53 protein-coding genes (2 of these 53 cut by a window edge) are annotated in these 57,671 nt (G+C 43.9%); 44 read left to right on the forward strand and 9 right to left on the reverse strand.

Annotated elements, in window-relative coordinates; translation table 11 throughout:
• The 3 genes in view from lepA to ACQRBN_RS02215 are tightly spaced (at most 26 nt apart) and all read left to right on the forward strand, a layout consistent with a single transcriptional unit that may run on beyond the window.
• Positions 1-673: the 3' portion of a translation elongation factor 4 gene (lepA, locus tag ACQRBN_RS02205; RefSeq protein WP_427737298.1), read on the forward strand. The gene continues 1,145 nt to the left of window position 1, outside the view; the window shows 673 of its 1,818 coding nt (coding positions 1,146-1,818); its start codon lies off the left edge, out of view; its stop codon occupies positions 671-673.
• A complete protein-coding gene (gene hemW, locus ACQRBN_RS02210) occupies positions 670-1,761 on the forward strand; it encodes a radical SAM family heme chaperone HemW (RefSeq protein WP_427737299.1) in 1,092 nt (363 codons plus the stop codon). Before lepA ends, hemW begins: the two co-directional genes overlap by 4 nt.
• A gap of 26 nt (positions 1,762-1,787) precedes the next feature.
• A complete protein-coding gene (locus ACQRBN_RS02215; protein ID WP_427737300.1) occupies positions 1,788-2,081 on the forward strand; it encodes a hypothetical protein in 294 nt (97 codons plus the stop codon).
• Between the two features lie 590 nt (positions 2,082-2,671).
• Here the strand turns inward: ACQRBN_RS02215 and ACQRBN_RS02220 are convergent.
• From ACQRBN_RS02220 to ACQRBN_RS02230, 3 genes are read right to left on the reverse strand one after another with little or no spacing between them, the layout of a single operon-like run.
• Positions 2,672-3,184 carry a DUF4364 family protein gene (locus ACQRBN_RS02220; protein WP_427737301.1) on the reverse strand — a complete coding sequence of 171 codons (513 nt, stop codon included), beginning with the start codon at positions 3,182-3,184 and terminating at the stop codon, positions 2,672-2,674.
• 2 nt (positions 3,185-3,186) lie between these two features.
• On the reverse strand, positions 3,187-4,110 hold the full coding sequence (locus ACQRBN_RS02225; RefSeq protein WP_427737302.1) for a TIGR01212 family radical SAM protein: 924 nt from the start codon (positions 4,108-4,110) through the stop codon (positions 3,187-3,189).
• A gap of 1 nt (position 4,111) precedes the next feature.
• Positions 4,112-5,260 (reverse strand): NAD(P)-dependent malic enzyme, encoded by a 1,149-nt coding sequence (locus tag ACQRBN_RS02230; RefSeq protein ID WP_427737304.1) that lies wholly within the window; start codon positions 5,258-5,260, stop codon positions 4,112-4,114.
• A gap of 252 nt (positions 5,261-5,512) precedes the next feature.
• On the opposite strand from ACQRBN_RS02230, the gene rho reads away from it, so the two are divergent.
• The 11 genes from rho to ACQRBN_RS02285 all read left to right on the forward strand — a co-directional run bounded on the left by rho (position 5,513) and on the right by ACQRBN_RS02285 (position 18,125).
• Positions 5,513-6,850: a transcription termination factor Rho gene (rho, locus tag ACQRBN_RS02235; RefSeq protein ID WP_427737404.1), complete on the forward strand. Its 1,338-nt coding sequence runs from the start codon at positions 5,513-5,515 to the stop codon at positions 6,848-6,850.
• A gap of 98 nt (positions 6,851-6,948) precedes the next feature.
• A complete protein-coding gene (rpmE, locus tag ACQRBN_RS02240; RefSeq protein WP_427737305.1) occupies positions 6,949-7,152 on the forward strand; it encodes a 50S ribosomal protein L31 in 204 nt (67 codons plus the stop codon).
• A 102-nt stretch (positions 7,153-7,254) separates the two neighbouring features.
• The gene (locus ACQRBN_RS02245) at positions 7,255-8,190 is read left to right on the forward strand and encodes a DUF1385 domain-containing protein (protein ID WP_427737307.1); all 936 of its coding nucleotides are present in this window, start codon (positions 7,255-7,257) and stop codon (positions 8,188-8,190) included.
• A complete protein-coding gene (prmC, locus tag ACQRBN_RS02250) occupies positions 8,153-9,082 on the forward strand; it encodes a peptide chain release factor N(5)-glutamine methyltransferase (protein WP_427737308.1) in 930 nt (309 codons plus the stop codon). The genes ACQRBN_RS02245 and prmC overlap by 38 nt, the downstream gene beginning before the upstream one ends.
• 90 nt (positions 9,083-9,172) lie before the next feature.
• Positions 9,173-10,243 carry a peptide chain release factor 1 gene (gene prfA / locus ACQRBN_RS02255; protein WP_427737309.1) on the forward strand — a complete coding sequence of 357 codons (1,071 nt, stop codon included), beginning with the start codon at positions 9,173-9,175 and terminating at the stop codon, positions 10,241-10,243.
• A gap of 89 nt (positions 10,244-10,332) precedes the next feature.
• Positions 10,333-12,072, forward strand: a complete 1,740-nt coding sequence (locus ACQRBN_RS02260) for an ABC transporter ATP-binding protein (protein WP_427737310.1) — start codon at positions 10,333-10,335, stop codon at positions 12,070-12,072.
• A 137-nt stretch (positions 12,073-12,209) separates the two neighbouring features.
• Positions 12,210-14,216: a bifunctional metallophosphatase/5'-nucleotidase gene (locus ACQRBN_RS02265; protein WP_427737311.1), complete on the forward strand. Its 2,007-nt coding sequence runs from the start codon at positions 12,210-12,212 to the stop codon at positions 14,214-14,216.
• A gap of 52 nt (positions 14,217-14,268) precedes the next feature.
• Positions 14,269-15,180, forward strand: coding sequence for a DUF2156 domain-containing protein (locus ACQRBN_RS02270; protein WP_427737312.1), 912 nt, complete (start codon positions 14,269-14,271; stop codon positions 15,178-15,180).
• A gap of 41 nt (positions 15,181-15,221) precedes the next feature.
• Entirely contained in the window at positions 15,222-16,409 is a 1,188-nt protein-coding gene (locus ACQRBN_RS02275) for a pyridoxal phosphate-dependent aminotransferase (RefSeq protein ID WP_427737313.1), read from the forward strand.
• A gap of 74 nt (positions 16,410-16,483) precedes the next feature.
• Positions 16,484-17,539 carry a histidinol-phosphate transaminase gene (gene hisC, locus ACQRBN_RS02280; RefSeq protein ID WP_427737314.1) on the forward strand — a complete coding sequence of 352 codons (1,056 nt, stop codon included), beginning with the start codon at positions 16,484-16,486 and terminating at the stop codon, positions 17,537-17,539.
• 73 nt (positions 17,540-17,612) lie between these two features.
• Positions 17,613-18,125, forward strand: coding sequence for a COG2426 family protein (locus ACQRBN_RS02285; RefSeq protein WP_427737316.1), 513 nt, complete (start codon positions 17,613-17,615; stop codon positions 18,123-18,125).
• A 99-nt stretch (positions 18,126-18,224) separates the two neighbouring features.
• Here ACQRBN_RS02285 and ACQRBN_RS02290 read toward each other — a convergent pair whose 3' ends face one another.
• Positions 18,225-18,404 (reverse strand): hypothetical protein, encoded by a 180-nt coding sequence (locus ACQRBN_RS02290; protein WP_427737317.1) that lies wholly within the window; start codon positions 18,402-18,404, stop codon positions 18,225-18,227.
• Positions 18,405-18,756: 352 nt separating this feature from the next.
• On the opposite strand from ACQRBN_RS02290, the gene ACQRBN_RS02295 reads away from it, so the two are divergent.
• From ACQRBN_RS02295 to ACQRBN_RS02305, 3 genes are read left to right on the forward strand one after another with little or no spacing between them, the layout of a single operon-like run.
• Positions 18,757-19,716, forward strand: coding sequence for a PfkB family carbohydrate kinase (locus ACQRBN_RS02295; RefSeq protein WP_427737318.1), 960 nt, complete (start codon positions 18,757-18,759; stop codon positions 19,714-19,716).
• Between the two features lie 7 nt (positions 19,717-19,723).
• Entirely contained in the window at positions 19,724-21,064 is a 1,341-nt protein-coding gene (locus ACQRBN_RS02300; protein WP_427737319.1) for a MurT ligase domain-containing protein, read from the forward strand.
• A 14-nt stretch (positions 21,065-21,078) separates the two neighbouring features.
• Positions 21,079-21,798, forward strand: coding sequence for a type 1 glutamine amidotransferase (locus ACQRBN_RS02305; RefSeq protein WP_427737405.1), 720 nt, complete (start codon positions 21,079-21,081; stop codon positions 21,796-21,798).
• 20 nt (positions 21,799-21,818) lie between these two features.
• Here ACQRBN_RS02305 and ACQRBN_RS02310 read toward each other — a convergent pair whose 3' ends face one another.
• Positions 21,819-22,181 (reverse strand): helix-turn-helix domain-containing protein, encoded by a 363-nt coding sequence (locus tag ACQRBN_RS02310; protein WP_427737320.1) that lies wholly within the window; start codon positions 22,179-22,181, stop codon positions 21,819-21,821.
• A gap of 131 nt (positions 22,182-22,312) precedes the next feature.
• On the opposite strand from ACQRBN_RS02310, the gene ACQRBN_RS02315 reads away from it, so the two are divergent.
• The 7 genes from ACQRBN_RS02315 to ACQRBN_RS02345 all read left to right on the forward strand — a co-directional run bounded on the left by ACQRBN_RS02315 (position 22,313) and on the right by ACQRBN_RS02345 (position 31,255).
• Entirely contained in the window at positions 22,313-22,546 is a 234-nt protein-coding gene (locus tag ACQRBN_RS02315) for a hypothetical protein (protein WP_427737321.1), read from the forward strand.
• A gap of 83 nt (positions 22,547-22,629) precedes the next feature.
• Complete coding sequence (locus ACQRBN_RS02320) at positions 22,630-23,091, forward strand: hypothetical protein (protein WP_427737322.1); 462 nt, start codon at positions 22,630-22,632, stop codon at positions 23,089-23,091.
• 97 nt (positions 23,092-23,188) lie between these two features.
• Positions 23,189-24,244 (forward strand): flavodoxin-dependent (E)-4-hydroxy-3-methylbut-2-enyl-diphosphate synthase, encoded by a 1,056-nt coding sequence (ispG, locus tag ACQRBN_RS02325; RefSeq protein WP_427737323.1) that lies wholly within the window; start codon positions 23,189-23,191, stop codon positions 24,242-24,244.
• Positions 24,237-28,790, forward strand: a complete 4,554-nt coding sequence (locus ACQRBN_RS02330; protein WP_427737324.1) for a PolC-type DNA polymerase III — start codon at positions 24,237-24,239, stop codon at positions 28,788-28,790. Before ispG ends, ACQRBN_RS02330 begins: the two co-directional genes overlap by 8 nt.
• Before the next feature lie 19 nt (positions 28,791-28,809).
• Positions 28,810-29,799 carry an EamA family transporter gene (locus ACQRBN_RS02335; protein WP_427737325.1) on the forward strand — a complete coding sequence of 330 codons (990 nt, stop codon included), beginning with the start codon at positions 28,810-28,812 and terminating at the stop codon, positions 29,797-29,799.
• A 14-nt stretch (positions 29,800-29,813) separates the two neighbouring features.
• Positions 29,814-30,695, forward strand: coding sequence for a DMT family transporter (locus ACQRBN_RS02340; protein WP_427737326.1), 882 nt, complete (start codon positions 29,814-29,816; stop codon positions 30,693-30,695).
• A complete protein-coding gene (locus tag ACQRBN_RS02345; protein WP_427737327.1) occupies positions 30,692-31,255 on the forward strand; it encodes a tRNA (mnm(5)s(2)U34)-methyltransferase in 564 nt (187 codons plus the stop codon). Before ACQRBN_RS02340 ends, ACQRBN_RS02345 begins: the two co-directional genes overlap by 4 nt.
• Before the next feature lie 915 nt (positions 31,256-32,170).
• On the opposite strand, the gene ACQRBN_RS02350 is transcribed toward ACQRBN_RS02345, so the two are convergent.
• Entirely contained in the window at positions 32,171-33,349 is a 1,179-nt protein-coding gene (locus ACQRBN_RS02350; protein ID WP_427737328.1) for an iron-containing alcohol dehydrogenase, read from the reverse strand.
• Positions 33,350-33,624: 275 nt separating this feature from the next.
• Between ACQRBN_RS02350 and ACQRBN_RS02355 the strand changes: the two genes are divergently transcribed.
• The 8 genes from ACQRBN_RS02355 (at position 33,625) to ACQRBN_RS02390 (ending at position 40,208) form a co-directional block, all read left to right on the forward strand.
• Positions 33,625-34,110: a pyridoxamine 5'-phosphate oxidase family protein gene (locus ACQRBN_RS02355; protein ID WP_427737329.1), complete on the forward strand. Its 486-nt coding sequence runs from the start codon at positions 33,625-33,627 to the stop codon at positions 34,108-34,110.
• Between the two features lie 164 nt (positions 34,111-34,274).
• Positions 34,275-36,029 (forward strand): indolepyruvate ferredoxin oxidoreductase subunit alpha, encoded by a 1,755-nt coding sequence (iorA, locus tag ACQRBN_RS02360; protein WP_427737331.1) that lies wholly within the window; start codon positions 34,275-34,277, stop codon positions 36,027-36,029.
• Positions 36,029-36,607, forward strand: coding sequence for an indolepyruvate oxidoreductase subunit beta (locus ACQRBN_RS02365; protein ID WP_427737332.1), 579 nt, complete (start codon positions 36,029-36,031; stop codon positions 36,605-36,607). The genes iorA and ACQRBN_RS02365 overlap by 1 nt, the downstream gene beginning before the upstream one ends.
• Positions 36,608-36,855: 248 nt before the next feature.
• A complete protein-coding gene (locus ACQRBN_RS02370) occupies positions 36,856-38,187 on the forward strand; it encodes a phenylacetate--CoA ligase family protein (protein ID WP_427737333.1) in 1,332 nt (443 codons plus the stop codon).
• Positions 38,188-38,202: 15 nt separating this feature from the next.
• Positions 38,203-38,646 (forward strand): amino acid-binding protein, encoded by a 444-nt coding sequence (locus ACQRBN_RS02375; RefSeq protein WP_427737334.1) that lies wholly within the window; start codon positions 38,203-38,205, stop codon positions 38,644-38,646.
• A gap of 25 nt (positions 38,647-38,671) precedes the next feature.
• Positions 38,672-39,184 carry a ferritin gene (locus tag ACQRBN_RS02380; protein WP_427737335.1) on the forward strand — a complete coding sequence of 171 codons (513 nt, stop codon included), beginning with the start codon at positions 38,672-38,674 and terminating at the stop codon, positions 39,182-39,184.
• Positions 39,185-39,186: 2 nt separating this feature from the next.
• Positions 39,187-39,375: a (2Fe-2S)-binding protein gene (locus ACQRBN_RS02385; RefSeq protein WP_427737336.1), complete on the forward strand. Its 189-nt coding sequence runs from the start codon at positions 39,187-39,189 to the stop codon at positions 39,373-39,375.
• A gap of 77 nt (positions 39,376-39,452) precedes the next feature.
• The gene (locus tag ACQRBN_RS02390; protein ID WP_427737337.1) at positions 39,453-40,208 is read left to right on the forward strand and encodes an SseB family protein; all 756 of its coding nucleotides are present in this window, start codon (positions 39,453-39,455) and stop codon (positions 40,206-40,208) included.
• A gap of 115 nt (positions 40,209-40,323) precedes the next feature.
• Here ACQRBN_RS02390 and ACQRBN_RS02395 read toward each other — a convergent pair whose 3' ends face one another.
• Positions 40,324-40,521 carry a cold-shock protein gene (locus ACQRBN_RS02395; RefSeq protein ID WP_427737338.1) on the reverse strand — a complete coding sequence of 66 codons (198 nt, stop codon included), beginning with the start codon at positions 40,519-40,521 and terminating at the stop codon, positions 40,324-40,326.
• Between the two features lie 258 nt (positions 40,522-40,779).
• Here ACQRBN_RS02395 and ptsP point away from each other — a divergent pair, with 258 nt between their 5' ends.
• The 3 genes from ptsP to moaC all read left to right on the forward strand — a co-directional run bounded on the left by ptsP (position 40,780) and on the right by moaC (position 44,563).
• Entirely contained in the window at positions 40,780-42,405 is a 1,626-nt protein-coding gene (gene ptsP / locus ACQRBN_RS02400; RefSeq protein ID WP_427737339.1) for a phosphoenolpyruvate--protein phosphotransferase, read from the forward strand.
• A 162-nt stretch (positions 42,406-42,567) separates the two neighbouring features.
• Entirely contained in the window at positions 42,568-43,950 is a 1,383-nt protein-coding gene (locus tag ACQRBN_RS02405) for an NCS2 family permease (protein ID WP_427737340.1), read from the forward strand.
• A 112-nt stretch (positions 43,951-44,062) separates the two neighbouring features.
• Positions 44,063-44,563, forward strand: a complete 501-nt coding sequence (moaC, locus tag ACQRBN_RS02410; RefSeq protein ID WP_427737341.1) for a cyclic pyranopterin monophosphate synthase MoaC — start codon at positions 44,063-44,065, stop codon at positions 44,561-44,563.
• Between the two features lie 67 nt (positions 44,564-44,630).
• Here the strand turns inward: moaC and glgD are convergent, their stop codons facing one another.
• Complete coding sequence (glgD, locus tag ACQRBN_RS02415; RefSeq protein WP_427737343.1) at positions 44,631-45,749, reverse strand: glucose-1-phosphate adenylyltransferase subunit GlgD; 1,119 nt, start codon at positions 45,747-45,749, stop codon at positions 44,631-44,633.
• Between the two features lies 1 nt (position 45,750).
• Positions 45,751-46,890, reverse strand: coding sequence for a glucose-1-phosphate adenylyltransferase (locus ACQRBN_RS02420; RefSeq protein WP_427737344.1), 1,140 nt, complete (start codon positions 46,888-46,890; stop codon positions 45,751-45,753).
• 305 nt (positions 46,891-47,195) lie between these two features.
• Between ACQRBN_RS02420 and ACQRBN_RS02425 the strand changes: the two genes are divergently transcribed.
• The 9 genes from ACQRBN_RS02425 to ACQRBN_RS02465 all read left to right on the forward strand — a co-directional run.
• Positions 47,196-47,408, forward strand: coding sequence for a helix-turn-helix transcriptional regulator (locus tag ACQRBN_RS02425; protein ID WP_427737345.1), 213 nt, complete (start codon positions 47,196-47,198; stop codon positions 47,406-47,408).
• On the forward strand, positions 47,405-48,172 hold the full coding sequence (locus ACQRBN_RS02430; RefSeq protein WP_427737346.1) for a DUF3169 family protein: 768 nt from the start codon (positions 47,405-47,407) through the stop codon (positions 48,170-48,172). Before ACQRBN_RS02425 ends, ACQRBN_RS02430 begins: the two co-directional genes overlap by 4 nt.
• Positions 48,169-49,086: an ABC transporter ATP-binding protein gene (locus ACQRBN_RS02435; protein WP_427737347.1), complete on the forward strand. Its 918-nt coding sequence runs from the start codon at positions 48,169-48,171 to the stop codon at positions 49,084-49,086. The genes ACQRBN_RS02430 and ACQRBN_RS02435 overlap by 4 nt, the downstream gene beginning before the upstream one ends.
• Positions 49,083-50,306 carry an ABC transporter permease gene (locus tag ACQRBN_RS02440; protein ID WP_427737348.1) on the forward strand — a complete coding sequence of 408 codons (1,224 nt, stop codon included), beginning with the start codon at positions 49,083-49,085 and terminating at the stop codon, positions 50,304-50,306. Before ACQRBN_RS02435 ends, ACQRBN_RS02440 begins: the two co-directional genes overlap by 4 nt.
• Positions 50,307-51,225: 919 nt before the next feature.
• Entirely contained in the window at positions 51,226-53,046 is a 1,821-nt protein-coding gene (locus tag ACQRBN_RS02445; protein ID WP_427737349.1) for an ABC-F family ATP-binding cassette domain-containing protein, read from the forward strand.
• Positions 53,047-53,127: 81 nt separating this feature from the next.
• Complete coding sequence (gene hydA, locus ACQRBN_RS02450) at positions 53,128-54,495, forward strand: dihydropyrimidinase (protein WP_427737350.1); 1,368 nt, start codon at positions 53,128-53,130, stop codon at positions 54,493-54,495.
• A gap of 3 nt (positions 54,496-54,498) precedes the next feature.
• Positions 54,499-55,254, forward strand: coding sequence for a selenium cofactor biosynthesis protein YqeC (gene yqeC, locus ACQRBN_RS02455; RefSeq protein WP_427737351.1), 756 nt, complete (start codon positions 54,499-54,501; stop codon positions 55,252-55,254).
• A gap of 26 nt (positions 55,255-55,280) precedes the next feature.
• A complete protein-coding gene (yqeB, locus tag ACQRBN_RS02460) occupies positions 55,281-56,690 on the forward strand; it encodes a selenium-dependent molybdenum cofactor biosynthesis protein YqeB (RefSeq protein ID WP_427737352.1) in 1,410 nt (469 codons plus the stop codon).
• 39 nt (positions 56,691-56,729) lie between these two features.
• Positions 56,730-57,671, forward strand: the 5' portion of a protein-coding gene (locus tag ACQRBN_RS02465; RefSeq protein WP_427737353.1) for a phosphopentomutase. It continues 231 nt past the right edge of the window; the window shows 942 of its 1,173 coding nt (coding positions 1-942); its start codon is at positions 56,730-56,732; its stop codon lies off the right edge, out of view.

The following is a 57,671-nucleotide window of genomic DNA, read 5'->3' on the forward strand; positions in this document are numbered from 1 at the left end:
GACGAATGGTGACGTAATAGAACTGACGAATCCATCCAATCTTCCGGATCCATCTGAGATTGAATACATGGAAGAGCCTATGGTGAAGGCGGAGATTATGGTCACTTCTGAATTCATCGGTGCAATCATGGATCTGTGTCAGGAACGAAGAGGAGTCTATGAGGGAATGGAATATATTGAGGAGACACGTGCGGTGCTTCGGTATCATTTGCCATTGAATGAGATTATCTATGACTTCTTCGATGCATTAAAATCCCGTTCCAGGGGCTATGCTTCTTTTGATTATGAACTGGATGGCTATGTACAGTCGAATCTTGTGAAACTGGATATCCTCATTAATAAGGAAGAAGTGGATGCGCTTTCCTTCATTCTTCATGCAGATACCGCTTATGAGCGTGGTCGCAAGATGTGCGAGAAGTTAAAAGAGGAGATTCCAAGACAACTCTTTGAGATTCCGATTCAGGCAGCGATTGGAAGCAAGATCATTGCAAGGGAAACTGTAAGAGCGATGCGAAAAGATGTACTTGCCAAGTGTTATGGCGGTGATATCACCCGTAAACGAAAACTTCTGGAGAAACAGAAAGAAGGTAAGAAGCGTATGCGTCAGGTAGGTAATGTAGAGATTCCTCAGAAAGCGTTCATGAGCGTTCTGAAATTGGATGATAGAAAATGAGACCATTAGAATTATATATTCATATACCATTTTGTATACAGAAATGTCAATATTGTGACTTCCTGTCGGCTCCTTCCACTGCGAAGGAGCGGCAGGAGTATGTAGAGAGCCTTTGTCAGAAAATTCGTTCATACGGAGAACTGGCAAAGGCTTATCATGTTGTCAGTATCTTTGTGGGAGGAGGGACTCCGTCTATCCTGGAGGCAGGGCAGATGATTAGGATCTTTGATGTGGTACGCAGTACATTTTCTATAAATGAAGATGCGGAGATTACCATAGAAGCTAACCCTGGGACGGTGACCAGAGAGAAGTTAAAGGCTTATCGTCAGGCGGGCATCAATCGTCTGAGCATTGGGCTGCAGTCTGCAAAGAGCGAAGAACTAAAAATCCTTGGAAGAATCCATACTTATGAGGAATTTCTTGCAACGTACAGACTTGCCAGAGAAGAAGGATATCGGAATATCAATGTAGATCTGATGTCAGCAATTCCCCATCAGACGGCAGCAGGATGGAGTGAGACTTTAAGACAGGTTGCAGAATTAGGGCCTGAGCACATCTCAGCATATAGCCTGATGATCGAAGAGGGGACTCCGTTCTACGAACGGTATGGAGAAGGCAGGCATGAAGATGAATTGCCGGGCGAAGATGAGGAAAGGAAGATGTACCGCCAAACCAGGTCTATTCTTAAGGAATATGGCTACCATAGATATGAGATATCTAATTATGCCAAACCAGGCTATGAATGTCGGCATAATCTGGGATACTGGAATCGGACAGAGTATCTGGGAATCGGCATGGGAGCGGCATCTCTGATAGATAATCAGAGATGGAACGAAGGTGGAGAACCAGAAGTCTTAACCATGGAGAACCAGATGGAAGAGTATATGTTCCTGGGACTTCGGAAGATGAAAGGCGTGCTAAAAGAGAGGTTCCTGGCAGAATTCGGGTGCGAAATGGAAGAAATCTATGGAGAGGTCTTGGGGAAGATGTATCGTGATGGACTTTTGGAGGAATGCGGGGATTACGTAAGACTGACGGAGAGAGGGATCGATGTCAGTAATTATGTGATGAGTGAATTCCTCTTGTAGAGGGGAATTTAGTTCTTGAAGAGTATATGTGGAGTGTACGACAGAAAGGGACAGTATGGCAGTTCATATCCGACTCCAATCGCCTACAATTCGTAGGTTCAAAAGAGGTCTGGAATCAGGAATCGAATGTAATCGTCGGAGAAAATCTGAAAGATTTTTCCGACTCAGACATTCTTGAATTCTGTGCTTGTGGCACAGAATTCATCCTGATTTCAGACCTCTTTTTTACCAACAGATTGTACGGCTCTTCTACGGACATGAACTGCCATACTGCCCCTCTCTGCCTGACATTCTTATGTGTGACTCTTCATGAACTGTGAGGATTCCTGGCGGGAGTGCGTGTGGAACGGTGTTGGATGGGTAACAGATTAGGAGTGGAACGGATTTATATTCATGAAGTAAACAGGAGTTTTGTGATTAAGACATAAATTAGTGCAGGGAATATGCTTTACATATAATTTTTCATCATTGCATACCTTCCTGTTCTTTTCACACGTCCACGCTTCCAGTTTCCACCCAATATTTCTCCATGTATCGCCCCGGTATCCCAACCAATACCGCTCCACACATCCACTCCCGCTGGAATCCCCACAATGGAGAAAATCTTGAGTACACGGAGATGTCAGGTGCAAGGGTAGGGAAGTTGTGGGCTGTGGCCGTATCATGAGCCTTAGACCTCGTTGCAGAAAAAGATATCGTCAGTTCGTGCGAAACCAGGACCACAAGTCCTGGTTTCGAGGGCATCTGAGTCGTAAGACCATCAAGGGCTTACGACTCAGATGCCCGGTTAGAACTGACGATATCTTTTTCTGTTACAAGGTCTTGGCGAAATAATCCGGCTACAGCCCACAGTTTCCCTGCCCTTGCGCCGTACACTTCCCAACACTCCACTTTCTACACAAAATTCCCCTTATAATAAATTCGCCATAACCAACGCATAGATCTCCTGATTCTTCTTCGTCCAATTATTGGCAATCGTCTCTGCTTCGGTCTCGGTTGGAGCCGTCACTGTCAGATCAATCAGAGGTGCTCCCTGTTCAATGACCTGGCATCTTATAGAATATTCATTATTAGAATTCCGATAGTAATCGGATTTTACTGATACTTCGTTTTTTAACTCATATTGCTTTTCGTTCAGAAACCGATTGATATCCTCCTGAATAGCAGAGGAGATATCATTCTTGAAGTAATGAATCGTTTCTGCACCATCTTCTGTCAGGTGATAGAAAGTTCGGCTGTGCGTGGATTCTTCACGGATAAAGCCAGATTCGATCAACTCTGAGATTGCCTGCTGTAGTTTAAAATAAGTCGTATATCCTTCATCCAGAATGAATTCTGAGATCTGGGAATTCGTCAGGGGAAAATCGACTTTATTCAGCATGTAGAGGATGATGAGTTTGTAGAGTTTAAATGATTGATCCATGGTTACAACTCCTTTCCTTGCCAGATGTCATGACGCTTCAGATATGCCTGCATCTGGTTTAGTACCTGCCGCTTATTTCCTGTCCATAGGGGAGCAATCAGAAGTGACTTGGGTCCATCTCCGGTCAGCCGGTGTACTACGATGTCAGGTCGTAGGATGCAGAGACATCGGCCAAGCATTTCAAAATATTCCTCCATGTCGGGAAGGGCAAATGGATGCTCGCGGTAATAGTCTGCGAGATCGGTATGTTCTAGTATGTGTAGTAAATGAAACTTTACACCCTGGATATCTAAGGTGTTCAGGTATCGGACAGTTTCCAGCATCTTATCCGTGTCTTCTGTGGGAAGTCCGAGAATCGTATGGACAATCACCGGGATATGAATTTTTCGCAAGTCTGATACAGCCTGTTCGAATACAGGAAGATCATAACCTCTCCGTATGAAATTCGCACTCCTGGGATGAATCGTCTGAAGGCCTAGTTCAATCCATACGGGCTTGATTCGGTTTAACTCTTCCAGCAGAGCAAGTATTTCCGGTCCGAGACAGTCAGGACGGGTAGCAATATCCAGAAGTCTGATATCGGGATGCCGGATGGCTTCGGTGAATATGTCCCTAAGATAGGAAACGGGTGCATAAGTATTGGTATATGCCTGAAAATACGCGATATAGGATGATCCGGTATATTTTCGGGCAACTTGTGCTTTGCCTTGCTCGATCTGTTCTGTAATCGAAAGACTGCGATCTGAAGCAAAATCACCAGAACCGCCTGCGCTGCAGAAGATACAGCCCCGGCGGTTCAGTTTGCCGTCACGGTTAGGGCAGGTCATGCCGCCATCCAGTGAGATCTTATATAGTTTTTCGCCATAGGTTTGTTTAAAATAGTAATCCAGTGAATAATATCTCTTTTCTTCCCAGCGGACAGTCATACTAGATTAGTTCCTTTACTGCACGACTTACGACATCCGCAACACGTGGGTCGAATGCTTCCGGCAGGATATTATTTTCATTCAGTTCCTCATCAGGAATCAGGCTGGCGATTGCGTTAGCAGTTGCCAGTTTCATCTCTTCGGTAATCTGGGTGGCACGTCCTTCTAGCGCTCCTTTGAAGATGCCAGGGAATGCTACTACGTTGTTTACCTGATTCGGGAAATCGGAGCGTCCGGTTCCCACAACTTTGGCACCAGCTTCTTTGGCAAGATCTGGCATAATCTCAGGAACAGGGTTCGCCATAGCGAACAGAATCGCATCCTGATTCATAGAAGCGACCATCTCTTTGGATACAATGTTCGGAGCAGAAACGCCAACGAAGATGTCAGCACCTTTTAATGCGTCTGCAAGTGTTCCGGTCTTACCTTCCAGATTGGTGACCTCTGTCATCTTCTGCTGCATCCAGTTCAGGTTCGGAGAATCCTTACTGATAATACCGTTGATATCGCACATGGTGATATGCTTGAAACCATAAGTCAGAAGGAGTTTGGTGATTGCAACGCCAGCAGAGCCGGCGCCATTAACGACAACTTTGGAATCTTCTTTATTCTTACCGGTCACTTTCATGGCGTTGATAATTCCTGCGAGAACTACGATGGCAGTTCCATGCTGGTCATCATGGAAGACCGGGATGTCCAGTAATTCTTTCAGACGCTCTTCGATTTCGAAGCAGCGTGGAGCGCTGATGTCTTCCAGATTGATGCCGCCGAAAGCAGGTGCGATATTTACCACTGTCTTGATAATCTCTTCGGTATTCTGAGTATCAAGGCAGATCGGAACTGCATTCACTCCGCCAAATTCTTTGAATAATACGGCTTTTCCTTCCATAACCGGCATAGCGGCAAGAGCGCCGATGTTGCCAAGTCCAAGAACTGCGCTCCCGTCAGACACAACGGCTACGGTATTAGACTTGATTGTATAAGTATAAGCGGCTTCTTTGTCTTGGGCGATGACTTTGCAAGGTTCGGCAACTCCAGGAGTATAAGCGATCGCCAGATCTTCGCGTGAGTTTACATGAGACTTTGCCGTGGTCTCAATCTTTCCTTGCCATTCTTCGTGCATTTTGAGTGCTTTTTCATTATTTGTCATGAGGAATACCACCTTTTCATATGTTCTTTCTTAATGATAGATACGAGGATGTATACTCGTATTGTTTATAATCATATCACCCCTCTGAAATCAAATCAATAAAAAGGCTTTCAAAATTCTAATATTTGTAGTATAATGGGTTCATGTTTCCAACTAAGGTCGTTTCCGACCTTTGATTCCATTTATATTTATATATTTTATATATGGCAAATAAAAAGCGGAAATCTATTTTTATGAAAGGGATAGCATATGATGAGAGAAAAATATGAATCATTACCATTATCCACGCTAAAAGATCTTGCAAAAGCAAGGGGAATAAAGGGCATGTCAACAGCGAAAAAAGCAGACTTGATAGAACGCATGCTAGAAGAAGACGAGAAAGAGAAAAAGACATCCAGAGAGACAGTAAAAGAGATGTCTGCCAACACGGGAGATAAAGAGATCCATGATATCGACAGATTGGATAGTGGAGTGACAGTTCAGGGAATTCTGGAAGTGCTTCCGGATGGATATGGATTTATCCGAAGTGCGAATTATCTGCCAGGAGAGAACGATGTATATGTATCTCCGTCGCAGATTCGCAGGTTCAACCTGAAGACTGGTGATATTTTGGAAGGTAATACGCGTATTAAGACGCAGCAGGAGAAGTTTTGCGCCCTGTTATATCTTACTAAGATCAATGATATTGATCCACTGAAGGCGATGCGTCGGATGAATTTTGAAGATATGACGCCGATCTTCCCGGATGAGAGACTCTGCTTGGAATGTGGAAAGACAAGCACGGCTATGCGAATCGTAGATCTTCTGTCTCCGATTGGAAAGGGACAGCGTGGTATGATTGTGTCTCAGCCGAAAGCTGGTAAGACGACACTTTTAAAACAGATTGCATTATCGGTACGTCAGAATAATCCGGAGATTCATCTGCTGATTCTGTTGATTGATGAGCGTCCGGAAGAAGTAACAGATATTAAGGAGACGATTGAGGGAGATAATGTTGAGGTAATCTATTCAACTTTCGATGAACTGCCGGAGCATCATAAGCGTGTATCAGAGATGGTCATTGAGCGTGCGAAGCGTTTGGTAGAGCATAAAAAGGATGTTATGATTTTGCTGGATAGTATTACCCGTCTGGCAAGGGCATACAACCTGACTGTTCCGCCTTCAGGAAGAACCTTATCCGGTGGTCTTGATCCGGCGGCTCTGCATATGCCGAAACGATTCTTCGGTGCAGCAAGAAACATGCGTGGCGGCGGAAGCCTTACGATTCTTGCAACGGCACTGGTAGATACCGGAAGCAAGATGGATGATGTTATTTATGAAGAGTTCAAGGGAACTGGTAACATGGAACTTGTATTAGACCGCAAACTTTCTGAGAAGAGAGTATTCCCGGCTATTGATATTCCGAAGTCAAGCACCAGAAGAGAAGATCTTCTGTTATCCAGGGAAGAACAGGAAGCTGTGGACTCCATGCGCCGGGCATTGAACGGTATGAGGTCGGATGAGGCGGTAGAGAACATTCTGAATATGTTCAGCAGAACGAATAATAATGCAGAGTTAATCCAATTAGTAAAAAAGACAAAATTTATCTAGACAATGCCGTGCTTTTATGATACAATAACAACGCTGTTTAGATAACGAACATTTATTGCACATTGTGCATCTGACTAAATAAAGAAGAGGTGAAAATCATGAAAGAAGGAATACATCCAGCATATCATCAGGCAACTGTAACTTGTAACTGCGGCAATACATTCGTAACAGGATCTACAAAAGAAGATATCCACGTAGAAATCTGTTCTAAATGCCATCCGTTCTATACAGGGCAGCAGAAAGCAACTCAGGCTCGTGGTCGTGTTGATAAGTTCAATAAGAAATACGGAATGGGTAAATAAGTATTACAAGTATCGGGTTGAGGTTGTATAATCTCAACCCCTTTTTATCTTATTAAAAAATAGTGAATCAAAAGCGTATGCTTGAAGGAGTTGCGGTATATTATGAAGTCATCTAATATTGGCGGGCAGGCAGTACTGGAAGGAATTATGATGAAGCATAAAGACGATTATGCTGTTGCAGTCCGAAAACCGGACGGCGAGATCGTCGTACAGAAAGAGACTTATAAAAGTTTTGTAGGTAATTGGAAGAAACTGACGGAGGTTCCATTCGTCAGGGGAATATTTAATTTCATAGATTCAATGGTGCTGGGAATTAAGACATTGACTTATTCTGCAAGTTTCTTTGAAGAGGAAGAAGTTATTGAGATGACGGTGGAAGAGAAAGCAAAGAAAGAAAAGAGGGAGAACCTGATGATGGGAGTGACGGTGGCATTCTCGGTAGTGGCTGCGGTTGCAATCTTTATGGTACTGCCATATTTTCTGTCTTCGCTGTTGAAGCCGCTGGTTACATCTTATAGTATGCGCACGGTGATTGAAGGAGTTGTAAGGATTGGCATCTTCATATTATATGTGCTGATGATTTCAAGAATGAAGGATATTCAGAGAACCTTTATGTATCATGGAGCGGAGCATAAATGCATTAACTGTATTGAGCATGGGCTGCCGCTTACCGTGGAGAATGTAAGAATCAGTTCCAGGCAGCATAAGAGATGTGGGACGAGTTTCCTATTCCTGGTACTTGCAATCAGTATTATACTACTGCTTTTGATCCGGGTGGAGTCGCCTTTAATGCGTGTAGTGGTTCGAATTGCACTGCTTCCTGTGATTGCGGGGATCTCATATGAGTTCTTGAAACTGGCGGGGCGAAGTGATCATCCGGTGATTAATCTGTTAAGTAAACCAGGGCTGGCAATTCAAAAACTGACAACGAAAGAACCGGATGATAGTATGATCGAAGTGGCGATTCAGGCTGTGGAAGCAGTATTTGATTGGAGAGCATATGAAGCAGAGAATTTTCACACTGCAGCAGATCTATAAGGAAGGCGCTTCCAGATTACAGGAGGCCGGAGTAGAAGAGTCATTATTGGATGCGTGGTATTTGTTGGAGTATGTGACCGGGATTAGCAAGGCGTCCTATTATGGCGATCCAGGCAGAGAGGTGGAAGAAGAGCAAGCCAAGAGATATCTGGATTATATTGAAGTGCGAAGCCGAAGGATTCCACTACAGCATATTACAGGAGAGCAGGAGTTCATGGGGTATCCTTTCTATGTGAATGAGCATGTGCTGATACCAAGGCAGGATACGGAAGTTCTGGTGGAAGAGGCTATAAAGATTATAAGGAAGATGGATTGTAAGACTTCGTTAGAAGGGTGTGTAGCGGACAGTCCGAAATTAGTTAAGCAAGGCAAAATGATTCTGGATATGTGTACAGGCTCGGGGTGTATTATCTTAAGCATTCTGAAGATGTGTCCGGGCGTAAATGGAACAGGCTGTGATATCTCTGAGGAAGCATTGAAAGTAGCGAAGAGAAATGCAAAACGTCTTGGGGTGAAAGCAGGATTTGTCCGGAGCGATTTGTTCGAAGCATGGGAAAATGTAGAAAGTCCGAAGGATAAATATGATGTAATTGTGTCGAATCCGCCATATATCCGCACGGCGGTTATTGAAGAACTCGAGGAAGAAGTGCGTCTTCATGATCCCAGACTTGCATTGGATGGCAAGCAAGATGGACTGTATTTTTACAGAAGAATTGTGAAAAACAGCATTTGCCATATAAAAGATGGCGGATATCTGATGTTCGAGATCGGGTATGAGCAAGGAAAGGATGTTTCTGGGATTATGAAACAATATGGATATCGGAATATAGTGGTAAAAAAGGATTTGGCAGGTCTTGACCGAGTGGTGATCGGCATGTACAATAAAAGGTAGTGCTTAGATAAGTCAGGGATAGGATGCGGAGGTATTCTATTCGAAGATATTAAAAATGATGGAAAAAGATAGAAACTAGGAGGAAAAATTATGTTTGACAGATTAGAGGATCTGCTCATTCGTCTAGAGGAGATATTGAGTGAGTTGCAAGAACCGGATGTTGCAAGTGATCAGGTGAGATTTCGCAAACTCATGAAGGAACAGAATGACTTGACCCCCATTGTTGAGGCATATAAGGAATACAAATCCTGTAAGCAGGCAGTCGAGGACAGTCTTCAGATGTTAGAAGAAGAGTCTGATGAAGAGATGCGGGAACTTGCTAAGGAAGAGTTGAATGAATCCAAGGCAAGAATAGAAGAATTGGAGAAAGAACTTAAGATCTTACTGCTTCCAAAAGATCCGAACGATGACAAGAACGTTATCGTAGAGATTCGTGCAGGTGCGGGCGGAGATGAGGCAGCGCTTTTTGCGGCTGAGATCTATCGGATGTATCTGCATTATGCAGAAAGCAGACGATGGAAAGTTGAGTTGGTAGAATGCGAAGAGATTGGTATTGGCGGCATGAAGAATGTTACTTTTATGATCAATGGTAACGGTGCATATTCGGTGATGAAGTATGAGTCGGGTGTTCATCGCGTGCAGCGTGTACCGGAGACGGAATCGGGAGGACGTATCCATACCTCTACGATCACGGTCGCAGTCATGCCGGAGGCAGAAGAAGTAGATATCCAGATTGATGAAAAAGATATCCGTATTGATGTTATGCGTGCATCCGGTAACGGCGGACAGTGCGTCAATACTACAGATTCTGCGGTACGCCTGACTCATTATCCGACTGGAATCGTAATTTACAGCCAGACAGAGAAGTCGCAGTTACAGAATAAAGAGAAGGCATTCGCTTTACTCCGTGCGAAATTATATGATATGGAATGTCAGAAGCAGCATGATGCGGAAGCAGAGGCGAGAAAGAGCCAGATTGGTACAGGAGACCGTTCTGAGAAGATTCGTACTTATAACTTCCCGCAGGGACGTGTGACGGATCATCGAATCGGCTTGACGCTGTATAAGTTGGATAAGATTATGAATGGTGATATTCAGGAGATTATTGATGCTTGTATTGCGGCGGATCAGGCGGCAAAATTGGCGAATATGAATGAGTAATAGTAATTGATGTCGAGCGGTGTCGAGGTGTTTTCCTTGGCATCGCTTGTGTTATTACATTTGTATTAAAAAGAAAAGGAAATATGTCAATGGGAGAGAAACTAAAGAAATTATTTGCTTACTATAATCCATACAAACCTCTATTCTACAGTGATATGTTCTTCGCTATCCTGGGTGCAGCCGTAACGCTGGTCATCCCCCTGATCGTAAGATATATCACGAATGAAGTTGTATATTTTGCCCCGGAGGATGCCGGAAGATCAATTCTGGTTCTGGGCATTCTTATGATTGCTCTTGTATTGTTAGAGATCTTCTGCAATTTCTACATAGCATATTTTGGACATATCATGGGAGCGAAGATGGAGGCGGATATGCGTAAAGATATCTTCGGACATTACCAGAAGTTAACCTTTGCTTTTTATGATAATCAGAAAGTAGGTCATCTTCTGTCAAGAATTACCAGTGACTTGTTTGATATCAGCGAACTGTTGCATCACGGACCAGAAGATCTGGTCATATCCATTATTAAGATCATAGGTTCATTTATCATCCTGCTAATGGTGAATGTAAAACTTGCGCTTGTGGCATTCGCATTCATCCCGGTTATGGCACTTTTTGCATTCTACTATAATGGCAAGATGAAACTGGCATTCAAGAGAAACCGGGAGAAGATTGCGGATATTAACAGTCAGATAGAGGACAGTCTGTCTGGTATCCGTGTTGTCAAATCATTTGCCAATGAAAACGAAGAGATGAAGAAGTTCAAGGCGGGAAATGATAATTTTGTAGCTGCGAAGAAAGTCAGTTATAAATATATGGGAATCTATAATTCTGGTCTGGGCGCCATGAGTACATTAATCACGGTGGTGGTGTTGTTGGCAGGTGTAAGCATGATGCTGGCTGGAACAGTAGAATTGACTGATTTAATTACGTTTCTTCTATATATTAATAACTTTACCGATCCGGTTAAGAAACTGGTTAGCTTTACAGAACAGTTCCAGAATGGCTATTCCGGATTCGAGAGATTCCTTGAGATATTATCCATTGCGCCGGATATTGCGGACAAGCCGGATGCGGCGTCTGTGGATCAGGTAAAGGGAGAGATTGAGTTCCGGGATGTATGCTTCCAATATGAAGATCAGACAGAGAAGGTGCTGAACCATATTAATCTGAAAGTGAATGCGGGCGATTATATGGCGCTGGTTGGACCGTCAGGGGTTGGGAAGACTACGCTGTGCAGTCTGATCCCCAGATTCTATGAGGTATCATCTGGTTCTATTACGATAGATGGATTGGATATCCGAGACATGAAATTGGATGATCTGCGCAATAATATAGGTATCGTGCAGCAGGATGTATACCTTTTCGCGGGTACGATTATGGATAATATCCGTTATGGAAGACCGGATGCTACCGATGAAGATGTCATCCGTGCGGCGAAGAATGCCAATGCCCATGACTTTATTATGAGTTTCCCGGAGGGATATCATACGGATATCGGACAGCGGGGAGTGAAATTATCCGGAGGTCAGAAGCAGAGACTGTCGATTGCCAGAGTATTTCTTAAGAATCCGCCGATCCTGATTTTCGATGAAGCAACATCTGCGCTGGATAATGAGAGTGAGCAGGTGGTTCAGAAGTCACTGGAAGGCCTGGCAAAAGAGAGGACTACATTCGTTATCGCACACCGGCTTACGACGATTCAGAATGCGCAGAAGATCTTGGTTCTGACAGAAGAAGGAATTGCGGAAGAAGGAACGCATGAGGAATTATTACAGAAGAAGGGAATCTACGAGTCGCTTTATCATAGGAACTTCGGACATGCATAGAGATGATGCGTGCTGTATATACAAAAGAGACAGCAATGTAGGTATAAGTCACAGGGGAATCTGCAAAGGGGAGAAAATCAGAATATAATGATTGTGAATTAGATAAATGTATGGAGAAAATAAGGGGGAGAATAGGCATGAATCCGAGAAAAAGAATGATGGCTTCCATGCTCATCATAATGGTGGTCTGCATGATGTGCGTTACTTCCGTTCTTGCGGAAGAGGTGCAGACGGAGGAAACTCAAGGAAAGAAAAAAGTAAAGATATTATTTACGCATGATATGCATTCCCACATGGATGCGTATAAGGCGGTAAAGAAGAAGTCTGATTCGTCTGACAAAGAGAAGAGGACAGTTATGATAGGCGGTTTTGGGAAACTAAAAACGCTGATTGATGAGAAGAAAGCAGAGAATCCTGCGACGTTTTTGTTTGATGGCGGTGATTTTTCTATGGGTACGCTGTATCAGACCATCTATGAGACGGAAGCAGCAGAACTGACAATGCTGGGACGCCTGGGGTATGATGCTGTGACATTTGGGAATCACGAGTTCGATTATCGCAGTGACGGTGTAAGCAATATGCTCCATGCTGTAATAGAGAATGCAAAAGAAGATGCGTCGTTTAAACTGCCAGCTTTTGTCAGTGCGAATATTGACTGGGATAAGAATACTTCTGAAGATAATAAGAAAATTCGGGATGCGCTCGAAGACTATGGAAGTACGCCATATGTGGTCGTGGAGCATGGCGGAGTGCGAATCGGAGTGTATGGCGTTCTGGGCGAGGACGCAGATGCTTGTGCGCCGGAAAGTGGATTGACGTTTGAAGACATTGTGGATACTTCTAAAGAAGTAGTGGAAAAGTTAGAGAAAGAGCAAGTGGATATGATCGTCTGCCTTTCCCACAGTGGAACGAATGAAGATGTAGAACATTCGGAGGATGAACTCCTGGCAAAAGAGGTGCCAGAGATAGATGTAATTGTAAGTGGCCACACCCATACCACATTAGATGAAGCAATTCAGTATGGGGATACGTATATTGTGTCGGCAGGTTCTTGTTGTAAGAATCTGGGCGAACTGAACCTGACACAGAAGGATGACGGGTGCTGGGAACTGGATGAGTATACTTTGAATCATCTGGATGAGGATGTGCCAGAGGATGAGGCGGTTCTTGCAGAATTAGAGAGATATAAGAAACTGGTGGATGAAGAATATCTGTCTGAATTCGGCTATACTTTTGATCAGGTTCTGGCAGAAAATGGTGTGGAGTTCACGCAGAAAGATGATTTTGCAGAAGAACTCGAGGAAGATCCATTGGGAAGCATTATCGCAGATTCTTATGTATATGCAGTGCAGCAGGCAGAAGGAGACGATTATGAAAAAGTGGATGTCACAATCTCGCCATCAGGTGCCATCCGTGATACTTTCCAGAAAGGAACGCTTACGGTGTCGGATGCATTTAACGTAAGTTCTCTTGGAATCGGTGCTGACCGTATTCCTGGATATCCTTTAGTAAGTGTATATCTGACCGGAAGGGAACTGAAGACGGCAGCAGAGATTGACGTCTCTGTCTCACCGATGATGACAGCAGCCCAACTCTATCCAAGTGGGCTTCGCTGGACGTATAACCCGAACCGGATGATCCTGAATCGGGTAACACAGGTGGAACTTGTTCAGAATGTGCCATATGTACAGGAGAAACAGACAGAAGAGATCCGGGACGACCAGATGTACCGTGTGGTTGCAGGACTCTATTCGGCACAGATGCTGGGTGCAGTTGAGGATAAATCAATGGGGCTTTTAAAGATTACGCCGAAGGATAAAGAGGGCAATGAGATTACGGATTTTGAACAATACATTATTCATGATCAGAATGGGGCGGAACTAAAAGAATGGTATGCGCTTGCTTCCTATTTGGAATCATTCAATCAGAATGAGGAGGGAATCTCTCAGATCCCTTCTTATTACGGAGAAAAGGAAGGAAGAAAACTGGAAGATGACAGTAAGAATCTGGGTAATCTGGTGAAGCATCCGAATAGATTCGCATTTATGATCTACGGTGTGATCCTGATGATAATCCTTATTGTGGTGTTTCTTATAAGATTTATCACAAAAAGAGGAAAAAAGAAGAAAAATATGCTATACTAGGAAACGTCCAATTATAAGTAGAGAAAAAAGCGCAATAAAAAGAAGGGAAATTATGGAAGAAATACAATTTAAAAGAGCAGAATTAGAAGATAAAGAGACTATATCCCATTATTTTAAACATCATACCAGTAGAAGCTGTGAGAGGACATTTGCTAATGTATATCTGTGGTCCAGACAGTATCCGGTGAAATGGGCAATCGTAGAGGATGCTTTGGTGTTCAAAAGTGAGGATGAGACTCATCTGGCATTTGCTTATCCGGCAGGAGAGAAAGAGAGCGTGAAGCGGGCGCTGGAAGTTCTGATGGAATATAGTAAAGTGCGGGGGGTTCCGTTTAGGATGTATAATGTGACTCCGGATAATTTCGCGCAGTTAGAGGAATGGTATCCGGGAAGATTCCAGATTGAATATGACAGGGACAGCGCAGACTATGTATATGAATCTGAGAAACTTGCAACCCTGTCAGGCAAGAAACTCCACGGTAAGAGGAATCATATTAATAAGTTCAAGTCAATGTATGAGGGCAGATGGTCTTATGAAAGCGTAACGAAAGATAATGTGGAAGAGTGTTTCCAGATGGCGCTTAAGTGGAGGAATGAGAATGGCTGTGAGGATGATCCGGAGAAACGAGGAGAGATCTGTGTAACGATGAATTCTTTAAGGCTGTTTGAAGAATTGGAATTAACAGGCGGAATTCTTCGGATTGACGGCGAGGTAGTAGCATTTACATTGGGTGAGCCGATCTGTTCGGATACTTTCGTTGTCCATATCGAGAAGGCATATGCAGATATACAAGGTGCGTATCCAATGATCAACCAGCAGTTTGTAGAGCATGAATGCCAGAATTACCAGTATGTGAACAGAGAAGAAGATACTGGTGCTGAAGGCTTAAGAAAGGCAAAATTATCCTATCGCCCCGTTTTCATGGTAGAAAAGGGAGATGTATCAGAGATTAAAAATAGATGATAGATAAACGAACAGAATAAAAAGGAGAAGGAGAGAAGAAAATGATAGCAGAAAAGATGAAAAATATGGTAGCAAATAGTTCAGCAATCCGTGCGATGTTCGAAGAGGGCAACCGTCTTGCAAGCATCTATGGTCCTGAGAATGTATTCGACTTCAGCCTTGGCAATCCGAATGTTCCGGCACCGGAGGCAGTAAAGAAGGCAATCCTGGAATTATTAGATGAGAGTGACCCGGTAGTGCTTCACGGTTATACCAATAGCAACTCTGGTTATGCTGATGTCAGAGAAGCAGTTGCGAATTCTCTGAATGAGCGTTTTGGAACCAAGTTCGAGGGAAAGAACATTGTAATGACGGTTGGTGCGGCAGGTGGACTGAATGTGATCCTGAAGACCTTGATCAATCCGGGAGATGAAGTTATTGCGTTTGCGCCGTATTTTGGCGAGTATCGTTCTTATACGAATAACTATGACGGTGTCCTGGTTGAAATCTCTCCGAACACAGTGGATTTCCAGCCGAAATTAGATGAATTCGAGCAGAAGATTACTCCGAAGACAAAAGCAGTTATCGTGAATACACCGAACAATCCGACTGGTGTTGTATATTCCGAAGAGACTATTTTGAAACTGGCAGCGATTATGGAAGCAAAACAGAAGGAATATGGAACAGATATCTACCTGATCTCTGATGAGCCGTACCGTGAACTGGTATATGATGGAGTAGAGGTTCCTTATCTGACAAAATATTATGACAATACGATCGTAGGCTATTCTTACAGCAAGTCCCTGTCACTTCCGGGAGAGCGTATCGGATATCTGGTAATCCCGGATGAAGTGAAGGATAGTGCGGACGTACAGTCAGCAGCCAATGTTGCAACACGTATCTTGGGATTTGTAAACGCTCCGACTCTGCAGCAGAAAGTGGTTGCAAAGTGTCTGAATGAGAAGACGGATATCTCTTTCTATGACAGAAACAGAGAGACTTTATATAATGGATTGACGGAATGTGGATTCGAGTGCATTAAGCCGGAAGGCGCATTCTATCTCTTCGTAAAGTCTCCGATTGCAGACGAGAAAGAATTCTGTGCGGCAGCGAAAAAGTATAATATCTTAATTGTGCCGGGAAGTTCATTCGCTTGTCCGGGCTATGTAAGGCTTGCATACTGCGTATCTTATGAGACGATTGTGAATTCACTTCCGAAGTTCAAAGAACTTTCAAAGGAGTATTTCTAATATTTAATACATAGCATACAATGAAAATACTTCATGTAAAGATGTTTGGTTAATATTACGAAGAGGACAAGATCATGAAAGCATTTGAGAAAAATATTCGAAAAGTAGAACCCTATGTGCCGGGCGAACAGCCACAGCACAAAGTAATCAAATTAAACACCAATGAGAATCCTTATCCGCCAGCGCCTGGGGTTACCAGAGCGCTGGAAGAGATGGATACTGACCGGCTGCGTCTCTATCCGGACCCAACGGCAGGACCGCTGGTAGAGGAACTTGCAAGATTCTACCATGTGAATCCGGATCAGGTCTTTGTAGGCGTTGGTTCAGATGATGTGCTGTCCATGTGCTTTCTGACCTTCTTTAATTCCGAGAAGCCGATCTATTTCCCGGATATCACATATTCTTTTTATAAGGTATGGGCGGATCTCTATCGGATACCGTATGAATGTCAGAAACTGGATGAGAACTTCCGGATTGTGAAAGAAGATTATTATAAGGAGAATGGAGGAGTTATCTTCCCGAATCCTAATGCGCCGACAGCAATCTATGAAGAATTAGACGTAGTGGAGGATATTATTGCCCATAATCAGGATGTGATCGTGATTGTGGATGAGGCATATGTGGACTTCGCAGGTCGCTCTGTACTTGAGTTGATCGACAAGTATGAGAACCTGATTGTCGTACAGACCTTCTCTAAGGCTCGTTCGATGGCAGGAATGCGTATCGGCTATGCAATTAGTAATCCGATGCTGATTAAGTATCTGAATGACGCAAAATATTCCTTTAATTCTTATACGATGAATCAGACTTCGCTGATTTGTGGTGTAGAGGCTGTAAAGGATAGAGCATATTTTGAGGCAGCAGTCCATAAGATTATTGAGACGAGAGAATGGGCGAAGGGAGAACTTGCAAAACTTGGATTCCACTATCTGGATTCCAGTGCGAATTTTATCTTTGCTATGCACCCCAAGTATGATGCCAAAGAATTATTCGAGGCATTGAAAGCGAATAACATCTATGTCCGTTACTGGGGAAGCGAAAGAATCGAGCAGTATATGCGGATTACCATCGGGACAAGAGAAGAGATGGAAGCACTGTTCGATTTCCTGAGAAAGTATATGAACCGGTAAGATTCGGATGTAGTTTGCATGATAAGACGCTTTTATGTGAATATCAAAAAGTATAAATAAAAAGGAGAATTCTATGACAGAAACTTTAGTGCAGGGTATCATTGATGCCCTGGGTGGAAGTGTTGGAAAGGAAGCAATTGTATTTATCATATCCATGATCCCAATTCTGGAATTAAGAGGCGCCCTGCTGGTTGCGGGTCCGCTGCTTGGAGTTCCGGTGTCGACAGCGATTCCGCTTTGTATTATTGGAAATATTATTCCGGTGCCATTCATTTTACTTTTGATTACACCAATCTTTAATTGGATGAAAGGGACGAAGCATCTGAAACCGATGGTGGATAAGTTAGAAGCGAAGGCAATGAGCAAGAGTGACCAGATCGAGAAATATGAGTTTTGGGGATTAGTACTCTTCGTAGGAATTCCGCTTCCGGGAACGGGAGCATGGACCGGTTCGCTGATTGCGGCATTGCTTGGAGTAAAGTTCAAGAAAGCCTTCCCGGCAGTGATACTGGGAATCTGCATGGCAACTGTGATTATGTGGTTTATCTCTTATGTACTTCTGGGCGGGGTGCATGTGCTGGGATAGAAATAAGAAATCAGATAAAGCGACTCCCCAGAGGCCTATAATAGCGAACAGCCTCTGGGGAGTCTTCTATACTATACAATAAACAAAGAGGATGACTAATTAATGATTTGCAAAAACGACATTCCCGCGCACAACAGCGAATCCATCTTTTTCCTTCTTATATCCATCTAACACATCTTTAGACCGTACAGCCTTCACAATAGAAGCAACCTGCACACCGATCACATACGCAATATATCCAAAAAACAACACAGCCGTTAATCCTAACAAACTACTCATAATCCATTCCTCCAAGAACTTTGTTAAAAAATTATCTATTACGCTTATTATTGTACTAGTATACCGGTCTCCCGTAAATAGACAAATTGACAAAAAAATAACAAATTATTTCCAGAAACTGTCCAAACTGCCCACTTGTCAAACACTCTCCTGAGCACATTAGTCGTAGTTAGCAATTAGTTCGCCGCAATGTTGCCCCGTTTGTGTGAGATATATTGCTGCTCAGAACTGCGTCCCCTGGTCAAAACGCAAAACGTAAACTGCAACATGATCCTGCGTCCCCCCTTTAAAAATCTTTTGTTATGTGGTAAAATATGTAGAAATATTGAGATTAAGATAAGGAGTTAGAAGTATGGAAAAATTATATGACGTTACTGCAATGGGCGAAATGTTAATCGACTTTACACTGAATGGACAGAGCGACCAGGGCAACAACCTGTTCGAAGCATGCCCGGGAGGCGCACCATGTAATGTACTTGCAATGCTGAACAAACTTGGAAGAAAGACTGCATTCATCGGCAAGGTAGGAGAAGACCAGTTCGGACGCCTGTTAAAAGGCACGATTGAAGAGTTGGGAATCGAAGCCAAAGGTCTGATCCTGGACAAGGATATTCATACAACCCTTGCTTTCGTACATACATTCCCGGATGGAGACAGAGAGTTTTCATTCTACCGTAAGCCGGGAGCGGATATGATGTTATCTGAAGCAGAGGTTGATTTGGATCTGATCCGTCAGTCTAAAGTATTCCATTTTGGAACTCTGTCTATGACCGACGAACCGGTAAGAACGGCAACGAAGAAGGCACTTGAAGTGGCAAAAGAAGCAGGATGCCTGATTACATTTGATCCAAACTTACGTCCGCCACTCTGGGAGTCTCTTGACGAGGCGAAGAAGCAGATGGAATATGGTTTCCAGTACTGTGATGTTCTGAAGATCTCCGACAATGAGATTCAGTTTGTATCCGGAATGGAAGATTATGATGACGGTATCCACTATCTTCAGGAGAAATACAACATTCCGTTGATTTTCCTGACCATGGGTAAGGATGGAAGCCGTGCATATTATAAAGACCTGCGAGTAGAGCGTAAAGGATTCAAGGTAAAAGCCATTGAGACAACAGGTGCCGGAGATACATTCTGTGGATGCTCCATTCACGGAGTACTGACACATGGCTTAGAGAACCTCACAGAGGAGATTCTGGGGGATATCCTGACATATGCCAATGCAGGTGCAGCATTGATCACCATGAAGAAAGGTGCAATCCGCTCTATGCCGGATCCGGAGAATATTACGAAATTATTAGAGGAATAATAAGACTATGAGATTACGCAGAATGCTGGCCATATGGGCAGCGAAGATCACAGAAAAGGTCAGTGTCCATATATTTCACCGTCAGGGAGTTACATGGGCAGGTAAAATTGCATTAAAGATCTGCCCATCTATATTGAAGGAACTTGCAGGACAGGTGAAGAATGATATATTCATTGTATGCGGAACCAATGGGAAGACCACCACGAATAATATGCTCTGTGCAGCAATTGAAGCAGAGGGCTATAAAGTAATTTGTAACCATACAGGGTCGAATATGCTGAACGGAGTAGTGGCAGCATTCGCTCTGGGAGCCGGACTCGGTGGGAACCTGAAAGCAGACTATGCCTGCATTGAGATTGATGAGGCGTCTACCAGAAGGGTATTTCCACATTTTAAACCGGATTATATGGTGCTTACGAATCTGTTTCGGGATCAGTTGGACCGGTATGGTGAGATTGATATCACCATGAATATCCTGAAGGAAGTGATGCAGTCGGCTCCTGCTATGAAGGTTATCGTGAATGGGGACGACGCATTGTCAGCATATCTGGCTATGGACAGTGGTAATCCATATGTAACTTATGGAATCAGTGAAAAAGTACTGGATGATAAAGATTCCCACGAGATACGAGAGGGAAGATTCTGTAAATGCTGCGGCGCTCCTCTTCACTATAATTTCTATCATTATAGCCAGTTGGGAGATTATGCATGTACCGGATGTGATTTTAAGCGACCTGAGATTCTGTTTGATGGTTCCGAGATTGAAGTTGGCGATCAGCTGGCATTTACGGTAGAGGGAAGAAGGATTCGGGCGAATTATAAAGGGTTCTATAATATCTATAACATTCTGGCGGCGTATACGGCTGTTAGAAGTGGCGGGATTCCAGTAGAACATTTTAACGATATGCTTGCGAAGTTCAACCCTGAGAATGGGCGTATGGAGCAGTTCTGCATTAAGGATACGAAGATTGTGCTGAATCTTGCCAAGAATCCGGCGGGATTCAATCAGAATATCTCTGCGGTCATGCAGGACGAGACGTTGAAGGATATTATCATTGTGATCAATGACAATGCGCAGGATGGTACGGATGTCTCCTGGCTGTGGGATGTGGATTTCGACCGGTTTAAAGAGGCGAATGTAGGCTCTATTACGGTCAGTGGAATCCGGTGTCATGATATGGGGCTTCGTATGAAATATGTGGACATCCCTTCCATGCTGGAGGCTGATGTGGAGAAAGCAATCTGTGAGCGTGTGGAGAATGGATGTGGCAATCTCTATGTACTTGTGAACTATACGGCTCTGTTCAGTACCAGGAATGTATTAAAGAGATTGGAGGAGAATCGGTAATGGAAACTACGGATATGAAGATTACGATTGGCCACCTCTATCCCGATCTTCTGAATCTGTACGGCGATCGCGGCAATATTGCGTGCATGATGCAGCGCTGCATCTGGCGCGGTATTGCGGCAGATACGATTGAATTCAATACTGGAGATGAGATTGATTTCTCCAAGTTGGATATTGTACTATTAGGCGGTGGTTCAGACCGGGAGCAGGCAATTGTATGCCGCAATCTCCTGGAGATACAAGAGCAGTTTAAAGAATATGTAGAAAATAATGGCGTAGTGATCGCGGTCTGCGGAGGATACCAGCTTCTGGGTAAATACTATAAGACAGATGCCGGCATGATCGAAGGCTTGAGTCTGGTAGATATCTATACAGAGCAGGAAGAAGGCAGACTGATTGATAATATCGTTCTAAAAAGTGATCTGGTAGATATGCCAGTGGTAGGCTTCGAGAATCACGGAGGAAGGACTTATCTGAATGGCAATCAGCCTTTTGGCAAGGTATTGTATGGTTCAGGCAACGATGGTAAGAGCGGATATGAAGGTGTGGTCTATAAGAATGTGATCGGAACCTATCTGCACGGACCTCTCCTTCCGAAGAATCCACAAGTGTGTGATTATCTGATTCAGAAAGCGCTGGAGAGAAAATACGGTCCGGTTCAGTTAGGTCCCTTAGATGACCGCCAGGAAAATGCGGCAAATGAATATATTTATCGAAGATTTGTAAAAGAATAAAGAAATAGAACAGGCAGTCGTTACCGATGTGCCTGTTCTTTATCGCCTAATTCCAGAAGATGCGCAATTCTCAGCAGATCTTTCTGCGAGTCAGGTGCAAGGTGCATATAGATTGATGCAAGACGCTTCAGGTCAGAAGGGGTCTTGGAATCGCAAGGCTCAATCGTGATATCAAAAGTAGGATCGCCGCTAAGAAGGTAATCTACGCTTACATGGAACAGACGGGCGAGTGCCAATAATTTTTCATAGGAGGGCTGACGTTGTTTGGTCTCATAACCGGCAACGGTTGATCGGGAGACGTTTAGATATTGGGCGACGTCTTCCTGCGTCATTTTGTTTTTTTCGCGCAACTCTTTTAATCTCTCGGCAAACCCTAATTCCATAGCACTTATCCTCCTTAGTTAGTTTTGGTATATTTTACCAATTGTGGCGATTAAGAACATGAAAAGTGCTGATATTCAACTTGTAGTGGCACTTTGGAACAGTAAAAAAAGGGTAGAAAGGAAGTATGCAGATGAGACAGGATCGATTTAAGATGGAACGGGAAGGACTTGTAGAGGAAGGACAGGAAGTTGAGATCAGTGAAAGGAGTGCCGTTACGGGACAATATACTTATCTGGTGGAGCCGTCCATTGCGATGTCTGGTATCTACAGAACCAGCCAGAGAATCAAAGCGCGTAAGGGAATCATCCGAAAGATCGAAAAGACGGATAAGGGATTCTATCTGCTGGTGGAGACGGAAGAATAGTAAGTGTTAGCCGTTGACACCGAAGAGAAAAGCACCTATAATTTAAGACGAAGCATAAAATAAAAGCGAGAGGAACTGGATAGATGATAATTGCGAAGAATGATGAAGTGAAAAGAAGTAAGATCTGGAGGATTGTTACAACTGTTTCATCTGTCCTGATTATAATCATAGCGATATATCTTTTGACGAAGTTATTTATGACGAATCCATTGGAAGGTAACTGGACGGATGAGGACGGGAATCTGAGTATTTCGATCGGCCGTAATGGTACGGCGACGGTAACGCTTCCGGAGGTGGGAGAAGCAGCAGAGGTTGCTGTTCCTATGAATTATACTCTGGATAGGGATGCCAAGACGATCACGATTACAGCGAAAGATACGGATTTTCAGAGCATGGCAGAGGAGTCGGACGGACAGTATACGGAAGGGGCGCTTAAGAATGCTCTTGATTCTGTGATCACGACATTCGATTATAGTGTGGATCAGGAACAGTTGACGCTTACGGAACGTGAATATGGCGAACAGATGATATTAATAAAAGAGTAATAAAGAACACCCCTCTATCGAAGCAAGGTGACGGATAGAGGGGATTTTTATCTTGGAAATGATATTCAATGTGCATGAAGAGAGGAGAGGTAAAACGATGTGGAGAGATGAGACGAAGAAGATTCAGATAGGTAATGTATGGATCGGAGGAGGAAACCCGGTTGCGATTCAGTCTATGACTAACACGAAGACAGAAGATGTTGATGCAACAGTGGCACAGATACTGGAACTTGAGAAAGCGGGATGTGAGATTATAAGATGTGCAGTTCCGACCATGGAGGCTGCCTTGGCTTTGGCAAAGATCAAAGAGAGGATTCATATTCCGTTGGTGGCAGATATTCATTTTGACTACCGGCTGGCGATTGCGGCGATTGAGAACGGGGCAGATAAGATCCGGATCAATCCGGGAAATATCGGAGATGAGAGCCGCGTACAAGCAGTGGTGGATAAAGCGAAAGAATATCAGGTGCCGATCCGGGTGGGAGTGAACAGCGGATCTTTAGAGAAGCCTCTGGTAGAGCGATATGGCGGCGTGACAGCAGAAGGGTTAGTGGAGAGCGCTTTGGATAAGGTACACATGATCGAACGGATGGGCTATGATAATCTGGTGGTAAGTATTAAGTCTTCGGATGTTATGATGTGTGTAAGAGCGCATGAATTAATCGCTAAGGAATGTCCATATCCGTTACATGTGGGTATTACGGAGTCAGGTACATTGCTGGCAGGGAATATCAAGTCATCAATCGGGTTGGGCTTAATCTTGAATCAGGGAATTGGTGATACGATCCGCGTGTCACTGACTGGCGAACCGGTAGAAGAGATCAAATCTGCCAAATTAATTCTTAAGACACTGGGGTTAAGAAAAGGCGGAATTGAAGTAGTATCCTGCCCGACTTGTGGAAGAACGAAGATCGATCTGATCGGGCTTGCGAATCAGGTAGAGCAGATGGTGGCAGATATTCCGTTGGATATCAAGGTTGCAGTCATGGGATGTGTTGTAAATGGTCCCGGAGAAGCCAAGGAAGCAGATATCGGTATCGCAGGTGGTATCGGGGAGGGGCTTTTGATTAAAAAAGGCAAGATTGTTAAGAAAGTAAAAGAAGACCAGTTATTAGAGACATTGAGACAGGAGTTGTTACACTGGAATGAGTAAGCCATTCTTTGAAGTATTTCCGACATTAAAGGTGAATAGTGAGATAAAGATGCTGTTTGAAGACGTGGAAGTCAGCAAGGTCACGACGAATTCAGACAGGGACTTTATCAAAGTGCATCTGTACAGCAGGCATCTGATTCAGAAAAAAGATGTATACGAGGTTGAAAGAATGCTCAAAGAGCAGTTATTCGGACGCAGCCGTATCCAGATAGAGGTAAAAGAGCAGTATGATCTGTCGGAACAGTACACGCCTGAGAATCTGATGAATGAGTATTTTGACAGTTTTCTTCTGGAACTGAATCAGAGAAGCGTAGTGGAGCGCAGTATGCTTCAAGGTTCTAGTTATGAATTCGAAGAAGGGAATATCCTATGCCTGAAGTTAAAAGATTCCATTGTTGCACAGGGCAAGAAGGAGGCGCTCTCTACATATCTTACGGATGTGTTCGACAAGAGATTCGGTCGTCAGATAGAAGTGCGGGTACTATATGAGAAGCCGAAGGAAAGTAAGTTAATGTATAACGACGTAAGATTGCAGCAGGAAGTAGATGCCATATTAGAGCAGGTGGAAGCCGCCCGGGAAGAGAAGGCACTGAAGAAGAAAATGCAGGAGGAAAAAGAAGACTCCGGCAAGAAATCATCTGATCAGACTCCGGCAAAAGTTTCAGAGAAGGCTGCGAAGACTTCGGCGAATGAGAAGACCAGCAAGAAGTCTAATTTTGGCAATGGCAAAAAGGATCGATTCTCCTATACGAAACGCAGTTCTGATGATCCGAATCTGATATATGGACGTGACTTTGAGGGAGAGACGATTGAACTGAAAACGGTTGTAGGAGAGATGGGAGAGATCATCATCCGTGGGAAGATTATTAGCTTTGATACCCGCGAGATTCGTAATGAGAAGACGATCGTTATGTTTGCCGTAACGGATTTTACAGATACGATTATGGTGAAGATGTTCGTAAGGAACGAACAATTACCCGATATTCTGGCAGATATAAAACCGGGGGCATTCTTAAGAATCAAGGGAGTTACGGCAATCGATAAGTTCGACAGGGAACTGACGATAGCGTCCGTTGTGGGAATTAAGAAGATCAGTGATTTTACGGAATCGAGGAAAGATACCTATCCGGAGAAGCGGGTGGAACTGCATTGCCATACCAAGATGAGTGATATGGACGGTGTCAGCGAGGTCAAAGATCTGTTAAAACGTGCTCATTCATGGGGACATAAGGCACTTGCGATTACCGATCATGGAGTCGTGCAGGCGTTCCCGGATGCGAATCATTTTATGGAGACGCTTGATAAGGATGATCCATTCAAAGTAATCTATGGTGTGGAAGGATATCTGGTGGATGATCTGACAGATGTAGCTGTTAACGAGAAGGGACAGACACTGGATGATACTTACGTCGTATTCGACCTTGAGACGACCGGATTCAGTCCGGTGAAGGATAAGATTATCGAGATCGGGGCGGTAAAGGTAGAGCGGGGCAAGATTACGGAGAAGTTCAGCACTTTTGTGAATCCGAAGATACCGATTCCGTTCCAGATTACCCAGTTGACCAGTATTACCGATCAGATGGTCATCAATGCACCGGATATTGAGACAGTCCTGCCGCAGTTTCTGGAGTTCATAGGAGATGCAGTTTTGGTTGCGCATAATGCGTCTTTTGACGTAAGTTTTATTGAGCAGAATTGCAGATATCAGGATATCGTGCCGGATTTCACATCTGTGGATACCGTAGCGATGGCAAGGATATTATTGCCTACTTTATCAAAGTTTAAATTGAACGTTGTAGCGAATGCCTTGCATATATCTTTGGAAAATCATCACAGAGCGGTAGATGATGCGGGAGCAACTGCGGAGATCTTCGTGAAGTTTGTAGAAATGTTAAAAGACAGGAATATTAACAATCTGACAAAACTGAACCGATTTGGCTCGAATAATGCCAATATGGTTCGCAAACTGCCATCTTACCATGTGATCATCCTTGCACGTAATGAAGTGGGAAGAGTGAACCTCTATACATTGATCTCCAAATCTCATCTGGAGTATTTCGGGCGTCAGCCGAGGATTCCGAAGAGTGAATTGTCCAAGTACCGGGAGGGACTGATTGTAGGAAGCGCCTGTGAAGCAGGCGAATTATATCAGGCGATCCTGAATGACAAATCAGAGGAACGAATTGCCAAGATCGTGAATTTCTATGACTATCTGGAGATACAGCCGCTTGGGAATAATCGGTTTATGATAGCCAGCGACCGGATTAGCAAGGTAAATGATGAGGAAGACTTAAAGAATATTAACCGGAAGATTATAGAATTAGGCGAGCGGTTCAATAAACCGGTGGTTGGAACCTGTGATGTACATTTTATGGATCCGGATGATGAAGTGTACCGCAGGATCATCATGGCAGGGAAAGGCTTCTCAGACGCAGATGAGCAGGCACCGCTGTATCTGCGTACGACAGAAGAGATGCTGGAGGAATTCGAGTATCTTGGTTCTGCCAAAGCAAAAGAGATCGTCATAGATAATCCGAACAAGATCGCAGATATGGTGGAGCGAATCACGCCTGTACGTCCGGACAAATGTCCGCCGGTAATCCCTGATTCGGATAAGACGCTTCGTGAAATCTGCTATCAGAAGGCGCACTCCATGTATGGAAAGGATCTGCCGCCGGTTGTTACAGAACGATTGGAGCGAGAATTGAACTCGATCATATCCAATGGTTTTGCCGTAATGTATATTATTGCACAGAAACTGGTGTGGAAATCTAACGAGGACGGATATCTGGTTGGATCTCGTGGTTCTGTCGGCTCATCATTCGTAGCGACGATGGCAGGTATCACAGAGGTCAATCCCTTAAGTCCGCATTATTACTGTAAGAAATGTCATTACAGCGATTTTGACTCCGATGAGGTGAGAGCATTTGCCGGAGGCTGCGGATGGGATATGCCGGATAAGTTGTGTCCGGTTTGTGGGGAGAAACTGGTAAAAGACGGATTCGACATCCCATTCGAGACATTCCTGGGATTCAAAGGAAATAAGGAGCCGGATATTGACCTTAATTTCTCCGGAGACTATCAGAGTAATGCTCATAAGTATACGGAAGTTATCTTTGGCGCAGGGCAGACTTATCGTGCAGGAACCATTGGAACGCTGGCGGATAAGACTGCATTTGGGTATGTGAAGAATTATTTTGAAGAGCGTGGTCAAGGCAAACGAAAATGCGAGATTGACAGGATCGTTCTCGGGTGTACCGGAATCCGCAGAAGTACCGGTCAGCATCCGGGGGGAATCATCGTACTTCCTCTTGGTGAGGAGATTAACTCTTTTACTCCGGTACAGCATCCGGCGAATGATATGACGACAGATATTGTGACGACACATTTTGATTACCACTCCATTGATCATAACCTTTTGAAACTTGATATTCTGGGTCATGATGATCCGACGATGATCAAGACGCTGGAAGAATATATCAGTTCCCCGGCGATGGAGAATGAATATAATGAAACGGATAACAAATTCGTTGCCACTAAGATTCCGCTGGATGATAAAGGAGTCATATCCCTGTTTCATGATACCTCTGCGCTTGGCATTAAGCCTGATGATATCGGTGGCTGCCCGGTAGGATGTCTGGGAATCCCGGAATTCGGAACAGATTTCGTTATTCAGATGGTTGTGGATACGAAGCCTCAGACCCTGTCTGACTTGATCCGTATCTCTGGTCTGTCCCATGGTACGGATGTATGGCTGAACAATGCCCAGGAGTTGATCCGAAGCGGCAAAGCAACCATCTCAACTGCAATCTGTACCCGTGATGATATCATGACATATCTTATTAACAAGGGAATGGACAGTGAGGAATCCTTTACCATTATGGAGCGTGTGCGTAAAGGAACGGTAGCAAAAGGGAAATGCAAAGAGTGGCCGGAATTTAAAAAAGATATGGCGGAGCATGACGTGCCGGATTGGTATATCTGGTCCTGCGAAAAGATTAAGTACATGTTTCCGAAAGCCCATGCGGCGGCATATGTTATGATGGCATACCGGATCGCATACTGTAAGATTAATTATCCTCTGGCATATTACGGGGCTTATTTTGGAATTCGTGCGGATGCATTCTCCTATGAGATCATGTGTCAGGGAAAAGAAAAATTACAGTATTATATTGACGACTATACGAAACGGTCAGATTCTCTGAGTAAAAAAGAGCAGGATACCATGAAGGATATGAGAATCGTGCAGGAGATGTATGCAAGAGGCTTCGAGTTCGAGCCGATGGATATCTATAAGGCGAAGGCGACCAAATTCCTGATTATAGATGGGAAACTTATGCCGCCATTCAGCAGTATTGACGGAATGGGTGAGAAGGCGGCTGAAGCGGTAGAAGAAGCGTCCAAAGATGGACCATACCTGTCTCTTGATGACTTTAGACAGAGGACGAAGGCGAGTAAGACGGTGATTGATTATATGGCGGAACTGGGCATTCTGGCAGGACTTCCGGAGTCGAACCAGTTGTCGCTGTTTGATTTTGCTATGTAAAGAAATGAGGCGAGGAGATATGTGGCTTTTCTATACAATAGGTTCATCCTTCTTCGCTGGAATTACGGCAATTCTGGTGAAGATAGGTGTTGAAAATACGGATTCACACCTTCTGACAGCACTGCGTACGATCGTGGTGCTGATCTTTTCATGGATTATGGCTTTTATTGTGGGTTCTCAGGATACACTATGGGAAGTATCGCCAAGGACGCTTTTGTTTCTGGGTATCTCCGGGGTGACAACTGGGGCATCCTGGATCTGTTATTTTCATGCATTGCAGATCGGGGATGTGAATAAAGTTGTCCCGATTGATAAGTCCAGCATCATCTTGACGATTCTTCTGGGAGTCATATTCCTTGGAGAGCCAATGGATTTTCAGAAGGCGATATGCGTGATGCTGATTGCTGCGGGTACATTTCTGATGATTGAAAAAAAGAAGAATGAAAATGAGAAAAAGAAGGATGAGAATGGGGAAAAGGCGCAGGATCAGAAAGCGGAAGAGCGCATGCGGGAAGAAGAGTACATGCAGGAAGAGTACATGCAGGAAGAGTGCATGCAGAAAGAGAATGGCCAGCAGGATCACAACACAAAAACTGCGGTAATATATGCAATGTTATCAGCTGTTTTCGCGTCTTTAACGGCGATTTTAAGTAAGGTAGGGATTGTTGGAATTGAATCGAATCTGGGAACGGCAATCCGAACGATTGTCGTACTGTTCATGGCATGGCTGATCGTCCTGGTACAGGGAAAGCAGGAGCAGATCAGGGACATCAGCAGAAAAAACTGGATATTCATTATTCTGTCCGGAGTTGCAACCGGAATGTCCTGGCTCTGTTATTACAGGGCCTTGCAGGATGGACCAGTTAGTGTGATCCAACCGATTGATAAATTAAGTATCCTGGTATCTGTTATATTTGCATATATTGTACTAGGAGAGAGACTGACCAGAAAGTCAGTGGCGGGGCTTGTGATGATTGTGGCAGGTACGCTGGGAATGGTAATTCTGTAGGGAGGAAATGTAGCATGAAGATAAAAAGTCAGTACAAAGGAATCTTATATATTGTACTTTCAGCGTTTTGTTTTGCGCTTATGAATATGTTTGTCCATATGTCAGGGGATCTGCCGTCGATACAAAAAAGTTTCTTTCGAAATTTTGTGGCGGCGATATTCGCATGTATTATACTATTGAAAGAACGAGTACCATTCCGTTGTAAGAAAAAGAATCTGCCTTATATGCTTATGCGTGCTATATTTGGAACATTAGGGATTCTGTGTAATTTCTATGCGGTAGATCATCTGGTGCTTGCGGATGCATCGATGTTGAATAAGATGTCTCCGTTCTTTGCGGTGATATTCAGTATGCTGATCTTGAAGGAGCGGGTTACGGTTCCACAGGCATTGATTGTGGTAGCGGCTTTCTTAGGAAGTCTGTTCGTGGTGAAGCCTACGGTTTCGAATATGGATCTGGTTCCCTCATTGATTGGGCTTCTGGGAGGAATCGCTGCAGGTGCCGCATATACAATGGTAAGGAAATTAGGCGAAGGCGGAGAGAAAGGACCATTTATCGTATTCTTTTTCTCGACATTCTCCTGCGTGGTGACGCTCCCTTGGCTTCTGTTCGACTATCATCCGATGACCATACAGCAGACAGGAATCCTCTTGCTTGCAGGACTTTCGGCAGCGGGTGGGCAGTTCGCAATTACGGCGGCTTATTGCTATGCACCGGCAAGGGAAATCTCCGTGTATGATTATTCGCAGATTATCTTCTCGGCAGTTCTTGGATTCCTTGTATTTGGTCAGATTCCGGATGGATGGAGTTGGCTGGGGTATGGGATTATCTGTGCAATGGCAGTAGTGATGTTCTTCTACAATAAGAACCGTGTGGGGAAGGAGGGAACGGAATGAAACAGTCGCAGATTACGTACTGGTGTCATGAGATTATCAGATCACAGGCGGTAAAAGAAGGGTTCTATATCGACGCAACTATGGGAAATGGCAATGATACGCTGATGCTCTGTGATCTTGCAGGAGCAGGCGGTAAGGTTCTTGCCTTTGATATTCAGGAAGAAGCAATTACACGGACGAAAGAACTGTTAGATCAACATGGGATGCTGGATTATGCCGAATTAATATTGGATGGACATGAGCATATGGATCGATATGCCGAATTACAATCTGCGGATGTTATCTGTTTTAATTTTGGATATCTTCCAGGCGGAGACCATCAGATTGCAACCAGTGCATCCACTAGTGTAGAGGCGATCAAGAAAGGGCTTGGGATATTGAAATCCGGAGGGATGATGAGTCTGTGTATATACAGCGGAGGGGATACAGGGTTCAAAGAGAAAGAGAGAATCCTGGAATTCATAAAAGAACTTTCGCCGCAGGAGTATACGGTGATTGTGAACGAGTATTATAACCGGGGGAATTGTCCGCCGGTGCCGGTGTTTATATTCAAGAGGTGAATTTAATGTAGAAAATGGAGTGGAGGGAAGTGTACGGTGCAAGGGCAGGGAAGTTGTGTGCTGCAACCGGATCATTTCGCCAAGACCTCGTAACAGAAAAAGATACCGTCAGTTCTAACCGGGCATATTCGCCGTAAGCCCTTGATGGTCTTACGGCGAATATGCCCGGTTAGAACTGACGGTATCTTTTCCTGCAACGAGGTCTAAGGCTCATGATACGGCTATAGCACACAACTTCCCTGCCCTTGCATCTGACATCTCCGTGTACTCAAGATTTTCTCCATTGTGGGGATTCCGGTGGGAGTGGATGTGTGGAGCGGTATTGGAGGGGATACCGGGGCGATACATGGAGAAATATTGGGTGGAAGATGAAAGAGTGGGCGTGTGAAAAGAACAGGAAGGGGGAGGAGGCAGCCATCTTTTACATACCCCATGTGTTCCGGAAACTCCTGTTTACTTCATGAAACACATATTGCTTTACCAATATAATTCCACATATCTCAGTTCAATCCTTGGTTAATACCACTCCACGCACTCCCTATCTGTTACTCATTCAACACCGCTCCACGCGCATCCTTCGCCAGGAATCCTCTCGGCGGAGAAAACTCTGAGATTCCGGGAATGTCAGGCGAAGCAGAAGCGGATGGCTGGCTCTGAGGCCGTTAAGTAAGTTTTACAAGGCGTTAGCGGGCGAATCCCCGTAAATTGGCATGAGCCTTTGACTTCACGTCAAAGGCGAAAGAGTACTCTGACTGCGAAATCATCAAGATTTCGGAGTGAGTGTACTCGGTTGCCAATCTACGGGGATTCGCCCGCTTACACCTTGTTAACGAAACGTCCCGGTTTCAGAGCCAGCCATCCGCTTCTGCTTTGCCGTACACTTTCGGAAATCTACTTTTCTACATTAAATTCCCCCTACCGAGCCATCCGATATATCGCCTCAATATCCTCCCTGTTCAACGCCCGTACCTTCCCAATCGTACGCGTATTCTGAAAACTGCATTTATCTGCAAGTTCCATAATCTGTTCCTCCGTAGGATCTATCCCCAATTCCCGAAGATTGGTAGGCATATCTACGCTGCGGTAATAATCTTCCATGGCTTCAATTCCAGCCAGTGCCATTTTTTCCTGATCTTCGGCATGAGGAATTGCAAGGACATTCTCGGCTAACTTGGCGAATCTGTCTACACGGTCCTTATATACATAGCGAGCCCAGCTGCCCCATACAGCGGCAAGTCCTGCTCCATGTGCAACGTCAAACATTCCGCCTAATTCATGTTCTAACTGGTGAGAAGCCCAGTCTCCGCCATCGGTTCCGCATCCGGTCAATCCATTGTGTGAGAGGCTTCCGGCCCACATAACTTCGGCGCGTGCTTCGTAGTTCGTAGGATTATTTTTTAAGATTCGGGCATTCTTCATGACTGTTCTAAGCAGTGCCTCGCTGATGCCATCGGTCATCTCCATATTCGTGCTGTGGTTTAGGTAACGTTCCATCGTATGCATCATAATATCCACACATCCACTCTGCGTCTGATAATCCGGCAGCGTATATGTAAGTTCTGGGTTCATGATGGCGAATTTGCAGCGGGAATAGTTGCTGCTGTATCCACGTTTGATCCATCCATCTTCATTGGTGATTACAGAAGAATCGCTCATCTCACTTCCGGCAGCAGCAATCGTAAGGATGGCACCGATCGGGAGACATGCCGTGGCAGTACGTTTCTTGGCATAGAAGTCCCATACATCGCCCTCGTTCGTAAGACCATAGCCGATAGCTTTGGAAGAATCAATGACACTTCCACCTCCGACAGCCAGGATGAAATCCACTCCTTCACGTCTGCATAGTTCGATTCCTTCGCGGACTTTAGAGAGGCGGGGATTCGGCACAACGCCTCCAAGAGAGACGTAGCAGATATTTTCCGCTTCAAGAGAAGCATATACACGGTCTAAGAGACCGCTTCGTATTACACTGCCGCTTCCGTAATGTACAAGAACCTTCTTACGGTTCTGTTCTTTGATTAATGCTCCGACTTCATTTTCCGTGCCTTTTCCGAATACAACTCTGGTAGGTGTATAGTAGTTAAAATTAAGCATAAGTAGACCTCCTTGTTTCAAGATTATATCTCAATATATCTCCATAATACGGTAATATCTTCACTTTTTCAACTCGAATATCCGCAGGAGGACAGACATGTATGTTTCATATTGTTTTATGGAGTAGGGACTGATGGAACAAAGATTAATATTAAAGTAATTGATAATTCCATGAAGCATGGATTAATGTTATAATGAAATATATTTTTATAAGATATGAATGATAGATGGATGAATATACATCGTATTCATTTCACAGAAAGGAGGAAGAAAAGGTGAGAAGAACAGATCGTGAAGTAACAGATATGGAAGAGATTAAAAAAGTTTTGGATACTTGTAAAGTGTGCAGACTTGGTATGTCTGAGAATGGCAAGATATACATAGTACCGATGAATCTGGGATATGTCTTTGAAGACGGGAAACTGGTGTTATATTTCCATGGAGCCAAGACGGGAAGAAAGATTGAGATGATTGGGCAGAATCCAGAGGTTGGTTTTGAGATGGATTGCGGACACGGATTGGTAGAGGGAAGAACAGTATGCCAGTACAGTTACTACTATGCAAGCATTATTGGTAATGGGAATGCGAAGATTGTGACGGATCCGAAGGAGAAATCACAGGCGCTGTCTGTGATCATGAAGCATCAGACTGGAAGGGAATTCCAGGAATTTGAGATGAATCCAAAACTGGAACAGGCGGTTACAATCATCCGGGTAGATGTGGAAGAGTATTCCTGCAAATGCCATGCACAAAATAAATGATAAAAGTGAATCTCCTTTTTTGGTGAATTTGTTGGTAAATTAATGCTTTAACTTGTGAAAGTATTATGGTATACTATGTTAAAATGGGCTTTGGGAAATTAGCCTGTTTTTTTGCTAAAACATTGGAATATACGAGATAGATGTACGAAAGGATGGACTATAGAATGTCAGAGACGAAGAAAGTTATTATGCTTGGCAATGAAGCCATCGCCAGAGGGGCATATGAGGCAGGAGTGAAGGTATCTGCCGCATATCCTGGCACGCCAAGTACTGAGATTAGCGAATATTTGGTTCAATATAAGGATGACCTTTATTGCGAGTGGTCACCGAATGAGAAGGTTGCAACAGAGGTTGCGATAGGCGCTTCTATCATTGGAACACGTGCAATGTGCTGTATGAAGCATGTAGGATTCAACGTAGCAGCAGATCCGGCTTATTCCATGTCTTACATAGGTGTGAATGGAGGACTTGTAATTGTAGTGGCTGATGATCCGGGACTGTATAGTTCACAGAATGAGCAGGATACCCGAATGGTTGCACGTGCAGCACAGCTTCCGGTGCTGGAACCTTCCGACAGTTCAGAAGCAAAGGAATTCATGAAGATGGCATTCGACTTAAGTGAGCGGTTCGACCGCCCATTTGTATTCCGCACAACCACACGACTTGCACATTCCCAGGGACTGGTAGAATTAGGCGAGCGTAAAGCGGTTGAGGATAAGCCTTACGAGAAGGATATTCGTAAGACGGTTATGATGCCTGGTAATGCAAAACTTCGTCACATAGAGATTGAAAAGCGTAATCAGGAACTGGCAGAAGCAGCGAATACGCTTCCGATAAACAGAGTTGAGATGAATGATACGAAGATCGGTGTAATTACCAGCGGTATTCCGTATCAGTATGTGAAGGAAGTACTTCCGGAGGCATCCGTATTAAAATTAGGTATGGTCAATCCACTTCCAAGAAAATTGATTGAAGATTTTGCTTCCAAAGTAGAGACACTTTATATTATAGAAGAATTAGATCCTGTCATTGAGGAGCAGGTAAAATCCTGGGGAGTGAAAACTATCGGGAAAGAGATATTCACAGTTCAGGGAGAGTACAGTGCGAATATGATTCGGACAGCGATCCTTGGAGAAGACTTGAAGATCGGTACTCCGGCACAGGTTCCGGTAAGACCTCCGATTCTATGTCCAGGATGTCCACACAGAAGTGTTTATCATGTGTTGAGCAAATTAAAACTGCATGTTGCAGGTGATATTGGCTGCTATACATTAGGAGCAGTTGCGCCGCTTAGTGTGGTTGATACAACCGTCTGTATGGGATCAAGCATCTCCAGCCTTCATGGTATGGAGAAAGCAAAAGGAAAAGAATATATTAAGAACTGGGTAGCTGCGATTGGGGATTCCACATTCTTACATACAGGTGTGAACTCCCTGATGAACATGGTGTATAATCATGGAACTGGAACGGTTATGATTCTGGATAACTCTACCACAGGTATGACAGGACATCAGGACCATGCTGCAACTGGTAAGACCTTGCAGGGAGATCCTACATATGCAATAGATATTCCGGCACTTTGCCGTGCAATGGGCGTTAAGAATGTAATTGAAGTGAATGCATTCGACCTCGAGACTTTGGAGAAAGTAGTAAAAGAAGAGGTAGCAAAAGACGAAGTATCTGTCATTATTACAAAGACACCTTGCGTATTGCTTAGCAAGGCGAAGAAGCCGCTGTACATAGCGCATGCTGATAAGTGTAAGAAATGTGGCATGTGTATGAAACCGGGATGTCCGGCTATGACGAAGAGACCGGACGAAACCATCTATATTGATGATACCATGTGTACCGGATGCGGACTTTGTGAAAAATTATGTAAGTTTGGCGCGATTGAATTAGTGAAGGAAGGTGACAGATAATGGCGGCAAAGAATATTATGATTGTTGGAGTCGGCGGACAGGGAACATTGCTGACCAGCAGAATCTTAGGTGGTCTTGCCATTGCAGGAGGATACGATGTAAAACTTTCCGAAGTACATGGCATGGCGCAGAGAGGCGGAAGCGTTGTAACATTCGTTCGCTATGGTGAGAATGTGGCAGAGCCGATCGTAGAAGAAGGGCAGGCGGATGTTCTGATTGCATTCGAGAGACTGGAAGCACTTAGATATGCACATTTCCTCAAAGAGGATGGTGCGCTGATCGTGAATGACTGGAGAATTGATCCAATGCCGGTAGTGATCGGTGCGACCGAGTATCCGGAGAATATTATCGAGACATTGAAGAAGGACCATAAAGTCTATACGGTAAATGCAACAGAAGAATCCAAGAAACTTGGCAATCCAAGAGTGTTTAATCTGATCGTTCTTGGAATTGCCGCACAGCATATGGATTTTACTAAGGAGCAGTGGTATGACGTGATTGAGAATACCGTTCCTCCGAAGACGATAGAGATTAATAAACAGGCATTTGATGTGGGATATCATCTGGTTTCAGAATAGATACCCCTGGCAGATCAATACGATAGGAGGTATTGTGTGTTATATGTACGTAGAACGATGGATTAGGGGCGCCTCATACTTTTGCAACCTTCGTCCCACCAACCAATAGCCAACAGGGGCGAAGGGTATGAACACAGGTTGGCATACTGTATACTCATTCGAGCATCCCGTAATACATGCCTTCGGCTGGTGGGCTCTGCACGATATGTATAAGATTAGGAAATATTTAGAATAGGAGTATGAAAGAAATGGCAAAAGTAGCATTGGAAGATTGGAAGGAATTAATTAGAGATCCAAAGATTGAGTGTATGAGCAGAGATGAGATGAGTGCACTGCAGAGTGAGCGCCTTGTAAAGCAGGTGAAGAATGTATATGATAACGTAGCATTCTACCGTAAGAAAATGGAGGATCTGGGAGTAGAACCTGGGGATATCAAGGGAATCGAAGATATTCACAAACTTCCATTCACAACGAAAGAAGATTTAAGGGATAACTATCCATTTGGACTTCTTGCAGTTCCGCAGGAGAAGATTGCCAGAGTGCAGGGAACATCCGGAACTACAGGAAAACTTACGCTTGCTTCTTATACACAGAAGGACGTTGACGTATGGGGTGAGTGTGTAGCCAGAGGCCTTACAATGGCAGGTCTTACCGCTGCTGACCGTATTCATGTATGTTATGGATATGGATTGTTCACCGGCGGTATGGGTCTGGATCTTGGCGCTCAGGCACTTGGCGCTATGGCGATTCCAATGTCTTCCGGTAATACCAAGCGTCAGTTGATGTGTATGGAAGATTTTGGGGCAACAGCATTCGCATGTACACCTTCTTATGCGCTGTATCTTGCAGAAGCAGCCCAGGAGGCTGGTATTGTAGACCGCCTGCAGATTAAGGCAAGTATTAATGGTGCAGAGCCTTGGACAGAAGAGATGCGTAAGAAGATTGAGAGCATCCTGAATATTAACAGTTTCGATATCTATGGATTGTGCGAGATTACAGGTCCGGGTGTTGCAATGGATTGTATCCATCATAAAGGGCTCCATGTATATGAAGATTATTTCTATCCGGAGATCTTGAATCCGGCAGATCAGTCTGCATGTGCAGATGGAGAGACAGGTGAACTTGTATTTACTACATTGGCAAAAGAAGGTATGCCACTTCTCAGATATAGAACCAAGGATTTGACAAGCATTGATCACAGTCCTTGTGCATGTGGAAGAACACTTCCAAGAATCCAGAAGTTCACCGGACGTACGGATGATATGAAGGTTATCCGTGGTGTCAACGTATTCCCGACTCAGGTTGAGACGGCGCTTCTCTCTATTGGTGGCGGCGTAGCACCTCACTATATGCTGATTGTAGATCGTGAGAACAATCTGGATGTACTGACCGTAATGGTAGAAGTAGATGAGAAATACTTCTCTGACGAGATCCGTAAACTGGATGAATTAAAGAACAAAGTGGCAGCAGTGCTGAAACAGGCATTGGGTGTATCCGTAAGAGTAAAACTTGTTGAGCCTAAGACGATTCAGAGAAGTGAAGGTAAGGCAAAACGTGTAATTGATAACAGAAATCTGTAAGAGGAGGGCAATGTCATGGGTGTAAGCAATACAATTCAGCAATTATCAGTATTTTTGGAAAATAGAGAAGGACGTCTGGATGATGTTCTGAAAGTCCTGGCAAAAAAGGACGTAGATATCGTAGCGTTGAGTCTGGCAGATACATCTGATTACGGAATGCTGCGCATGATCGTATCTGATCCGCATAAGGGACGTGCGGCTCTGAAGGAAGAAGGCATTACAGCGATGCTGACCGATGTAGTTGCACTGCGTGTACCACATGCGACAGGTTCGCTTAGCAAAGCAATGCACCAGATTGTAGAAGGCGAAGTTAACGTAGAATATATGTATGCGTTTGCGAATGGAAGTGATGCGGCAGCAGTACTTAAGAGTGATGATCCCGCGAGAGTGATCGACATTCTCAAAGGCAGTGGATTCGATGTGTACAGCGCTGATGAAGCATACCGCGCGAACAAATAGGACAGAGCAAAAGGAGGATAAACTAATGTTAGATAAAAAAGTAGTAGAATTGCTCAACCAGCAGGTAAATAAAGAATTCTATTCTGCATATTTGTACCTGGATTTTTCTAATTACTATTATGATCAGGGACTGGACGGATTCGGTAACTGGTATAAGATCCAGGCTCAGGAGGAGCGCGATCATGCGATGCTCTTCGTGCAGTATCTTCAGAACAATGGAGAGCAGGTAGTGTTAGAGGCGATTGATAAGCCGGGGGTTGCGCTGGAGAGTGCGAAGGCAGTACTGGCAGAAGGACTGAAACATGAGCAGTATGTAACAAGCCTGATACATAACATCTATGATGCTGCATATTCTGTAAAAGACTTCCGTACCATGCAGTTCTTAGACTGGTTCGTGAAAGAACAAGGCGAGGAAGAGACCAATGCGGATAATCTGGTAAAGAAGTTCGAATTATTTGGAGATGATCCGAAGAGCCTGTATATGCTTGATAGTGAGTTGGGAGCACGTGTATATTCTGCACCATCCCTGGTACTCTAATCATGAATCGTAAGAAAGTGATCTGTCCGTGCTACCATGTAACAAAGGGTGATATAGCAGATGCGATTGAGAGTGGGGCAGATTCATATAAGCAGGTAAAGAAGATGACCAGAGCCGGAAAAGGCTGTGGCAAATGTAAGAAAAAGGTAAAGAAACTGACGAAAAACTGCTTGCAAAACAATAAGAGATAGTAAGGTCATGAGGCTGGTTCCTGATGGCCTTATTATATCTGACGGGAGTTTTGAGAAGTAAAGGAAAGGAAATAAATATGAGCATGGATAATCAGAGCGCCGCATTGTCAATGTTAAGAGAGTCAGGCGCCATCTATGTCCTAATCTCTCAATATACGAATATTCCCTATGTGCAGTGTGATCCCGAGACTTATGATGATGAGGTCGTGCTGTTTTTCGCGGAGGAAGATGCGAAGCGAGAGATGATGAGACTTTGGGAAGAGAAGACTCCGGTGAAGGTGGCGAAGATTGAAAAGAAGGCCTTTCTTGGCTTTTATACCAGCCTGTATTCTATGGGAGTGAATTGTATTCGGATCAATCAGGGGATGTCTCGACCGATGGCAGTGCAGCTGCAGGATTTGATTCGACGTACTGATGTGGAGAACCGTCCGGAGGGACAGGGGCGTATTGAAAATCCTCAGTTACATCTGACTGCAATCTATTTTGTGCAGGAATTCCGGAAAGGACAGAGCGTAGAGATGTCGGAAGAAGTAAAAGAACTGAATGAAGAGATGCTGGCACATTTCCAAAGAGGAAGGTATATTGTGGCAGCACAGGAGAATCAAGGGCTTGCAGTGTTAAAAGAGAAGAATGGGCAGGTGTACCAGCCCCTATTTACAGATATTTATGAGTTCCAGAAATTTAATCGGGAGAAAAAATTCAAGCCAATGGTGATTGAAGCCGGAAAACTCACAGAACTTGTGTCCAAAGAAAGTGCAGGAATTGTGATCAACCCATTCGGAGTGAATGTTCGTCTGCAAATGGCGCAAAATAATGTGAAAAAGGCCAGATAACATAGTTATCTGGCCTTTGCCATAATCTCAATTTCATGTATTGCTTTTAGATATCTAAATCAAGTGCTGTTATATATATATAAAAGGTACATTTAAATTACGATTAGTGCTAGGATTAAAGTTTTGTTACGTTTACTGCCTGAGGTCCTTTAGCGCCTTCAGTTACATCGTATTCAACTTCTTGTCCTTCTTCCAGAGACTTGAAACCTTCCATGTTCAGTCCAGAGTAGTGTACGAATACATCATTACCTGTTTCATCGGAGATGAAGCCGTAACCTTTTTGGTTGTTGAACCATTTTACTGTACCTTTCATTATAATACCTCCATAAATAATTATTAAAACTAGAGTTATCTATAAAATCAATCTATAGATAATTCTTCATCAGATTAGCACATATTTATAAAAGAGTCAATGGATTTGACAATCTTTTTCATCTTTTTCACAAAAAGCAGATAAAAGGAATTGTTACCATGGGGATTTTCGGATACAATAATATTATGGAATCTTGACGAAATAAATGGAAACGTGTAAAGTATTAATTATCTAACGAAAAGTAAAGGACAAAAGAGTATGATTACATTGACGGGGAAAAAGGTATCCGAAGGCATTGCCATCGGTAAATTATCTTTTTATAAAAGGGATTCAAAAGAGATTCGCCGCATCTATGTAAAAGATGTTGAAAAGGAAGTACAGCGCTTTCAAAAGGCACGTCAGAAAGGCATACAGGAATTAAAGACGCTCTGCGATACGGCAGCAAAAGAAGTGGGTGAAGCCAATGCCGCAATCTTCGAGATGCAGCAGATGATACTGGAGGATCAGGATTTTGTTGATCAGATCACGAATATTATTGTAGAGCAGAAACTGAATGCAGAATATGCGATTCAGAGTGCGGCTGAGAATTTCATATCAGTGGCGATGGCAGGCGACAAGAATTATGTGCAGGGGCATGATGCGGATATCAAAGATGTTGCAAATCGTATTCTGCGTATTCTGGCCAGAGCATGGAAGAACAAGATGCTGACGGATGAACCGTTTGTTCTGGCTACGGGTGAATTGTATCCAAGTGAAGCGGTTCAGTTGGATAAGACGAAGGTTCTGGGGTTTGTTACAAGGTATGGAACGATCAATTCTCATACCGCGGTACTTGCCCGTACAAAAGGGATTCCTTCGGTAATCGGACTTGGAGAAGCGCTTAAGAAGGATTATGAAGGAAAGACCATCCTTGTAGATGGATTCGAAGGAAAAGTATATATTGAGCCTGATTATACAACGATTACGAAGATGAAGCAGAAGCAGGACGCCAATCATACACAGGTGCAGAACCTGGAACGATTGAAGGGGAAGGAGAATATCACCCAGAGCGGACAGAAGATTGATGTCTGTGCGAACATTGGCAGCAGGGAAGATATTGAGAATGTACTTCGTTGTGATGCAGGAGGAATTGGATTGTTCCGAAGTGAATTCCTGTATATGGAGAATGGAATGAAACTTCCGACAGAAGAGCAGCAGTTTCAGGCATATAAGCTGGCTGCCGAGTCTATGGGAGCCAAGAAGGTAGTGATACGGACGGCGGATCTTGGCGGCGACAAGACTGCTGAGTGTCTGGATCTGGGAGAAGACTCGAATCCGGCAATCGGATATCGTGGTATCCGAGTTTCTATGGATAAAGAGGATATCTTCAAGACTCAGCTTCGTGCTATATTAAGAGCGTCCGCATTCGGGAATATTTCTATTATGTTTCCGATGATTACATCGATAGAAGAAGTAACCTGGGCCAAGGATATGCTCCAGAAGGCGAAAAAGGAACTTAAGAATGAAAAGACTGCTTATGATGAAGAGATTCCGGTAGGGGTTATGATAGAGACGCCGGCTGCGGTTATGATCAGTGGAGAATTGGCAAGAGAAGTTGATTTCTTCAGTATCGGAACCAATGATCTGTCCCAGTTTACGCTGGGAATGGACAGGCAGAATGCAAAGATCGACAGATTCTATAATCCGCATCATCCGGCACTTTTGAAGATGATTCGTATAATTACCAATAACGTTCATCTGGAAGGAAAGCATATCAGTGTATGCGGAGATATGGCAGCAGATCTGGAACTGACAGAGTATCTGATTCAACTTGGAATTGATGAACTCTCGGTTGCGCCGAACCAGGTGCTTGGACTTCGTAAGAAGATCAGGGAAATTCAATAGTATAAGAATAAGAATCACTATGTTATCACAAGATATAGGGAGGCATAGTGGTTCTTTTTATATCATAGCAACTTTGTTCAAATGTATTTACTTTGTTGCTTTATTTTGTTAAAATATTAGTTGTTGTTAATATAACGAAAGAGAGACGATAAGGAGGAGAACATGTTAGAAAAGTTTTTTAAACTCAGTGAGAATGGTACGGACGCTAAGACAGAGATTCTGGCCGGTATCACAACATTCATGACGATGGCTTATATCCTGGCTGTTAACCCGAGCATCCTTTCTGCAACAGGAATGGATCAGGGAGCTGTCTTTACTGCTACGGCACTGGCATCATTAATCGGTACATTGCTGATGGCAGTTTTCGCAAATTATCCATTCGCACTGGCACCTGGAATGGGACTGAATGCATACTTTGCGTATACGGTAGTTCTTGGAATGGGATATAGTTGGGAATTTGCACTGACAGCGGTATTTGTAGAAGGTATTGTATTTATCGTACTTTCTCTTACGAATGTGCGTGAGGCGATCTTCAATGCAATCCCGCAGAATCTGAAAGCAGCAGTTAGTGTAGGTATTGGTCTGTTTATTGCGTTTATTGGATTGCAGAATGCGAAGATTGTAATTGGTGGATCTACACTGCTTCAGTTATTTTCTTTAGAGAATTATAACCTGGTCAATGGAGTAGAGGCTACTTTCAATGATGTGGGTATCACAGTACTTCTTGCAATTATCGGTATCCTGATCACAGGAATTCTGGTAATTAAGGACATCAAGGGAAATATCCTGTGGGGAATCCTGATTACATGGGTTCTTGGTATTATCTGTCAGTTTGCAGGGTTGTATGTTCCGAATCCTGAACTGGGTTTTTATAATCTGCTTCCGGACTTCAGCAGTGGATTGTCTGTGCCAAGCCTTGCACCAATCTTTGCAAAACTGGAATTTGGCGGAATATTATCATTAGATTTCGTAGTAGTAGTTTTTGCATTCTTATTTGTTGATATGTTCGATACAATTGGAACTTTGATCGGCGTATCTTCCAAAGCAAATATGCTGGATAAGGATGGCAAACTTCCTCGTATCAAAGGTGCTCTGCTTGCTGACGCGGTTGCAACAACAGCAGGTGCGGTACTTGGTACTTCTACAACTACAACATTTGTAGAAAGTGCATCCGGAGTATCTGAAGGAGGCAGAACGGGTCTTACAGCAGTGACAACGGCAATCCTTTTCGGACTGGCATTGTTCCTGTCACCGATCTTCCTGGCAATTCCATCCTTCGCAACGGCTCCGGCATTGGTAGTGGTTGGCTTCTATATGCTGACGAACGTTGTGAACATCAACTTTAATGATATTGCAGAGGCGCTTCCGTGCTATATCTGTATCGTGGCAATGCCGTTCTTCTACAGTATCTCAGAAGGTATCTCTATGGGAGTTATCTCTTATGTAGTGCTGAATGTTGTAACAGGTAAAGTAAAAGAGAAGAAGATCAGTATATTGATGTATGTGCTGGCGGTTTTATTCGTATTGAAATACATCTTCCTGTAGAATTGCATTGATAATGATATTGATGGAATTCTTACGGATGCGAATAAGATGAGCATTATGGGGTTGGGAATCTTTGATTTCCAGCCTCTTTTTGAGAAAGGAGGAGTAGATAATGGAATTCACACATTTTGACCAGAAGGGAAATGCTCTTATGGTAGATGTCTCAGAGAAAGGAATTACCAGCAGAACGGCACTTGCCGAGGGAAAGATCAGAGTCAGCCAGGAGGTGTTCGAAGCGGTTGCAGGGAAGAAAGTGAAGAAGGGCGATGTTCTGACGGTTGCTCAGGTGGCTGGAATCATGGGAACGAAGAGGACGTCGGAACTGATTCCCATGTGTCATCTTCTGAACCTTACAAATGCAGAGATTACTTTTGAGATGAATCCGCAGGAATTGGAGATTAAAGCGCTGTGCAAGGTGAAGACGGAAGGAAAGACGGGCGTTGAGATGGAGGCGCTTACGGGCGTATCTGTTGCGCTTCTTACGATCTATGATATGTGTAAGGCGATTGATAAGGAGATGGTGATAGGGGATATCCATCTGTGTGAGAAAAGTGGGGGAAAGAGTGGAGATTTTAAATTCAGGAAAGAGACCAGAGAGATCAGTCTTTGGTAGGTCATATTTTACATTAAAAAGCGTATCCGTACTAATCAAGTAAGGATACGCTTTTTCTATGATAATCTTATAATGTATCTTCGCGACGGATGTATCCAGGACGTTTTGGATCTCCGATGATCTCTTTTGCGTGAATAATTTTTGCATGTTTATCAACTACCTGGCAGTCAACGGTAACATTCTCGCCGATGATTGCTTCCGGGAGGATTACACTGTTCTTAACAACAGCGCCCTTCTTGATTACACAGCCACGTCCAATTACGGAGTTCTCGATTGTTCCTTCGATCAGGCATCCATTAGATACTACAGAACTCTTGACATCTGCTGTTTCAAAATACTGAGTTGGACAGGAGTCGTTGGTTCTGGTGTATACTGGCCAGTTCTCATTATCGAACAGGCTGGTTGCTGTCTTAAAGTCGATCAGTGAGATGTTCGCATTATAGAAACTCTCAAGATCAGTAATGGATGCGAAGAATCCCCTGTGAGAGATGCCGCGTACATCCAGTTCATTACATGCAGCATTTACAACATCTGCAAGTGTATACATGGAGGAAAGAGATTTTGCTTTCTTCACCAGTTCGATGAACAGATCTTTCTTCATGATGTAAGTGTCCATGAAGATCTTTCTGTCCTTGGCATTTCCGCGGTTTGGCTCCAGAGACAGTACACCTTTCTGACGGTTCAGGTTCAGTGTCGTGCAGTTCAGGAATGCTTCCTTTGCATTGTCTACGGAGTGATATAATAATGTGATGTCTGCTCCTGAGTCGATGTGATTCTGAAGCAGAGTATCAAAATTAGCGGAATATACCATATAGCTTGGAGCAATTACTACATATGGGTTATGTGCTCTCTCGATACATTCCATATTTTCTAAGAATGCAGAGATATCTGTATTGTAGATATCGTTCTCATCCTTGCCTTCAGCAAAAAGTATATGTAATTTGCCGCGTTTTGAGTTGATATTGTAATGTCTTCCGGTTCCAAGATGTTCGGTAAGGGAACGAGGTTTTCTTCTGATGTATACCTGGATACGGTCGATTCCGCTGTTGCTCATGTTAGAGATCGGGAAGTCGATTACACGGTATCTTCCAAGGAAAGAGAAGGCTCCGATCGGACGATAATCCTCCATTCCTCTTACTCGGATATTAGTTCCAGAAAAATTCACAATTCCTAATGCGTCGCACATATTATTCTACCCCCTTTACACGTTTTGCAACAAGCTCAATGTGCTCGCTGTCAGCGCTGCCTACAACAGCATCTTTGCCAATCTTAATGCCATCAGCTACGAGTGCGCGCTGTACAACAGCTCCGGCTTCTACCTTAACGCCAGGCATAAGCACGCTGTCGATAATCTTAGCGCCAGGTCCGACTTCTGCTCCGGTGAAAAGAACGGAATTCTTAACTTCGCCTTCGATGATGCATCCCTGTGTAATGAATGCACGATTAATCTTAGCGTCAGGTCCGATATAGTGAGGCAGAGTAGTTACATCTTCGGTATAGATCTTCCAGGTCGGGTCATTCAAGTCAAGTTCGTTGTTCTTATCCAGAAGATCCATATTCGCTTCCCATAAGGAATCGATTGTTCCTACATCCTTCCAGTAACCTTTGAACTTGTAAGCATACAGAGTCTTGCCGTCGTTCAGTAACTGTGGGATGATATCCTTGCCAAAGTCATGGTTGGAATCAGGATCTTTCATATCAGCGATCAACATCTTGCGCAGAAGTTTCCAGTTGAAAATATAGATACCCATGGATGCAAGATTGCTCTTCGGGTGCTCTGGCTTCTCTTCGAATTCCACGATGCGACCTTCTTCATCTGTATTCATAATGCCGAAACGGCTTGCCTCGTTCATCGGAACGCCGATAACTGCAATTGTTGCATCAGCATTATGGGTCTTGTGTTCTGCAAGCATCTTAGCGTAATTCATCTTATAGATATGGTCACCAGAAAGAATCAGAATGTATTCCGGTGAGTATGTATCAATGAAGTCGATGTTCTGTGAGATTGCATCTGCAGTTCCTCGATATACATCAAGATTAGCATCTGCTTTTTCACGTGGTGGAAGTACGTATACGCCGCTGTCCTTTGCATCCAGACCCCAACGGCGTCCGGCAGCAACGTAACTATTCAACAGAATAGATTCATACTGTGTCAGTACACCTACAACGTCAATACCACTGTTTGCACAGTTGCTTAATGGGAAGTCAACGATGCGGTATTTTCCACCATATGAAACGGCCGGTTTTGCTACTTTGTTTGTTAAGTCATGAAGGCGAGATCCCCGACCACCAGCTAAAATCATCGCTAACATATTGTTTTGTTTCATAGTGAGTCCTCTCTTTCCATTTGTGTTACATATTATTAATATTATACAATTTTTTGTACATTCTTTCCATATATATGTGCAAAAAATTAAACTTTTTATAAAAAATTTTGGTAAATACATTCTAAATCTGAGCAATTTTCTGCATATGAGGAATATAAAGAAATAACTGTTGACAACTTTCTTTGTCAATGCTAAGATGTTTATGACAAGAAAAGTTGTCAAAATGACAAAAATATATGTCGCAATAAAATGAAAGGATATATGCAAATGTTAGAATTGCCTGAAAATTAGAGGGGGTAAAGAGGATGCCATTAAGGAATCATCTGAAAGAATATCGTGCCAGGCTGGGACTCAACCAGACAGAACTGGGGAAGAAAAGCGGCGTCTCCCGTCAAACTATCAGTTTGATTGAAAGAGGAGATTATTCACCGTCAGTCACACTGGCATTAAAACTTGCGAAGATCTGCGGAGTAACCGTAGAAGACATATTTTCATATGAAGAGGAGGATGTGGAATGAAGACTTATCTGAAATATGCACTGAAATTACTTGTATGCATCTGTATCGGTGCAGTATTGGGAGCCGCGATTGCTTTTATTGATGTAAGTGAATGGGATAGGTATGCCGGGATAATACAGGGTATCATTCGCAATCATCTTTTTATGCTGCTGATTCTTTTGACGATTGCTTCGATCGTAACCGGTGAATTGACGTTGAAGAGAATGCGGAGATTGGGGGAAGAGTTCCCAGATGCGGAAGATGAGCGGGGCGATGAGATCGAGTATGAATTGGAACATATAGGCAGCATTGGCTTAATCGGAACTACGACAATCATGGTGGTATCCATTTTCGTGCTTGCGACGGTGTATTCCATGTCTTATATAGGTCGTGTTGTCAGCGCAGGCGATGAAAATCTTATGCTGTCTTTTGGCATTTTTATTGCTCTTAATATATACAACGGCTATTGGCAGATGCGTTATGTAAAGACAATCCAGCGGATCTATCCTGACAAGAAAGCCGATCCGACATCAGGGGAATTCCAGAAACAGTGGCTTGAGAATTGTGATGAGGCGGAACGGGAGATGATTTATCAGGCTGCTTATAAGACATATCTCCGTCTGAACAGGGTGATGCCTGTATTGACAGTCTTTGCCATGCTGGGGAATCTGATGTGGAATACAGGGATTCTTGCTGTGCTGCTGCTTGGTATTGTCTGGATTACGCTGGTGGTTACTTATTGTCGGGCATGTACAAAAATGAAAGGAACGAAACTAAATATATGAAATTGGAAGTAAAAGATTTGACGAAAATATTCGGAGAACGGGAAGTGCTTCACGGTATCTCGTTTTCTGTAGAGAGTGGCAGTGCTCTTGGATTATTAGGGAGAAATGGTGCAGGAAAGACAACGACGATTCGTATACTGATGGATGTATTTAAAAGCAACAGTGGAACAATTCTTCTGGACGGGAAGCCATTTTGTCCACGGGAGCATCAGATTGGCTATCTGCCGGAGGAACGAGGACTCTATCCTAAGAAAACGGTCAGCGAGCAACTGATCTATCTGGGAATGCTCAGAGGCTTGGATGCGAAAAAGGCTAAGGAACAGACGAAGAAATGGCTTAAGCGCATGGGTGTGGAAGAATATGAGAATCGGAAATTAGAGACATTATCCAAAGGAAATCAGCAGAAAGTACAACTCGCACAGACACTGCTATGTGACCCTGATATCATTATCCTGGATGAGCCGTTTTCCGGCCTTGATCCCGTGAATTCCCAGATTCTAAAGGATGTGATAAGGGAGCAGATACAGCAGAGAAAACTGGTCATCTTCTCCAGTCACCAGATGAGTTATGTGGAGGAGTTTTGTGAGGAGATTGCGATTTTGAATCATGGTGAGATCGTGCTTTTCGGAGATCTGAGAGAGATTAAGAGAGAATTCGGGCGGGATCGCCTGGTATTATCAAGTCTGGCAGAGAGCCCGGTTGAATTGGCTGAACGATTGGAGATGGGATATGCAGATATTCTGGAAGTGGAGAAGATACAAAAAGATCGTGTGATTATCCGTAAGAATCATCCGAAGAATAAGAATGCGATTCTGAAACGGCTGGTAGAGGAAGAGGTGGAGTTAGAGTTCTTCGGGCTATATGAGCCGTCTCTTAATGATATTTTTGTAGAAAAGGCAGGTGATGAGGCATGAAACAATTCATGACGGTATTAAGATTCGAACTGAATAACTATTTTAAGAATAAAAGTTTTGTGATAACAACGGCGGTGCTGGCAGTTTTACTTGCGGCAGTGATTATTGTGCCTACGTTGATTCCTGGTCTGCTTGGCGATGATTCGAGTGGAGAAGATGCGAAAGAGAACATGGAAAAAATGGGAATCTGCGTCCAAACGGAGGAGATTCGGGATATGAACTCTCTGCTTACAGTATTTCCTGCAAAATGGACTGAATTTGCAGATGAAAAAGAACTGAAACAGGCAGTAGAAACGGAAGAAATTGAAGCGGGATTCGTACTTAAGGATGGATATCAGGTTACCTATGTGGTGAATAATCTTTCTATTAGTGATACATTGTCAGAGCAGTTTGGAATGGCGCTGAATCAGTACCGTAAGCAACAGTATCTTGTGGAACTGGGATTAAGTCCGGAAGAAGCGGCGAATCTGGAGAATGCAGCAGTTACGGTGGTTCCGGAGATTCTTGGGAAAAATAGCGCTCGCAATTATGGATATACGTATATTTTGATCTTTGTTGTGTATTTTCTGATTCTATTCTATGGGCAGATGATAGCGACATCTGTTACAACGGAGAAGAGTAACCGGGCGATCGAGATTCTGGTTACAAGCGTGAATTCTAACAGTCTGATCTTCGGTAAAGTGTTGGCAGGAGCAATTGCTGGTATCATACAGGCGGCAGTAATCCTGGGAAGCGGATTCCTGTCATATCATACATTTGGAGAGAAGTGGGGAGGACTTTTAGACTTCCTGTTTGAGATACCTGTCAGAGTATTGGTAACTTATATTTTCTTTGCGCTTATGAGTTATCTTTTGTATGCATTCATCTTCGGAATGCTGGGGGCGATGGTGTCTAAGACAGAGGATATCAGCAAGAGTTCAACACCGATTACGATGATTTATGTTGCTTCGTTCCTGGTTGCGATTTTCGGGATGTCTGACAGCGACGGAATGCTGATAAAAGTTGCGTCTTTCATACCATTTACCTCCGGAAATGCAATGTTCATTCGAGTATCTATGGGAAGTGTGGCAGTCTGGGAGATACTGTTATCAGGAGGCTTGCTGCTTCTAAGCTGCGTTGTGGCGGGAATCCTGGCGGCGAAGATCTTCCGGTTTGGGACACTGCATTATGGGAATCCGATTAAGTTTAAGACGGCTTTGAAGAATGTACGGGGGAAATAATGGGAATTTAATTCATGAAGAGTAATTTGTAAGGTGTACGGCAGAGAGGGGAGTATGGTGGTTCTTATCCGACTCCAATCGCCTACAAACCACCATACTCCCCCTTTCTGCCTGACATTCTTATGTGTGACTCTTCATGAACGGGGAGGATTCCTGACTGGGGTGCGTGGGGCACGGTGTTGGATAAATAACAGATTGGAAATGGAACGGATGTGAGGGAGAACTGGGCGAGTGATCGCTTTGTATATGTATTGTGAAGTAAACAGTAGTTTCTTTCTTGGCCATTACATACCGCAGAACGCTTCTTTTTTGGCAAGGCATGTAAAAATGCGTAGATTAACTTGTAATTTGTGCCATATTACATACTGCAGGACAAGTTTATTGTAATAAGGTATGTAAAAACACATAGAAATACACTTCTAATCGCCTTATTTTACATACCGTTGGACATTTTCATGTGAACGAGGTATGTAAAGTTACTTTCTAAGATATATGATAGCCGACTTCCCTCTCCCTGCTCTCTTTACACGCCCACTCTGCTATCTTTCACAAAGTGTTTCTCCACGTGCACACCCTGTTATCCATCCAAAACGTTCCACGCACGCTCCGTCAGGAATCCTCCCCGTTCATTAAGAGTTACACACGGAGAATGTCAGGCATAGAGGGGAGATTGGATGGTTCAGTGTCGTAGAAGAGCCGTACAATCTCCCCTCTATGCCGTACACTCTTGAACAACTCTTCAAGAACCAAATTCCCATTTTTTACAGATGTGGAATATGCAGAAGTTTCACAGAGATACCTGCTATACTTGACATCTTACAGAAAAACCAGCAAAATAGATGTGTAGATGCCAAAGCAGCATCCAGTTAGATAAAGAAAACAAAAAGATAAATTTTAAGAAGATAAAGGAAAATAAAACATGAACTTACTTACAATGGAGCATATTACCCAATCCTACACCGACAGGATACTCCTCGATGATGTAGGATTCAGCATCAATGAACGGGAGAAGATTGGTGTCATCGGAATTAATGGAATGGGCAAATCCACGCTTCTGAAAGTAGCAGCAGGGATTGAGCCTTATGATTCCGGCAAGATCAGTATGGGGAACCAGGTGAAGATCTGCTATTTGCCTCAGACTCCCGTGTTTGCGGAAGGAATTACCGTATTAAAGGCAGCCATAGAGGGCAATGTGAATGAGATGAACCAGTGGACCATCGAGGCAGATGCTAAGTCCATGTTGAATCAGTTGGGATTCACAGATTATGATGAACGTATAGAGCATATGTCCGGCGGGCAGAAGAAACGGGTGGCGCTTGTGAATGCGCTTCTGACTCCGGCGGATATCCTGGTATTGGACGAGCCGACCAACCACCTGGATAATGCGATGTCTGAATGGCTGGAGGAATACTTGATTCAGTTCAGAGGAGCGATTCTGATGGTAACCCATGATCGGTATTTCTTAGATCGCGTGGCAAATCGGATTGTAGAAGTGGATCAGGGGAAACTATACAGTTATCCGGGCAATTATTCGGAATTCGTCCGACTGAAAGAAGAACGACAGAATATGGCACTAGCTACGGAACGTAAACGTAAGAGCCTGCTTCGGACAGAACTTGAATGGTTAAGTCGTGGAGCGAGGGCGAGAAGTACGAAGCAGAAAGCGCATATTGACCGTATCAAAGCTATGCAGGAGATTAAGGATATACAGGAAGAAAAACGGATATTGCTGGATTCTGTAGCATCCCGCATGGGGAATAAGACCATTGAACTATCCGATATCAGTAAGTCTTATGGAGAGAAGAAACTGATCAAGGGTTACAATTATATTTTCCTGAAAAATGACAGAATTGGAATTATCGGTCCGAATGGCTGTGGGAAGACGACGCTGCTTAAGATGATTCATGGTAATGTCAAGCCGGATACCGGTATGATTGAGATTGGTCAGACCATTCGCATAGGATATTTTTCTCAGGAAAATGAATATATGGATGATTCGATGAAGGTAATCGACTATGTAAAAGAGGTTGGAGAGTATATCACGACTTCTGAAGGGAAGATTACGGCGGCACAGATGCTTGAGAATTTCCTCTTCGATGGAACGATGCAGTGGTCGAAGATTGAGAAGTTATCAGGAGGAGAGAAGCGCAGATTATATCTGCTTCGAGTTCTGATGAGTTCTCCGAATGTGCTGATCTTAGATGAGCCGACCAACGATCTGGATATTCAGACCTTGACGATTCTGGAGGATTATCTGGATCGGTTTGACGGAATCATTATTATCGTGTCTCATGATCGGTATTTCCTGGATCGTACGGTTAGCCGTATCTTTTCTTTTGAAGGGGGTGGAAGGGTCCGCCAGTTTGAAGGAGGGTATTCGGACTATCTGATCCGTAAGGAATTGGAGGGATTGCCGGAAGATGAGGGACAGTCTGGACGAAAGCCGGGAGGAGATAAAAAAACTGTTGCAGGAGAGAATACTTGGAAGCAACATGAAAAGAAGTTGAAATTCACCTATAAAGAGCAGAAAGAATTTGAGACGATTGATGATGATATTGCGGTATTAGAAGAAAAAATCGAAGAATTAGACAGCCAGATTGCAGCCAATGTTACGAATTCTGCCAGACTAAATGAATTATTGAAGGAAAAAGAAGAAGCAGAGCAGCAATTGGAAGAGAAGATGGACAGATGGGTATATCTAAATGATCTGAATGAGCAGATCCAGCAGTCTAAGAAGTAAGTGGGTTCATCCATAAAAATTGACTGACAGGCAGGAGATATTAGACAGATATTTGAGACAGAAAGAGGGAAGATATAGATTATGAAGCGGTTATTTCGTGGAGGAACCGTGGTAAGCGGGGATGGTTTGAAGAAGTTAGATGTCCTGGTCAAGGGAGAGAAGATTCTTGCTATGGGAGAGAAACTGGCATTCCGGGATGTGGAGGTCATCGATGTGAGAGGAAAGCTATTGCTTCCGGGATTCGTGGATTCCCATATTCATATGGATCAGGAAGTGTCGGGGATTCTGACAGCGGATGGAATGGAGACGGGCACCAAAGCAGAACTGGCAGGTGGGACGACCTGCGTAGTAGATTATGCAGTACAGGAATCCGGGAAGTCTCTTGAAGAGGTAGTGAATCATAGAAGGATGATGACAGAAGGAAAAGTAAGTTGTGATTATGCGCTCCACCTTGTGCTGACAGAATGGAATGAAGAAATAAGCGAAGAACTGGGGCATATTGTGGAAGAAGGGATTCATTCGTTTCGTCTGTATATGCCGGAAGATACGATGACTTTGGATGATCAGAGTATTTATGAGATGCTGGCAAGAGTGAAGGAATTGGGCGGTATCGCGGGTTTTCAGTGTGAGAATCGAGGAATCATAGCAGCGCGCATGGAGGAAGTGGCAAGGGAAAAGGGTTCAAGAACTTTGATATCGGACTATCCTTATGCAAGACCTGTATGGGCAGAAGTTGAGACGATTGGAAGAATATTGAAGATTGCCAGGTGTGTGGATACCCCGGTTGTAATTGTGAACTTAAGTTCCAAGGAAGGATATGAAGAGATACGGCGGGCGAGGGAAAGCGGGCAGACAGTCTATGTAGAGACGTCTATGCCATATTTATTCATGGATGAAAGTAAATATATATTAGAGAATCAGGAAGCGGTCCGCTATCTGACGGTGCCGCCGCTTCGGGGAGAGGAAGATAGGGAAACTCTGTGGAAAGCGTTAAAAGAGGATACGGTGCAGGCAGTCGCATCCGATCACTGGGGATTTACGGACAGTCAGAAAGCGGAAGGAGCAGAGGATTTTGCCGGGATGACATATGGGATGCCAGGAGCAGAGGAAAGACCGGCACTGATGCATTACAAGGGTGTCGGAGAAGGAATGATTACCATGGAGCAGATGTGTAAACTGCTTTCGGAGAATCCTGCCAGACTTTGTCATCTCTATCCGCAAAAAGGAGCGATCGCACCGGGAAGTGATGCGGACATCGTAGTGTGGAATCCTGAAACCGAATGGAAAGTGGAAGCGGAAAAGCAGCAGTCTGCCTGTGGATATAGTCTGTATGAAGGGACTAAGTTAAAAGGAAGGGCTGAGCAGGTGTATCTGCGAGGGAATCTAGTCGCAGAAGATGGGCAGATTAGAGAAGCATATGCTGGTCAATATATAGAAGCGGGCAGATGATCAATGATAGAAAGTTATGTGGATGGAAGATGGAGAACAGAGAAGTATTTGTCAGAAGCCATTGGCTGTTCTGATGAGATGGGGCAGGTAATCTCAGTTGTCGGAGCCGGAGGAAAGACTACGGTTATCCGAAGGATGATGAAAGAGGCTGAGAGTAGGAAGGTTCCAGTGATCGTTACGACAACAACTCATATTCAGGTGATAGAGGCAGATTATTTTCTAGGCACGCCTTCTAAGAAACGTTTAAAACAGATTCTTGCGAAAGAAGGAAAAGTGTGGATGGGAAGCCCATGCGCCAAAGGGAAATTAGAGTCATTTTCCGGAGAATTCCTTCGGGAAGTGATAGAGATGGTAGAAGAAGCAGGGATTCTGCTTCTGATAGAGTCGGACGGTGCCAGAGGGCTTCCGTGTAAGGCGCCTGCAGATCATGAGCCGGTGATTCTGCCGGAGTCGGGAAAGGTCTTGTCGGTGTATGGTTTGGACGCTGTTGGTAAACGAATTGACCAGGTCTGCTTAAGAGAAGAATATGTCTCAGAGATCCTCGGGAAGAACTGTCGCCAGATTCTGACTGTTCACGATATTGCTGTATTGGCAAGTGATGGTCGGGGAGGCAGAAAGGATGTGGCAGATTGGATGGATTATCATGTGATTCTGAATAAGGCAGATGATTCCGGCAGGAGAGAGATTGGAATGCAGATAGCGGAGGAATTAGCGTGGTATGGTATCAGGCAAGTGCATATGACTGCGGAATTAGTATAGGTTGTGATTAGGAGATATTAATATATATGAAGGTGTTGATAAAGGGAGCAGGAGATCTTGCAACGGGTATTGCATCGAAACTTTCTGCTTGTGACTGTCAGATCATTATGACTGAGAGAGAGGTGCCACTTACGGTACGAAGATCTGTTGCCCTTTCCCGTGCGATATATGAGGATGAAGTACAGGTAGAGAATATGCGGGGGATTCGTGTATATAATATAGAAGAGGCGAAAAAGGTTCTGGCAGCAGGAGATATTGCGGTGATTGCGGATGAAGAGGCAACTATCAGCTGGGAGTATCAGCCGGAAGTAATTGTAGATGCGATTATGGCGAAGCGTAATACGGGTACTGCTATGACGGATGCTCCTTTTGTGATAGGGGTAGGTCCTGGATTTTGCGGAGGCAAAGATTGTCACTGCGTGATTGAGACGAAGCGTGGGCGGAGTCTTGGGCAGATTATCTGGGAAGGTAGTGCGATTCCCAATACCGGTGTTCCGGGCAATGTAGGAGGGTATACGATAGAAAGGCTAATCAAGGCAGAAGCAGATGGAGTAATAGAGCCATGCGTGACTATCGGAACTGTGGTAGAGAAAGGACAGATGGTTGCCAGAACCGGTAATGTACCTGTGTATGCGAAGATGTCTGGCATTGTCCGCGGCATGCTTCAGCCAGGCGTACGAGTAAAAAAAGGTCTGAAAATAGGAGATATCGATGCCAGAGCCACCAGAGAACTCTGTGATACCATATCCGATAAGGCAAGAATTATAGGAGATGGGGTCGTAAAGGCAATCAGGACTTATGACAAGAATGCAAAGTGTGTAACAGAGATGGGAATTGACAGGACTGCTCAGAAGCAAGAAAAGACGGCGGATTATGCGATTGTTCTTCTTGCGGCAGGAGGCAGCAGAAGATTCGGAGATAATAAACTTCTTGCAGAAATAGATTCGCGACCTATGTATCAGCATATGCTCGAGAAATTAAAGAAGTTTGCAGATGTTCCAAGATTCGTAGTGACCAGGTATCCGCAAATTGCAGCAGAAGCAGAGGAAGCGGGAATTCATGTGGTGGAGAATTGGCATCTGGATAGAGGAATCTCGTATTCAGTGCGTTTGGGTTTAGAAGCGTGTCTGAAGAGGAATCCGGGATTGAAAGGTGTTCTGTTTACGGTATGTGATCAGCCGGACATTAGATATCAGACGATGGAGCGGCTGATTGAGACGGCAGGAAATAACTTGGGGAAAATTGTTTGCGTTGGAAGAGATGGACAGCCGGGAAATCCGGTTGTATGGGACAGAAGATATTTTCCGGACTTGCTTTCGTTAACTGGGGATGTGGGAGGCCGTCAGGTAATGAGACGGTATCCACAAGAGATTATGATGTTGGAGGCTTTGGAAGAAGAATTACGGGATATTGATTTCCAATCTGATTTGAAATGATAATACAATAAATAATCTGAGCAAAAGGAGTGTGGCAATATGGGGAAACGGGTATTTTTAATTGTATTGGATAGTGCAGGTGTCGGAGAAGCACCAGATGCAGAGAAATTCGATGATGTGGGATGTGATACCTTCGGCACCTGTGTTCGAAGCGGAAGGTTATGTGTTCCTAATATGACAGCATTGGGGCTATATAATCTGGAAGGAACTTCTTTTCGGGATGAGCAGGATGGCGTGATTGGATGTTATGCTAAGATGACAGAGAAGTCTGCGGGAAAAGACACAACCGTAGGGCATTGGGAGATTGCGGGAGTAGTATCAGAAAAGCCAATGCCTACTTATCCCAATGGATTTCCGCAGGAGATCATTGAAGAATTCGAGCGTCAGACGGGGCGGGGAACATTGTGCAATCTTCCGTATTCCGGGACGGAGGTTATTAAAACTTATGGAAAAGAGCATGTGGAGACGGGGAAATTAATCGTCTATACTTCGGCAGACAGTGTGTTCCAGATTGCAGCCCATGAGGAAATCGTGCCCTTAGAGGAATTATATGATGACTGTAAGAAGGCAAGAACTATTCTTAAGGGAGAGCACGGTGTAGGACGTGTGATTGCAAGACCTTTCGTGGGTAAGTATCCTGATTATCAGAGAACCGTCAACAGGCATGATTTTTCCCTGATACCTCCAAGACCTACGATTCTGGATGTGATGAAGGAAAAAGGTTACGCAGTGATTGGCGTAGGGAAGATCAATGACATCTTCGCCGGAAGTGGAATTACGGAAACTTATCCGAATGAAGGCAATACGAAGAATATGGAGCGGACGCTAGCGCTAACAGAGCAAGATTTTGAAGGCTTGTGCTTCGTGAATCTGGTGGATTTTGATATGATATACGGGCATCGTAATGATATAGAGGGATACGTGAATGCGTTAAATGAGGTGGATATCCAGATTGGAATGCTGATGGAGAAGATGCGGGAG

The organism is Bariatricus sp. SGI.154 (assembly GCF_050313795.1).
Classification (GTDB): Bacteria; Bacillota; Clostridia; order Lachnospirales; family Lachnospiraceae; genus CAMBRQ01.

What these genes read in the sequence shown, in the direction of transcription:
- ACQRBN_RS02320 (WP_427737322.1), top strand. Translation starts at nt 22,630, where the DNA reads ATGATAATTGCGAAGAATGATGAAGTGAAAAGAAGTAAGATCTGGAGG.
- ACQRBN_RS02230 (WP_427737304.1), bottom strand. Translation starts at nt 5,260, where the DNA reads ATGACAAATAATGAAAAAGCACTCAAAATGCACGAAGAATGGCAAGGA.
- ACQRBN_RS02225 (WP_427737302.1), bottom strand. Translation starts at nt 4,110, where the DNA reads ATGACTGTCCGCTGGGAAGAAAAGAGATATTATTCACTGGATTACTAT.
- yqeB (WP_427737352.1), top strand. Translation starts at nt 55,281, where the DNA reads ATGAAGGTGTTGATAAAGGGAGCAGGAGATCTTGCAACGGGTATTGCA.
- rho (WP_427737404.1), top strand. Translation starts at nt 5,513, where the DNA reads ATGAGAGAAAAATATGAATCATTACCATTATCCACGCTAAAAGATCTT.
- ACQRBN_RS02300 (WP_427737319.1), top strand. Translation starts at nt 19,724, where the DNA reads ATGAGATTACGCAGAATGCTGGCCATATGGGCAGCGAAGATCACAGAA.
- ACQRBN_RS02350 (WP_427737328.1), bottom strand. Translation starts at nt 33,349, where the DNA reads ATGCTTAATTTTAACTACTATACACCTACCAGAGTTGTATTCGGAAAA.
- ACQRBN_RS02315 (WP_427737321.1), top strand. Translation starts at nt 22,313, where the DNA reads ATGAGACAGGATCGATTTAAGATGGAACGGGAAGGACTTGTAGAGGAA.
- ACQRBN_RS02215 (WP_427737300.1), top strand. Translation starts at nt 1,788, where the DNA reads ATGTGGAGTGTACGACAGAAAGGGACAGTATGGCAGTTCATATCCGAC.
- ACQRBN_RS02260 (WP_427737310.1), top strand. Translation starts at nt 10,333, where the DNA reads ATGGGAGAGAAACTAAAGAAATTATTTGCTTACTATAATCCATACAAA.
- ACQRBN_RS02245 (WP_427737307.1), top strand. Translation starts at nt 7,255, where the DNA reads ATGAAGTCATCTAATATTGGCGGGCAGGCAGTACTGGAAGGAATTATG.
- ACQRBN_RS02290 (WP_427737317.1), bottom strand. Translation starts at nt 18,404, where the DNA reads ATGAGTAGTTTGTTAGGATTAACGGCTGTGTTGTTTTTTGGATATATT.
- ACQRBN_RS02335 (WP_427737325.1), top strand. Translation starts at nt 28,810, where the DNA reads ATGTGGCTTTTCTATACAATAGGTTCATCCTTCTTCGCTGGAATTACG.
- moaC (WP_427737341.1), top strand. Translation starts at nt 44,063, where the DNA reads ATGGAATTCACACATTTTGACCAGAAGGGAAATGCTCTTATGGTAGAT.
- ACQRBN_RS02305 (WP_427737405.1), top strand. Translation starts at nt 21,079, where the DNA reads ATGAAGATTACGATTGGCCACCTCTATCCCGATCTTCTGAATCTGTAC.
- prmC (WP_427737308.1), top strand. Translation starts at nt 8,153, where the DNA reads ATGAAGCAGAGAATTTTCACACTGCAGCAGATCTATAAGGAAGGCGCT.
- ACQRBN_RS02385 (WP_427737336.1), top strand. Translation starts at nt 39,187, where the DNA reads ATGAATCGTAAGAAAGTGATCTGTCCGTGCTACCATGTAACAAAGGGT.
- ACQRBN_RS02430 (WP_427737346.1), top strand. Translation starts at nt 47,405, where the DNA reads ATGAAGACTTATCTGAAATATGCACTGAAATTACTTGTATGCATCTGT.
- prfA (WP_427737309.1), top strand. Translation starts at nt 9,173, where the DNA reads ATGTTTGACAGATTAGAGGATCTGCTCATTCGTCTAGAGGAGATATTG.
- ACQRBN_RS02310 (WP_427737320.1), bottom strand. Translation starts at nt 22,181, where the DNA reads ATGGAATTAGGGTTTGCCGAGAGATTAAAAGAGTTGCGCGAAAAAAAC.
- ACQRBN_RS02440 (WP_427737348.1), top strand. Translation starts at nt 49,083, where the DNA reads ATGAAACAATTCATGACGGTATTAAGATTCGAACTGAATAACTATTTT.
- ACQRBN_RS02340 (WP_427737326.1), top strand. Translation starts at nt 29,814, where the DNA reads ATGAAGATAAAAAGTCAGTACAAAGGAATCTTATATATTGTACTTTCA.
- ACQRBN_RS02265 (WP_427737311.1), top strand. Translation starts at nt 12,210, where the DNA reads ATGAATCCGAGAAAAAGAATGATGGCTTCCATGCTCATCATAATGGTG.
- iorA (WP_427737331.1), top strand. Translation starts at nt 34,275, where the DNA reads ATGTCAGAGACGAAGAAAGTTATTATGCTTGGCAATGAAGCCATCGCC.
- ACQRBN_RS02345 (WP_427737327.1), top strand. Translation starts at nt 30,692, where the DNA reads ATGAAACAGTCGCAGATTACGTACTGGTGTCATGAGATTATCAGATCA.
- ACQRBN_RS02220 (WP_427737301.1), bottom strand. Translation starts at nt 3,184, where the DNA reads ATGGATCAATCATTTAAACTCTACAAACTCATCATCCTCTACATGCTG.
- ACQRBN_RS02275 (WP_427737313.1), top strand. Translation starts at nt 15,222, where the DNA reads ATGATAGCAGAAAAGATGAAAAATATGGTAGCAAATAGTTCAGCAATC.
- ACQRBN_RS02425 (WP_427737345.1), top strand. Translation starts at nt 47,196, where the DNA reads ATGCCATTAAGGAATCATCTGAAAGAATATCGTGCCAGGCTGGGACTC.
- ACQRBN_RS02435 (WP_427737347.1), top strand. Translation starts at nt 48,169, where the DNA reads ATGAAATTGGAAGTAAAAGATTTGACGAAAATATTCGGAGAACGGGAA.
- ACQRBN_RS02295 (WP_427737318.1), top strand. Translation starts at nt 18,757, where the DNA reads ATGGAAAAATTATATGACGTTACTGCAATGGGCGAAATGTTAATCGAC.
- ACQRBN_RS02395 (WP_427737338.1), bottom strand. Translation starts at nt 40,521, where the DNA reads ATGAAAGGTACAGTAAAATGGTTCAACAACCAAAAAGGTTACGGCTTC.
- rpmE (WP_427737305.1), top strand. Translation starts at nt 6,949, where the DNA reads ATGAAAGAAGGAATACATCCAGCATATCATCAGGCAACTGTAACTTGT.
- ACQRBN_RS02405 (WP_427737340.1), top strand. Translation starts at nt 42,568, where the DNA reads ATGTTAGAAAAGTTTTTTAAACTCAGTGAGAATGGTACGGACGCTAAG.
- ACQRBN_RS02380 (WP_427737335.1), top strand. Translation starts at nt 38,672, where the DNA reads ATGTTAGATAAAAAAGTAGTAGAATTGCTCAACCAGCAGGTAAATAAA.
- hisC (WP_427737314.1), top strand. Translation starts at nt 16,484, where the DNA reads ATGAAAGCATTTGAGAAAAATATTCGAAAAGTAGAACCCTATGTGCCG.
- ACQRBN_RS02270 (WP_427737312.1), top strand. Translation starts at nt 14,269, where the DNA reads ATGGAAGAAATACAATTTAAAAGAGCAGAATTAGAAGATAAAGAGACT.
- ACQRBN_RS02330 (WP_427737324.1), top strand. Translation starts at nt 24,237, where the DNA reads ATGAGTAAGCCATTCTTTGAAGTATTTCCGACATTAAAGGTGAATAGT.
- ACQRBN_RS02375 (WP_427737334.1), top strand. Translation starts at nt 38,203, where the DNA reads ATGGGTGTAAGCAATACAATTCAGCAATTATCAGTATTTTTGGAAAAT.
- yqeC (WP_427737351.1), top strand. Translation starts at nt 54,499, where the DNA reads ATGATAGAAAGTTATGTGGATGGAAGATGGAGAACAGAGAAGTATTTG.
- ACQRBN_RS02285 (WP_427737316.1), top strand. Translation starts at nt 17,613, where the DNA reads ATGACAGAAACTTTAGTGCAGGGTATCATTGATGCCCTGGGTGGAAGT.
- hydA (WP_427737350.1), top strand. Translation starts at nt 53,128, where the DNA reads ATGAAGCGGTTATTTCGTGGAGGAACCGTGGTAAGCGGGGATGGTTTG.
- ACQRBN_RS02365 (WP_427737332.1), top strand. Translation starts at nt 36,029, where the DNA reads ATGGCGGCAAAGAATATTATGATTGTTGGAGTCGGCGGACAGGGAACA.
- ACQRBN_RS02445 (WP_427737349.1), top strand. Translation starts at nt 51,226, where the DNA reads ATGAACTTACTTACAATGGAGCATATTACCCAATCCTACACCGACAGG.
- ispG (WP_427737323.1), top strand. Translation starts at nt 23,189, where the DNA reads ATGTGGAGAGATGAGACGAAGAAGATTCAGATAGGTAATGTATGGATC.
- hemW (WP_427737299.1), top strand. Translation starts at nt 670, where the DNA reads ATGAGACCATTAGAATTATATATTCATATACCATTTTGTATACAGAAA.
- ptsP (WP_427737339.1), top strand. Translation starts at nt 40,780, where the DNA reads ATGATTACATTGACGGGGAAAAAGGTATCCGAAGGCATTGCCATCGGT.
- ACQRBN_RS02390 (WP_427737337.1), top strand. Translation starts at nt 39,453, where the DNA reads ATGAGCATGGATAATCAGAGCGCCGCATTGTCAATGTTAAGAGAGTCA.
- glgD (WP_427737343.1), bottom strand. Translation starts at nt 45,749, where the DNA reads ATGTGCGACGCATTAGGAATTGTGAATTTTTCTGGAACTAATATCCGA.
- ACQRBN_RS02420 (WP_427737344.1), bottom strand. Translation starts at nt 46,890, where the DNA reads ATGAAACAAAACAATATGTTAGCGATGATTTTAGCTGGTGGTCGGGGA.
- ACQRBN_RS02370 (WP_427737333.1), top strand. Translation starts at nt 36,856, where the DNA reads ATGGCAAAAGTAGCATTGGAAGATTGGAAGGAATTAATTAGAGATCCA.